54 protein-coding genes and 2 pseudogenes (1 of these 56 running past the window's edge) are annotated in these 57,671 nt (G+C 44.3%); 19 read left to right on the top strand and 37 right to left on the bottom strand.

The window, feature by feature from the left end; translation table 11 throughout:
• The 3 genes from A136_RS08535 to A136_RS08525 form a co-directional block, all read right to left on the bottom strand.
• Positions 1-361, bottom strand: the 5' portion of a protein-coding gene (locus A136_RS08535) for a VOC family protein (RefSeq protein ID WP_017065263.1). Its footprint begins 131 nt before the window's first position; the window shows 361 of its 492 coding nt (coding positions 1-361); it begins with the start codon at positions 359-361; its stop codon lies off the left edge, out of view.
• 246 nt (positions 362-607) lie between these two features.
• A complete protein-coding gene (locus A136_RS08530; RefSeq protein WP_017065262.1) occupies positions 608-1,984 on the bottom strand; it encodes a uracil-xanthine permease family protein in 1,377 nt (458 codons plus the stop codon).
• Positions 1,985-2,287: 303 nt separating this feature from the next.
• The gene (locus A136_RS08525; protein ID WP_017065261.1) at positions 2,288-2,779 is read right to left on the bottom strand and encodes a VOC family protein; all 492 of its coding nucleotides are present in this window, start codon (positions 2,777-2,779) and stop codon (positions 2,288-2,290) included.
• Positions 2,780-3,251: 472 nt separating this feature from the next.
• Between A136_RS08525 and ahpC the strand changes: the two genes are divergently transcribed.
• Positions 3,252-3,809 carry an alkyl hydroperoxide reductase subunit C gene (ahpC, locus tag A136_RS08520; RefSeq protein WP_016798107.1) on the top strand — a complete coding sequence of 186 codons (558 nt, stop codon included), beginning with the start codon at positions 3,252-3,254 and terminating at the stop codon, positions 3,807-3,809.
• A gap of 198 nt (positions 3,810-4,007) precedes the next feature.
• Complete coding sequence (gene ahpF / locus A136_RS08515) at positions 4,008-5,600, top strand: alkyl hydroperoxide reductase subunit F (RefSeq protein ID WP_017065260.1); 1,593 nt, start codon at positions 4,008-4,010, stop codon at positions 5,598-5,600.
• A gap of 144 nt (positions 5,601-5,744) precedes the next feature.
• Here the strand turns inward: ahpF and A136_RS08510 are convergent, their stop codons facing one another.
• Positions 5,745-6,344 (bottom strand): LysE family translocator, encoded by a 600-nt coding sequence (locus A136_RS08510; protein ID WP_017065259.1) that lies wholly within the window; start codon positions 6,342-6,344, stop codon positions 5,745-5,747.
• Between the two features lie 122 nt (positions 6,345-6,466).
• Here A136_RS08510 and A136_RS08505 point away from each other — a divergent pair, with 122 nt between their 5' ends.
• Complete coding sequence (locus A136_RS08505) at positions 6,467-6,952, top strand: Lrp/AsnC family transcriptional regulator (protein ID WP_017065258.1); 486 nt, start codon at positions 6,467-6,469, stop codon at positions 6,950-6,952.
• 99 nt (positions 6,953-7,051) lie between these two features.
• Here the strand turns inward: A136_RS08505 and A136_RS08500 are convergent, their stop codons facing one another.
• The gene (locus tag A136_RS08500) at positions 7,052-8,422 is read right to left on the bottom strand and encodes an L-serine ammonia-lyase (RefSeq protein ID WP_017065257.1); all 1,371 of its coding nucleotides are present in this window, start codon (positions 8,420-8,422) and stop codon (positions 7,052-7,054) included.
• Between the two features lie 26 nt (positions 8,423-8,448).
• Entirely contained in the window at positions 8,449-9,990 is a 1,542-nt protein-coding gene (locus A136_RS08495; protein WP_017065256.1) for a sodium:solute symporter family transporter, read from the bottom strand.
• A 348-nt stretch (positions 9,991-10,338) separates the two neighbouring features.
• On the opposite strand from A136_RS08495, the gene A136_RS08490 reads away from it, so the two are divergent.
• The 4 genes from A136_RS08490 to A136_RS08475 all read left to right on the top strand — a co-directional run bounded on the left by A136_RS08490 (position 10,339) and on the right by A136_RS08475 (position 15,354).
• A complete protein-coding gene (locus A136_RS08490; protein ID WP_017065255.1) occupies positions 10,339-11,643 on the top strand; it encodes an MFS transporter in 1,305 nt (434 codons plus the stop codon).
• A gap of 125 nt (positions 11,644-11,768) precedes the next feature.
• Positions 11,769-12,785, top strand: coding sequence for a nuclear transport factor 2 family protein (locus A136_RS08485; protein ID WP_017065254.1), 1,017 nt, complete (start codon positions 11,769-11,771; stop codon positions 12,783-12,785).
• 248 nt (positions 12,786-13,033) lie between these two features.
• Positions 13,034-14,119 carry a porin gene (locus A136_RS08480; protein ID WP_017065253.1) on the top strand — a complete coding sequence of 362 codons (1,086 nt, stop codon included), beginning with the start codon at positions 13,034-13,036 and terminating at the stop codon, positions 14,117-14,119.
• A 197-nt stretch (positions 14,120-14,316) separates the two neighbouring features.
• Positions 14,317-15,354: a LacI family DNA-binding transcriptional regulator gene (locus tag A136_RS08475; RefSeq protein WP_017065252.1), complete on the top strand. Its 1,038-nt coding sequence runs from the start codon at positions 14,317-14,319 to the stop codon at positions 15,352-15,354.
• 56 nt (positions 15,355-15,410) lie between these two features.
• Here A136_RS08475 and A136_RS08470 read toward each other — a convergent pair.
• Positions 15,411-16,220 (bottom strand): annotated as a pseudogene (locus A136_RS08470) (sulfatase-like hydrolase/transferase); the annotation flags it as partial.
• Here A136_RS08470 and A136_RS22220 point away from each other — a divergent pair.
• Positions 16,216-16,467 (top strand): annotated as a pseudogene (locus tag A136_RS22220) (DUF481 domain-containing protein); the annotation flags it as partial. The pseudogenes A136_RS08470 and A136_RS22220 sit on opposite strands and share 5 nt — an antisense overlap.
• A gap of 111 nt (positions 16,468-16,578) precedes the next feature.
• Here A136_RS22220 and A136_RS08465 read toward each other — a convergent pair.
• The 6 genes from A136_RS08465 to A136_RS08440 form a co-directional block, all read right to left on the bottom strand.
• A complete protein-coding gene (locus A136_RS08465; RefSeq protein ID WP_017065249.1) occupies positions 16,579-16,998 on the bottom strand; it encodes a globin in 420 nt (139 codons plus the stop codon).
• A 136-nt stretch (positions 16,999-17,134) separates the two neighbouring features.
• On the bottom strand, positions 17,135-17,515 hold the full coding sequence (locus A136_RS08460) for a VOC family protein (RefSeq protein ID WP_017062185.1): 381 nt from the start codon (positions 17,513-17,515) through the stop codon (positions 17,135-17,137).
• 146 nt (positions 17,516-17,661) lie between these two features.
• Positions 17,662-18,111, bottom strand: coding sequence for a redox-sensitive transcriptional activator SoxR (soxR, locus tag A136_RS08455; RefSeq protein ID WP_017062186.1), 450 nt, complete (start codon positions 18,109-18,111; stop codon positions 17,662-17,664).
• Positions 18,112-18,275: 164 nt separating this feature from the next.
• Positions 18,276-18,797 (bottom strand): NADPH-dependent FMN reductase, encoded by a 522-nt coding sequence (locus A136_RS08450; RefSeq protein ID WP_017062187.1) that lies wholly within the window; start codon positions 18,795-18,797, stop codon positions 18,276-18,278.
• 325 nt (positions 18,798-19,122) lie between these two features.
• Entirely contained in the window at positions 19,123-20,685 is a 1,563-nt protein-coding gene (locus A136_RS08445) for a glutamate synthase-related protein (protein WP_017065248.1), read from the bottom strand.
• A gap of 224 nt (positions 20,686-20,909) precedes the next feature.
• Positions 20,910-21,467 (bottom strand): DUF1439 domain-containing protein, encoded by a 558-nt coding sequence (locus A136_RS08440; protein ID WP_017065247.1) that lies wholly within the window; start codon positions 21,465-21,467, stop codon positions 20,910-20,912.
• Between the two features lie 162 nt (positions 21,468-21,629).
• Here A136_RS08440 and A136_RS08435 point away from each other — a divergent pair, with 162 nt between their 5' ends.
• The 4 genes from A136_RS08435 to A136_RS08420 all read left to right on the top strand — a co-directional run bounded on the left by A136_RS08435 (position 21,630) and on the right by A136_RS08420 (position 24,676).
• Positions 21,630-22,016, top strand: a complete 387-nt coding sequence (locus tag A136_RS08435; RefSeq protein WP_029235293.1) for a thiol-disulfide oxidoreductase DCC family protein — start codon at positions 21,630-21,632, stop codon at positions 22,014-22,016.
• 222 nt (positions 22,017-22,238) lie between these two features.
• Complete coding sequence (locus A136_RS08430; RefSeq protein WP_017065246.1) at positions 22,239-23,582, top strand: ABC1 kinase family protein; 1,344 nt, start codon at positions 22,239-22,241, stop codon at positions 23,580-23,582.
• Between the two features lie 84 nt (positions 23,583-23,666).
• Positions 23,667-24,212, top strand: a complete 546-nt coding sequence (locus tag A136_RS08425) for a glutathione peroxidase (protein ID WP_017065245.1) — start codon at positions 23,667-23,669, stop codon at positions 24,210-24,212.
• On the top strand, positions 24,209-24,676 hold the full coding sequence (locus A136_RS08420) for a DUF3429 domain-containing protein (RefSeq protein ID WP_017065244.1): 468 nt from the start codon (positions 24,209-24,211) through the stop codon (positions 24,674-24,676). The genes A136_RS08425 and A136_RS08420 overlap by 4 nt, the downstream gene beginning before the upstream one ends.
• Positions 24,677-24,732: 56 nt before the next feature.
• Here the strand turns inward: A136_RS08420 and A136_RS08415 are convergent, their stop codons facing one another.
• The 6 genes from A136_RS08415 to A136_RS08390 all read right to left on the bottom strand — a co-directional run bounded on the left by A136_RS08415 (position 24,733) and on the right by A136_RS08390 (position 29,540).
• A complete protein-coding gene (locus A136_RS08415; protein ID WP_017065243.1) occupies positions 24,733-25,167 on the bottom strand; it encodes a GNAT family N-acetyltransferase in 435 nt (144 codons plus the stop codon).
• Positions 25,168-25,200: 33 nt separating this feature from the next.
• On the bottom strand, positions 25,201-25,977 hold the full coding sequence (locus A136_RS08410; RefSeq protein ID WP_017065242.1) for a phosphotransferase family protein: 777 nt from the start codon (positions 25,975-25,977) through the stop codon (positions 25,201-25,203).
• A gap of 50 nt (positions 25,978-26,027) precedes the next feature.
• Complete coding sequence (locus A136_RS08405; protein WP_017065241.1) at positions 26,028-26,642, bottom strand: LysE family translocator; 615 nt, start codon at positions 26,640-26,642, stop codon at positions 26,028-26,030.
• A 126-nt stretch (positions 26,643-26,768) separates the two neighbouring features.
• Positions 26,769-27,086: a hypothetical protein gene (locus tag A136_RS08400; RefSeq protein ID WP_017065240.1), complete on the bottom strand. Its 318-nt coding sequence runs from the start codon at positions 27,084-27,086 to the stop codon at positions 26,769-26,771.
• Between the two features lie 74 nt (positions 27,087-27,160).
• Positions 27,161-28,597 carry a lipopolysaccharide biosynthesis protein gene (locus A136_RS08395; RefSeq protein WP_017065239.1) on the bottom strand — a complete coding sequence of 479 codons (1,437 nt, stop codon included), beginning with the start codon at positions 28,595-28,597 and terminating at the stop codon, positions 27,161-27,163.
• A gap of 16 nt (positions 28,598-28,613) precedes the next feature.
• Complete coding sequence (locus A136_RS08390; RefSeq protein ID WP_017062218.1) at positions 28,614-29,540, bottom strand: glycosyltransferase family 2 protein; 927 nt, start codon at positions 29,538-29,540, stop codon at positions 28,614-28,616.
• Positions 29,541-29,856: 316 nt separating this feature from the next.
• Between A136_RS08390 and A136_RS08385 the strand changes: the two genes are divergently transcribed.
• Positions 29,857-31,005 carry a glycosyltransferase family 4 protein gene (locus A136_RS08385; RefSeq protein ID WP_017065238.1) on the top strand — a complete coding sequence of 383 codons (1,149 nt, stop codon included), beginning with the start codon at positions 29,857-29,859 and terminating at the stop codon, positions 31,003-31,005.
• 159 nt (positions 31,006-31,164) lie between these two features.
• Here the strand turns inward: A136_RS08385 and A136_RS08380 are convergent, their stop codons facing one another.
• The 5 genes from A136_RS08380 to A136_RS08360 form a co-directional block, all read right to left on the bottom strand.
• Entirely contained in the window at positions 31,165-31,938 is a 774-nt protein-coding gene (locus A136_RS08380; RefSeq protein WP_017065237.1) for a viroplasmin family protein, read from the bottom strand.
• 192 nt (positions 31,939-32,130) lie between these two features.
• Entirely contained in the window at positions 32,131-32,622 is a 492-nt protein-coding gene (locus tag A136_RS08375; protein WP_017065236.1) for a DUF2059 domain-containing protein, read from the bottom strand.
• 319 nt (positions 32,623-32,941) lie between these two features.
• A complete protein-coding gene (locus A136_RS08370) occupies positions 32,942-33,271 on the bottom strand; it encodes an AzlD domain-containing protein (RefSeq protein WP_004736408.1) in 330 nt (109 codons plus the stop codon).
• 2 nt (positions 33,272-33,273) lie between these two features.
• Positions 33,274-34,002, bottom strand: coding sequence for an AzlC family ABC transporter permease (locus A136_RS08365; RefSeq protein ID WP_017065235.1), 729 nt, complete (start codon positions 34,000-34,002; stop codon positions 33,274-33,276).
• 157 nt (positions 34,003-34,159) lie between these two features.
• Complete coding sequence (locus tag A136_RS08360) at positions 34,160-34,993, bottom strand: AraC family transcriptional regulator (RefSeq protein WP_017065234.1); 834 nt, start codon at positions 34,991-34,993, stop codon at positions 34,160-34,162.
• Between the two features lie 247 nt (positions 34,994-35,240).
• Between A136_RS08360 and A136_RS08355 the strand changes: the two genes are divergently transcribed.
• Positions 35,241-35,579, top strand: coding sequence for a hypothetical protein (locus tag A136_RS08355; protein WP_017065233.1), 339 nt, complete (start codon positions 35,241-35,243; stop codon positions 35,577-35,579).
• A gap of 103 nt (positions 35,580-35,682) precedes the next feature.
• On the opposite strand, the gene A136_RS08350 is transcribed toward A136_RS08355, so the two are convergent.
• From A136_RS08350 to A136_RS08300, 11 genes are all read right to left on the bottom strand, one after another.
• Complete coding sequence (locus A136_RS08350) at positions 35,683-36,609, bottom strand: aminoimidazole riboside kinase (protein WP_017065232.1); 927 nt, start codon at positions 36,607-36,609, stop codon at positions 35,683-35,685.
• Positions 36,610-36,639: 30 nt separating this feature from the next.
• On the bottom strand, positions 36,640-37,758 hold the full coding sequence (locus A136_RS08345) for a carbohydrate porin (protein WP_017065231.1): 1,119 nt from the start codon (positions 37,756-37,758) through the stop codon (positions 36,640-36,642).
• A gap of 79 nt (positions 37,759-37,837) precedes the next feature.
• Entirely contained in the window at positions 37,838-39,274 is a 1,437-nt protein-coding gene (locus A136_RS08340; protein ID WP_017065230.1) for a sucrose-6-phosphate hydrolase, read from the bottom strand.
• 45 nt (positions 39,275-39,319) lie between these two features.
• Positions 39,320-40,684: a PTS transporter subunit EIIC gene (locus tag A136_RS08335; protein ID WP_017065229.1), complete on the bottom strand. Its 1,365-nt coding sequence runs from the start codon at positions 40,682-40,684 to the stop codon at positions 39,320-39,322.
• Between the two features lie 218 nt (positions 40,685-40,902).
• Entirely contained in the window at positions 40,903-41,631 is a 729-nt protein-coding gene (locus tag A136_RS08330; RefSeq protein WP_017065228.1) for a GntR family transcriptional regulator, read from the bottom strand.
• A 543-nt stretch (positions 41,632-42,174) separates the two neighbouring features.
• A complete protein-coding gene (locus A136_RS08325) occupies positions 42,175-43,134 on the bottom strand; it encodes a bacteriophage abortive infection AbiH family protein (RefSeq protein WP_017065227.1) in 960 nt (319 codons plus the stop codon).
• Between the two features lies 1 nt (position 43,135).
• Complete coding sequence (locus A136_RS08320) at positions 43,136-44,236, bottom strand: PIN domain-containing protein (protein ID WP_017065226.1); 1,101 nt, start codon at positions 44,234-44,236, stop codon at positions 43,136-43,138.
• A gap of 1,271 nt (positions 44,237-45,507) precedes the next feature.
• Positions 45,508-47,463 carry an LTA synthase family protein gene (locus A136_RS08315; protein WP_017065225.1) on the bottom strand — a complete coding sequence of 652 codons (1,956 nt, stop codon included), beginning with the start codon at positions 47,461-47,463 and terminating at the stop codon, positions 45,508-45,510.
• A gap of 28 nt (positions 47,464-47,491) precedes the next feature.
• Positions 47,492-47,866 (bottom strand): diacylglycerol kinase, encoded by a 375-nt coding sequence (locus A136_RS08310; protein ID WP_017065224.1) that lies wholly within the window; start codon positions 47,864-47,866, stop codon positions 47,492-47,494.
• A 497-nt stretch (positions 47,867-48,363) separates the two neighbouring features.
• Complete coding sequence (locus tag A136_RS08305; RefSeq protein ID WP_017065223.1) at positions 48,364-49,035, bottom strand: hypothetical protein; 672 nt, start codon at positions 49,033-49,035, stop codon at positions 48,364-48,366.
• 166 nt (positions 49,036-49,201) lie between these two features.
• On the bottom strand, positions 49,202-49,573 hold the full coding sequence (locus A136_RS08300; protein WP_017065222.1) for a DUF4440 domain-containing protein: 372 nt from the start codon (positions 49,571-49,573) through the stop codon (positions 49,202-49,204).
• 107 nt (positions 49,574-49,680) lie between these two features.
• Here A136_RS08300 and A136_RS08295 point away from each other — a divergent pair, with 107 nt between their 5' ends.
• The gene (locus tag A136_RS08295) at positions 49,681-50,709 is read left to right on the top strand and encodes an IS110 family transposase (RefSeq protein ID WP_017041084.1); all 1,029 of its coding nucleotides are present in this window, start codon (positions 49,681-49,683) and stop codon (positions 50,707-50,709) included.
• Between the two features lie 341 nt (positions 50,710-51,050).
• On the opposite strand, the gene A136_RS08290 is transcribed toward A136_RS08295, so the two are convergent.
• The gene (locus A136_RS08290; RefSeq protein WP_017065221.1) at positions 51,051-51,953 is read right to left on the bottom strand and encodes a hypothetical protein; all 903 of its coding nucleotides are present in this window, start codon (positions 51,951-51,953) and stop codon (positions 51,051-51,053) included.
• 373 nt (positions 51,954-52,326) lie between these two features.
• Between A136_RS08290 and A136_RS08285 the strand changes: the two genes are divergently transcribed.
• The 4 genes from A136_RS08285 to A136_RS08270 all read left to right on the top strand — a co-directional run bounded on the left by A136_RS08285 (position 52,327) and on the right by A136_RS08270 (position 56,910).
• The gene (locus tag A136_RS08285; protein WP_017065220.1) at positions 52,327-53,247 is read left to right on the top strand and encodes an integron integrase; all 921 of its coding nucleotides are present in this window, start codon (positions 52,327-52,329) and stop codon (positions 53,245-53,247) included.
• 108 nt (positions 53,248-53,355) lie between these two features.
• Entirely contained in the window at positions 53,356-54,255 is a 900-nt protein-coding gene (locus A136_RS08280; protein WP_017065219.1) for a homocysteine S-methyltransferase family protein, read from the top strand.
• 113 nt (positions 54,256-54,368) lie between these two features.
• Positions 54,369-55,379 carry a Gfo/Idh/MocA family protein gene (locus A136_RS08275; RefSeq protein ID WP_017065218.1) on the top strand — a complete coding sequence of 337 codons (1,011 nt, stop codon included), beginning with the start codon at positions 54,369-54,371 and terminating at the stop codon, positions 55,377-55,379.
• 10 nt (positions 55,380-55,389) lie between these two features.
• Complete coding sequence (locus A136_RS08270) at positions 55,390-56,910, top strand: SgrR family transcriptional regulator (RefSeq protein WP_017065217.1); 1,521 nt, start codon at positions 55,390-55,392, stop codon at positions 56,908-56,910.
• 96 nt (positions 56,911-57,006) lie between these two features.
• Here the strand turns inward: A136_RS08270 and A136_RS08265 are convergent.
• A partial coding sequence (locus tag A136_RS08265) for an HDOD domain-containing protein (RefSeq protein WP_017065216.1) occupies positions 57,007-57,671 on the bottom strand: 665 nt, incomplete at its 5' end.

Raw genomic sequence — 57,671 nt, 5'->3', positions numbered from 1 at the left:
CCATACGAACCTTACCGCCAAACTCTTCAACACGCTTAATCGCTGAATGAAACTGCTCTTTTGGAAGCTGCAGACAGAAGTGAAAGATACCTAAGCGAGAGAAATCTACTTCATGACGCTCTTGACGATCTTTCATTTCGAACAGCTCAACACCGATACCATCTGAAGTGACTAGGTGAGCAATGTTGAAACCTTTAAAGCCTTCACCAAATACTGCAATACACATGCGGCCGATTGCTGATTCGCGCTCTTCCATCACTTTAGTTTTGGTCATTACGATTCTTAGACCTAGCGCTTTTGTGTAAAACTCGACTGCTTTGTCCATGTCGCCAACCATGATGCCTACGTGATTCATTTTCATAACTTTCTCCAAATTCTCTTTAATTCTGTATTTTTCGAAGACTCGCTTCGGTGTTTCGTTTCGATGGAGAGAGTATATGGAGATACGACGATTAACTGAAATTATCATAATTTATATTAATGATAATTTTATGTTATTTACCAAGTTAAGTGAGATGCCAACACGTCACACAATAAGTTAAAGTTGAGAGCCACATATGTCATGTGGCTCTAGTTAAACATCCTTAGTTCAGCACGAAGAAGCCCGTTACGCTTTACTGGTCTGTACGACGTTCGAAATCTGCTTGGCTTTTGTTTCAGGCACCAAAGACATCAACCCGGTAGTCACAAGCGCGGCAATACCAGACATGGTTACAGGTGAGCCAAATATGCTTTGCACTAGCTTGGGTGCTTCTTTCAATAAATCCGGTACCAGCATTACCCCCAGTCCTAAACCTAATGAGATGGCAATCGTCATGATTCTGCGACGATCCAGCTTCTCACTAGCGATAATCTTGATGCCCGCCGCAGCAACCGTACCGAACATGACTAATGTCGCCCCACCCAACACAGGTTTTGGAATCGTCATCAATACCGCGCCTAAGATGGGAAATAGGCCTAATAGAAAAAGAATCGCCGCAATGAAGTAGCCAATGTAGCGACTCGCAATCCCCGTAAAATGGATCACACCATTGTTCTGGCTGAAAGTCGTGTTTGGAAAAGTGTTGAATACTGCTGCAATAAGCGAGTTTACGCCGTCACCTAGCACGCCCGCCTTGAGTCGATTGATGTATTTTGGCCCCTTAACTGGCTGTCCTGAGAACATGCTGTTGGCAGTCAGGTCACCGGTTGTTTCAATAACGGTAATCAAGTAGATAAAAGCAATCGGGAGAAAGGCTTGCCAATCAAAAGCGAAGCCATATTTAAATGGGACAGGGATACTCAATAGCGGTTGAGATGCAAAAGAAACCATCGACGCTTTGCCCATCAGAATAGCAACGCCCCACCCTACAACTAAACCGACCAAAATAGACGACAGCCTAACCATAGTATTGTTGCTTAGGTTAAGTGCCACTATGGTTCCGAGGACGATGGCACCCAACATCAGATTGCTTCCAGAGCCAAAGTCTTCGGCGCCAACGCCACCCGCAATATCAGTAACACCGACTTTAATCAAAGAGATACCTATCGTCGTGATAACGATTCCAGTCACAACGGGCGTGATAACGACTTTGAGCTTTTCGATAAAGCGCGATAGTACGATTTCAACAAATGCACCAAAGAAGCAGACACCGAAAATGGTAGCGAGCATTTCATCTGGCCCACCTCCATTCGCTTTAACCAGAAAACCTGCACCTAATACAGATCCCAAGAACGCAAAGCTGGTTCCTTGGACACAGATCATCCCTGCGCCAACTGGCCCTATTTTCCTAGCTTGTATAAAAGTGCCGACCCCAGACACCATCAGTGCCATGCTGATCAGATAAGGAATGTGCTCACCCAACCCAAGCACACCGCCAATAATGAGTGTGGGCGTGATAATACCAACGAAACTGGCTAATACATGCTGCAACGCTGCGTAACTGGCAGCTCTGACTGATGGTCGATCGTCTAATCCGTAGATCAATTCACTGTTCTGTTCCATGTGACTTCCTTTATGTATTTTTTATTGTATACAATTTACATAAAGACAATAGAGCAACATATATGCCAATGGTTTAACATCATACTTATCAATCAGTTAAGTTTCATCTTTAGCCAGTGCTGCACTATAGAGCAACACTGTCGGCTTGTTTTAGTGCAACGAAGAGCACAAAGCACTCCTTTGACCAGGTTTATCCGTAACCTTCCACTCAATATCGCAGACACAAAAAAAGGATTGGTATCTCTACCAATCCTCTTTAGGGGGTGTTTCGGTTTTCTACCTTATGACAGGTAGATAACACTATTACTCGTAGTCAGTCGCGTAGGTGTCTTCGTATGTGTGCGAGTAGAATTCGAACAGGTTGCCAAACGGGTCTTCTAGGTAAACCATTTGTGCTTGTTTTAGTTCGTCTTCTGGGTGGTAACGCATGATGTCCATACGGACCTTACCGCCAAACTCTTCAACACGTTTAATCGCTGAATGAAACTGCTCTTTTGGAAGCTGTAGACAGAAGTGGAAAATACCTAGACGTGAGAAATCAACTTCGTGACGCTCTTGGCGCTCTTTCATTTCGAACAGCTCAACACCGATACCATCAGATGTTACTAGGTGTGCAATGTTGAAGCCTTTAAAGCCTTCACCGAACACAGCGATACACATGCGGCCGATTGCTGATTCGCGCTCTTCCATCACTTTGGTGTTGTTCATTACGATTCTTAGACCTAGAGCTTTCGTGTAAAACTCGACTGCTTGGTCCATGTCACCCACCATGATGCCTACGTGATTCATTTTCATAACTTGCTCCAAATTCGTTTTAAATTCTGTGCTTTTCGAAGTCTAGCTTCGGTGTTTCGTTTCGATGGAGAGAGTATAGGTACATGCGTTAATTAACTTAAATTATTATAATTTATATTAATGATAATTTTTTGTTATTTACAGTTTGATATAACAACTCAACTCACGCAAAGAAACCATACCGAACCCTACCTACATAGACACATAGATACACACACCAATAGAGATAAGCCCAATGTAGAGAACAACCTAAAGAGCATAGCTACTTAAATTGGGAGTTGTTGATGTTTGATGGCTTTTGTTAATTGTTTTTGTTGATAGCTTTTACCGATAGCCTTTTCCTTTCGAAGATAGGATTCGCCTATTGAATCTATAGAAATGTCCGATTTCACTAATTTTCGGTGGCAATGCAATATATCTACATCGACGCGGGATAGCGTTAAACACTATAAATTAGAAAGAGAGTCAAATCATGATCAACACAGAAATCAAACCATTCAACGCAACAGCATTCAAAAACGGCGAATTCGTAGAAATCACTGAGCAAGACGTTAAAGGCAAGTGGGCTGTATTCTTCTTCTACCCAGCAGACTTCACGTTTGTATGTCCAACTGAGCTAGTTGACCTACAAGACAAATACGCAGAGCTTCAATCTCGCGGCGTAGAAGTTTACTCAGTATCAACTGACACTCACTTCTCTCACAAAGCATGGCACGATACTTCTGACAAAATCGGCACTATCGAATACTTCATGGTAGGCGACCAAACTGGCAACATCACAAATAACTTCAACGTTATGCGTGAAGGTCAAGGCCTTGCAGACCGTGCAACGTTCCTAATCGACCCTGAAGGCGTTATCCAAGCAATGGAAATCACAGCTGAAGGCATCGGCCGTGACGCAGAAGACCTACTACGCAAGGTTAAAGCAGCACAATACGTAGCCGCTAACCCAGGTGAAGTTTGCCCAGCTAAATGGAAAGAAGGCGAAGAGACTCTAGCTCCATCTCTAGACCTAGTAGGCAAGATTTAATCTAAGCCTAGCTAACAAGAATAGCTAAACGGTTCTACAGGCGCGCTTCGGCCCCCCTCCTAAAGGGCAGTCGCGCGCCACCCTTTCAAAACATCAACACCACAATATTTGCCGACTTGCGCCCCCTTTTTATTTTCCTTTTTCAGCAAGAAGGTATTGGTCAATACCAAGACACAGAATTTAAGAGCAGGCACGATTATGTTAGATCAAGCAATGAAGCAGCAGCTAAAAGCATACCTAGAAAACCTAAAAACCAATGTTCAGTTAGTGCTGAGCCTTGATGACAGCGATACCGCAAACAAACTTCAAGACCTAGCGAATGATATCGCCTCTCTCACAGATAAAATTGAAGTAACTCGCGATGATAGCGCAAACACTCGCAGCCCTATCATGCAGGTCGTGAACCAAGAGAAAGGCACTGCGATCGGTTTCGCGGGTTTACCAATGGGTCACGAGTTTACATCCCTTGTACTGGCACTGCTTCACAGTGGTGGTCACCCAATCAAGCTTGAAGCTGACGTAATCGAACAAATTAAAGAATTAGATCAAGAGCTGAATGTAGAAATCTTCATCTCACTATCGTGCCAAAACTGTCCAGAAGTAGTTCAGGCATTCAACATGATGTCGGCGATTAACCCTCTGGTTAAGACAACGATGATCGATGGCGCGGCATTCCAAGAAGAAGTGAAGTCTCGCGACATCATGGCGGTACCAAGCGTGTTTATTAACGGTGAGCTATTTGGTCAAGGCCGTATGTCATTGGCAGAAATCCTTAACAAAGTTGACTCAGGCGCAGCAGAAAAGAAAGCGGCAAACCTAAATCAACAAGCACCATTTGATGTATTAGTTGTCGGTGGTGGCCCTGCTGGTTCTTCAGCAGCAATTTATGCAGCACGTAAAGGTATACGTACTGGCGTGGTTGCAGACCGATTCGGTGGCCAAGTCATGGATACAATGGCGATTGAGAACTTTATCTCAGTGAAAGCAACAACGGGTCCTAAGCTAGTGGCTAGCCTAGAAGAGCACGTAAAAGAGTACGGTGTTGAAGTAATGACTGAGCAGCGCGCTGCGAACATCATTGCTGCAGAAGACACGGAAGACGGCTACATCCACGTTGAGCTAGAGAGCGGCGTAACACTGCGAGCTCGCACGGTGATCACAAGTACAGGTGCTCGCTGGCGTGAAATGAACGTTCCGGGTGAGCAAGAGTACCGCAACAAAGGCGTTGCTTACTGCCCACACTGTGACGGTCCATTGTTCAAAGGTAAGAAAACAGCGGTTATCGGTGGCGGTAACTCAGGTATTGAAGCCGCTATTGACCTAGCAGGTATCGTGGAACACGTAACCGTACTTGAATTTGCAGACACGCTACGCGCTGACCAAGTACTTATCGACAAAGCGAACGCAACGCCAAACATCGAAATCATCAAGATGGCTCAAACTACACAAGTATTGGGTGATGGCAACCGCGTAACCGGCCTGGAATACAAAGACCGCAACACCGATGAACTGAAACAGATTGAACTAGCGGGTATCTTTGTTCAAATCGGCCTAATGCCAAACAGCGAATGGTTGAAGGGAACGAAGGTAGAACTATCACCACGCGGTGAGATTGAGATTAACGCTCATGGTGCAACATCAATGAAAGGTGTATTTGCAGCGGGTGACGTAACAACCGTACCTTACAAACAGATCATCATTGCGATGGGTGAAGGTGCTAAAGCAAGTTTAGGTGCATTTGACCACCTAATCCGTAACTCAGCTCCGGTTAAAGAGACTGAAACCGCTTAATCTTTACACTTAAAAGCTTCTAGGCTTAAAAGCTTTTAACTCAAGTTCCTTAAATATTTGTTAACTTAATTCTTTACTGTTAACGACTTAGTCGACATTTAGACACCACTCCTATGGATTTAGGAGTGGTTTTTTCTTTGTGATTTATGCCGGTTGATAAAGCATAAAGGCCACCACCATCGCTAAGCTTCCGCCCAAGCAACGGTTCACAAACATCATCTGTTTTGGTGATTGCAGCAACTTTTTAAGCATCGTACCGCAATACGCCCACACCAACATGCACGGCACACCAGTAATCACCATGCCCGCGATAATGGTCACGACTTGAATCAAGTAATCGGCATTCGGAGTAATGAACTGTGAAAACACGGTTAATGACGCTATCCAACCTTTAGGGTTTAACACCTGCACCAGTACACCAGACATGAAACCTGAACGATTATCGGTAGTGCTTTCTTCGATTTGCATATTCGCAATCGACCATGCCATGAACAGCAAATAAGCCGCACCCGCGTATTTCAAAATGCTGTATAGCTCTGGGTAAAGGGTAAATAGGCTCACCAAACCGACACTAGAACCCGCCAATACGATGATGATGCCAACAGCGTTCCCAGAGATAAAAGGTAAAGTCGCAGCAAATCCATAACGACTTGAAATCCCAAGTAATGCGATATTGCCAGCCCCAGGGGTAATTGCAATTGATGTTGAAAATAGCAAGAACGCCAGCATTAATTGAGAGCTCATTTCCTCTCACTCCTAATAAGTAAAGTATTTATAGGGGGAGAGTTTACAGATTCGACTAGGAATTAAATTGCTATATAGGCTAATATTAATCCAAATTTGAGCAAGACTTTTCTAAGATAGCCATGAAACAGAAAGAATCCACCAAAGAAGTGTTAGATGACACAGATATCGCCATCTTAGAGCATATCCAGCAAGACGGACGCATGAGCAACAGCAAGCTCGCAGAGAAGGTCAACCTCAGCGAAACCCCATGCTGGCGTCGTTGGAAACGCATGGAGGAAACTGGCTATATCGATGGTTACGCCGCTAAGCTGAATCGTAAGAAATTAGGCTTTCATGTGGCTGGTTTTACCCTTGTAACACTAGGCAATCATGAAGTTGAAAACACAGAACCGTTCGAAGAGTTTGTCGCGGTAACCGATTGGATTCCAATGTGTCACTGCATTGCAGGCGGCGCCGATTACATGGTGCAAGTGTTGGCGAAAGATTTAGAAGAGTACTTTGAGCGTATTAGCTCGATCAGACGAGTCAAAGGCGTGAGTGCGATTCAGTCGAACATCTCAGTAAAAGAGTTGAAAAACAGCTATCGATTACCGCTTTCAGATTAGCTCCCTAAAACACATAAAACAAAAAGCCCAGCCGCGATAGATTTTTAAAGTCTAAGGCTCTGGGCTTAACGTTATTATTTACTGGGTTAACTGGCTTAGCTATTCACAAGGATGAGCTAGATGGATCAAGGCTAAACCACCGAGTGATGTTTCACGATATTTCTTGTTCATGTCTTTACCGGTTTGGTACATGGTTGCGATGACCTTATCGAGTGAGATCAAAGACTTGCTGTTTCGCTTCAATGCCATGCGAGATGCATTAATTGCCTTCATCGCACCCATCGCATTTCGCTCGATACACGGCACTTGAACCAAGCCGCCAATTGGGTCACAAGTCATACCCAATGAGTGTTCCATCGCGATTTCCGCCGCAATACAGATCTGCTCATTGCTGCCACCGCGTAGTGCCGTTAATCCCGCAGCCGCCATAGAGGATGATACGCCTACCTCACCTTGGCATCCTACTTCCGCACCAGAGATCGAAGCGTTAGTTTTGTACAGAATACCAATCGCGCCCGATACCGCTAAGAAATCTTTTAACTGCTTAGTATCCAACTCTTTAATGAAGCGATGGTAGTACATCAACACAGCAGGAATAACGCCCGCCGCACCATTGGTTGGTGATGTTACCACTTGGCCACCAGCCGCATTTTCTTCGCTAACCGCAAACGCAAACAAGTTAATCCAATCCATGATTTCCATTGGGTCGTTTTCAACCGCCGCATTCGCTTCTAACTTTTTCAGTAGGTTAGGCGCACGACGAGTTACGTTCAAACCACCATCAAGAATGCCTTCGGTTTCAAAGCCACGCTCCATACAACGACTCATCACTCGCCAGATTTGATCCGCTTTCTCTGAAATAATGTCAGCGCCTTCGAACTCCGCTTCATTTTTTAGAATCATACCACCGAGGCTCATCCCACTATTGTCAGCTTGTTGAAGCATTTCATCGGCGTTTTTGAACGGGAAAGGAACTTCTACCGCTTGGGTTTGAGTACCATTTTGCAGTTCATCAGCAGTTGCGATAAAACCGCCGCCAATCGAATAATAAGTTTCATCGACAATCACGTTGCCACTCTGGTCAAACGCAGTAATCATCATGCCATTTTCATGCAGAGGCAGATTGTCTTTGTGGAACAACATGTCGGTTTCGTAGTTGAAGGCAATGTGCTTGGTGCCCGCTAAATCCATCTCACCACTGTCTACGGCATGACGCATTGCTTGGTTTGCGCTGGTGATTTTGATGGTGTCTGGTTTATTGCCGAGTAGCCCCAATATTGTAGCTCTGTCGGTGTGGTGACCTATGCCAGTCAATGACAAAGAACCGTATAAATCCACCTGAATACGCGTCACTTCTGCGATTTTATCAGCGATTAATTGTGTGAAATGGAAACCCGCAATCATTGGGCCGTTGGTGTGAGAGCTCGATGGCCCAACACCAATTTTGTAGATATCAAAGATCGATAACATAGATATACCAGTAAAAAATCGGTCAATTAAGAAAGAGCGGCATAAAGCCAATCAGGGATAACAGTACAAGCAGCAATCGTCACAACAGCGAACACCAACAAGCCATAATGACTCGCGGTAGGCTTTGCAAACAAATGCTTTTGCTTTTCTATAAATTCATTTTGTTGCTCGGTTACCTCTCCCCAGAAGCGGCTCACAACAACACCTAACACTAAGAAAACCACAGTGCCAATCAAGGCAAACCAAGGCCAAGCTATTCCGCTGTATTTGGCGATGAATACGACGGCCACACTGCCAATACTGCCCGCAATTACGCCTTTCTCGTTTGCTTGTTTGAAGAACAAACCCAAGATGAAAGAGCCAAGGCGAATACCAACAAAAATAGAGGTTAAGCTCGCAATCGTTTTAAGCACTGATTCATTAGAAACAGCCAGTAACGCAGGCACAACAACCGACGCTGCAGCAACCAGGCTCATTTTTCTAGCCACTGATTCATAGTGCGCGTCAGAGGCTTGCTTACGGAAGAAGCGCTTATAGAAATCGAACGTTGCGACCGTCGCCATTGAGTTATAGGTGGAATCCAATGTCGACATTGCCGCAGCCGAAAGTGCTGAGATCACCAAACCAACAATGATTGGGTTGGTATGGTTAAACACAAAATCGAGAATCACTTCGTTGCTGTTTTCAAAACTGCTGTCTTGATAAAAGACACTTAACAGCACCCCCATCACAGCAAAGAACAGATAAACAAAAAATGCGCCGTAGCCACAAAGCAACATCGATTTTTGCGCTGTTTTAACACACTTAGTCGCCAATGTTCTTTGAATAATCAGTTGGTTAGTGCCATACACACTCAGGTGCAAGAAGCTCACAGCCACTACGCCGGCCCACAATGTGGTATCGACGCCTAAGTCAAAATCGAGATTGATGATATTCAAATGTTCAGGAGACAACATCTCGCCCGCATCGATTTTCATCAGCAATAAAACAAAGATCGCAATGCTGCCGATAATCAACACTGCTGACTGAAGCATGTCAGTCCAGATTACAGTCGAGATACCACCCGCATAGGTATACAACGCAGTAAATACGCTGATGTAGATGATCGCCTCAGAGATACTCACTGGCAGCACTTGCACTAAGATCAGGGCTACCGCATACAGAATAACCCCTGCCGAAATACACTGAACCACAATGAACACGATGGAATTGATCGTGCGAGCAACAACGCCAAAGCGGTGCTCTAGGTATTCGTAAATCGAGGTTAGGCCGAGCTTGTAAAACACCGGAACAAAGAAAAGCACAGTGAAAAAGATCACTATTGGATAGTTCAAATGTACGCTCATCGCTTCCATGCCTGAGCTATAAACCCAGCCCGGCATGCCAACGAACGTCATTGCGCTGATGTAGGTTGCAAGAATCGACACACCTGCCGTAAACCAACCAAACTGTTTTCCACCAGTCGAAAAGTCGCCACCGACGCTATAGCGCCTATTAACTAAGTAGCTGATAAACAAAGTAGTTAGCACATAAAGAGCAATAACCACAAAACTTGAGTACGTAACCATTTTTAGATTCCGTTTATTGTATGTCGCAATTAATTCGCTGCCAATAGTACTCAAAAATGGATGTTTTCCCTCAAAAACCCACAATAAGTGTGACTATTATCACTAAGATAGACGATTAAACACTCAAACCACCCCACAAAGCACAAAAACCCAGTTAAATGAGATCAAGATCACTAAAATGCACAAAATGGGTACGCACTCATTTTAAAATTGACTTTGATCACGGATCTAATAACCACAAAAATTCTATTATCTCTCCCGAAATGAAGACGGTGTGATGAAGCTAAATAATCAACACACAATAATTAAAACCAAAACCACCCTATATAAAATAAAGGTTTATCGGTCATGACCATTAAAAAACACATGAGCGAAGTTCCTATGATTCAAAGGGTAGCCGCATATCTAGCAATTCTAGTAGGTTACTTTTTTTATTGTTATAACTTTGTAATTATTGACTACGTACGCCCATACATTGTGGAAGAATATGCTGGTATTAGCCTTTCTGATACCGCTCAGTTCTACACTTGGCAGTCGGTTGGTGCTCTGATTGGTGCTCTGAGCTGTGCATGGTTCGCAACCAAGTTCGGCAAGAAGTCCACACTAATAGCAATTACGGCATTAAACGGTGGTGCAACCATCATCAACATGATGTTTACCGACTACGCCACTTGGGCTGCAATGCGTTTCATCATTGGACTATCTTTAGGTGGTTACTTCACTGTAGCTGTATCTTTGATGATTGGCCTATTTACACCAACGGTTCGCGGTAAGTTGACTGCTTTTGCTTCTTCAATGTTCTCTGTTGCTTTAGTGGCAATGGGCGCTTACGCAGCCTTCATTACAAGTGTTGATGCACCTTGGCAGAGCCTAATGTGGGTAGGTGGTATTCCACCGCTTGTAGCAGCAGCGTTAATGATCTTTGTATTACCAAGCGACAAAACTGTGATCGCCTACGGTGAAGAAGATCAACAAACAACAACCAATACAGCTGGGGAAGTAACCGAAGCTAAAAAAGGTTCTTGGGGTGAGATGTTAAGCAAGCCTTACCGCAAAATTACGATTACTTGTTTACTTCTTTCTGGTCTTAACTTCTACGGATTCCAATTCTTCGGTGGCTTTGTAACTACCTACCTGAAAGATGTTCGTATGTTTGATGGTGCAACCATCGGTTTGATCTTCTCTATCTCAGCATTTGGTTCACTCTTCGGTGCTTGGTTCTGGGGATGGGCAGCAGATAAGTACGGTCGTAAGATCAACGCGTTCGGCTTCATCCTCGCAGGTATCATGGTTTCTATCTTCTTTGTCGCACCTGGCGACATGATGATTGGCGGCCTAAACATGCTGGCTCTTCTAGGTCTTATCTACAACTTCGGCCTGTCTGCTTCTGCAGTATGGGGCGGTTACTTCTCTGAATTGTTCCCAGCACGCTTGCGTAGCTATGGTGCAGCTTTATTCCATGGCGGTCGTATTATCGGCATGTGGGCACCAATGGTTCTTATCTTCATCCAAGAGCGTACCGACCTACAAACAGCAATGTGGGGCTCACCAATCGTATGGATTATCGCCGGCCTACTATGGCTAACACTGCCTGAAACTCTAAAAGGTGGCGTCTTCGATAAGAGCAAAAAAGCTGAAGCAGCAAAAGCTTAATTCGACACTCATACGCTGAAGTTCAAATACGAAAAGTTTAAAGCCGGCTGATAAATCAGCCGGTAACAAAATCCAAATCGAGTCCTGTTCCGAATGTTGACTCGACAACACAAAGAGAAATTATTATGTCTAAATATCAAGAAGCCAAACGCATTGTTCGTGAATACTTCGATGCAATGGAAAACGCAACTCACGAGAACGTTGCTGAAGTTTTAAAAGCACACACTTCTGAAGATTACTTGTGGCGCGGTGTTTACCCATTCCGTGAGCAAGAAGGCGCACAAGCAGCAGCTGACGTATTCTGGGCACCAATGATGAAGTCAATGACTCGCATGCAGCGTCGTCAAGACATCTTCATCGGTGGTAACAACGAAGTTAACCCAGATGAGATTTGGGTAATGAGCATGGGTCACTTCATGGGTCTATTCGACGCTGAATACCTAGGTATGCGCCCAACTGGCAAGATCATGAACGTTCGCTACGCAGAATTTAACTGTGTTGTTGATGGCAAAATCACTAAGACAGGCCTGTTTCTAGACCTACTAGGCATGATGGATCAAGCGGGTTGCTACCCACTTCCACCATCAACTGGTAAGCACTTCGTATACCCTGGCCCACGTAACCACGACGGTCTGCTATTCGAAGACGCGGCTCCAGAAGAAGGTGTTGCGACACTTGCTCTAGTAAACAAAATGGTTGATGACCTGTCTGCTCTTAACGACAGCGGCGCGATGGGTTGCCCACCAGAAGTACTAGCGAAGAGCTGGTCAAAAGACATGATTTGGTACGGCCCATGTGGTATCGGCGCGTCTTACACAATTCCTCGCTACCAACAACAGCACCAACTTCCTTTCCGTAACAACCTGAAAGACAAGAAGTTCAACGGCCACGTTTGTCGTTTCGCTGAAGGTAACTTCTCTTGTTTCTTCGGTTGGCCAAACCTATCAAACACACCAACAGGTGGCTTCCTAGGTATGACTGGCGGTGAAGTACGTGCAAACATGCAAGTAGTTGACGTTTACTACCGTGACGGTGACAAACTGTCTGAGAACTGGGTTCTTATCGACCTTCCTTACTGGCTACAACAGCAAGGTCTAGATGTGTTCGAACGCACTTCAAGCATCATGAACCCAACGCTGTAATCGATACGCTTTAATCCAAAAGATTGAAACGAAATAGTGGCAACCTAAATAGACATCTGATTTAGGTTGCCACGCTTACTGGGGGACCCTTCTCGCTCCTAGTAAGTGCTCCAACCAATTCATTATTGCTCCACTAATAACTGAATCTACTAGTGCCTCATGGATGGGGTACACCCTGCCAAACCATTACCAATATAACGGGCTTGAAAGCACGGTGGCTTTCTACGGCCTGAATAAAGAGAATTACAATGAAAAAGTCGATTCTTTCAGCAGTGATCCTGACAGCACTTACCTCAGGTTCTGCTTTTGCTGCACACACTTTTACCAATGACGCGGGCGATAGCCTTACTTTAGACGGTCGTTTCGACGTTCGTTACCAAGATAAGGGCGGCGACCACAACGGTGAGTGGAACAGCGGTAGCTCTCGTTTCGGCCTTAAAGGTCAAATGGGACTCGATAACGGCTGGACTGGCTTTGGCCATGCTGAATGGGGTTACAACTCAGGTGCTAACGGCGACAATATTTACGACCGACTTCTATACGCAGGCGTAGAGCACGACAAATACGGCAAGATCGCAGCAGGTACTAAGCAGTGGTCTACTTTTTATGACGTCGCATGGTACACCGACTTAGGTCGTGTCTTCGGTACTCGCGGCTCAGGTGTTTACAACCTTTCTGACTGGGGTATTGCATCTGGTACAGGTCGAGCAGAAAACTCCATTACTTACCGTAACTCAATCAACGACCAAGTAAGCTACGGCTTCACTTACCAAACGACACGTGAAGAAGTGGCACTAGCGAGTAATGCGACAGCTTCATTGAAAAACGGAATGGGTGCGTCAATCACTTACAAACCGGTTGATGGCGTAACACTAGGTGCAGCTTACCACCAAAATGAAATTGCAGACCTAGACTCAGGTGTGGTTGGCGTAGAAAATGGCGACAACATGCGCATCATGCTATTGGGTGCGAACTACAGCAACGGCGGCTTCTACGCAGGTGCCACTTTCCATGTTGGCGAAAACTGGGAAGCTGTAAGCCAAGGCGGTACGGATGTAATGTTCGATACCCTAGGTGGTGAAATCTACACGTACTACCACTTCGACAATGGCCTACGCCCTACGTTGAACTACAACTACATGGAAGATAGTGATGACCAAACAGATGGCTATGAGCGTAACCTGCTTATCCCTGGTGTTGAATACCACTTCCAGAAGAACAAATTCCTAGTTTGGACTGAATACCAATTCGACCTAGGTAAAGATCAGCTCGTTGGCAATAAATTCGAAAACAGAGATGACCAATTCGCTGCAGGTATTCGTTACTACTTCTAACGCCCAGTTAGTCGATTCATAAATTCTTTAAACAAAGCTCTGCTCTTACGCAGAGCTTTTTTGGGTCATACCCAGAATAATATTCAACACTCTCTATTAACCCTTATTTTTCATCCAATCATGGCATATTGTATTTTTGAGTACGTACCTAATTATGTTACTCTATGCACAATCAATTTGGTTCAAAAGTATGGTCTATGAGCTCTCCAAAACACTCCACGGCGTCAAAGCCAACCGTCACCTCTAAAGATGTCGCTAAACTTGCTGGCGTTTCTCAATCAACTGTATCTCGTGTATTTGTCCCGGGCAGTTCAGTGTCTGAAAAGACCAAGCAAAAAGTGTTCGATGCAGCAAAATCGTTGAACTATCGTCCCAATGCCTTTGCCCGCAGTCTGACGACAAATGAGTCCAAATTGATTGGCTTAGTTTTCCCAGATGCCGACTACCCTATCCACATGAAAACTCTGCAGCTTATCTCTACTGAGCTACAAAAGCAGGGTTACTCTGCGGTATTGATTCCTTGGCAAGTGGATGGAAACGACAACCACTCGATTCCTAATATCTTCCAATACCGAGTTGATGGCGTAATTGCTGCTTCGGCGACCTTTAATAAGTCGCTTTATGAAGAGTGTGAAGAGTTCAACATCCCCATTGTTCAGTATGCTCGTGTAGTTGAGGGGACTAAGAGTAGCCATGTAATAAGTGACAACTACGCCGCAGGCCAAGTCGCCGCTCAACATTTACATAGCGTAGGAACAAAGTCAGCGGTTTACCTGACAGGTAACGTGCCAACCTACACCAACGGCGAGCGTGAATCGGGCTTTTGCTCAGAATTCGAAGATCTAACAGGCAAGCAAGCTCGTGTTATTGAAGCTGACTATGACTACCTTGATGCTCTAGATACCATTCGGACTCTGTTTTCAGAACCCACACATCCTCAAGCGATTTTCTGTGCGACAGATAACCTCGCGATGGCAGTAATGGATGTGGCGCGCTTAGAATTTAACCTGCGTATTCCAGAAGATCTTCAAGTGATTGGTTTTGACGATATCCCACAGACTCAATGGTTGAACTACCAACTCACTACCTTCAAGCAAGATTTCAGACGCCTTGCACGTGAATCAGTGAAAATTGTCGTTAGCCAGATTCAAGAGCAAGACACAAGCTTGGTTAAGCTGATGGTGCCAGTGAAATTCATTGAACGAAACACGACGCTAAAACAGAACCAACGTTAAGACGCTTTCAAACAAAAATCCCGCTCAGTGTGAGCGGGATTTTTTATGATATTTAACTAGTTACCTACACCACCGGTCTTCTCTGCCGGAGAGTCAGGCGTCACTGGAGGCCACTCTTGGAAGGTTGCTAGATGTTGTTGGACAGCCACTTGTGCCGGGCCAAATGCCCACATTTTTTGTCCCATCCATTTTAGGTACATGCCCGACTCTTCCGCCGCTCGCTCGTATGGGTCACGACGTAAATTAAACAGCAATGGTGCGTTTAGCTCTTCTTTAGGGCCACTCCAACCGTGGTTTTGCACGATGAAATGCGCCTTCCAATCACCAACACGAACCGCTTGCAGCTTGTCTCGTTCGTAGTAGTAGATCTCTTTACGGTTTGACTCGCCTTTCTCGGTCAGCATATCCACTTGGTTGTAACCATCAAGGTGCGCTTTAAAGCCATCGTGACCTTTCAGCAGTTTTTCTTTTAGATCCGTTGGACCACCAGCCGCAGCGACCAGAGTGGGTAACCAATCCATACCATCAAAGATGCCATTGCCTACAGTACCCGCTGGGATTTTACCCGGCCAGCTAACCAATGCAGGGGCTCTTACGCCACCTTCCCAAGTTGTGCCTTTCTCACCGTGATAAGGTGTCATACCGCCATCTGGCCAAGTCATGATCTCTGGGCCGTTATCGGCAGTGAAAATGATGATGGTGTTGTCAGCAATACCGAGTTCTTCCATCTTCGCCATCATCTCACCGACGTGATCATCAAGATCTTTCATGACCACTTCTTGGAGTCCCCAACCGTTTTGACCGAGCATCGCTTCGTATTCAGGTGACAGGTGCGTCCAAACGTGACCGCGTGATGGACAGTACCAAATAGGTGTGAGATGGATAACGCAGATCAATAAGGATTGGAAGTTTCACGCAACCATTGATGCAGGGCTTGGTAGTGACACCAACTTTACCTCATCTCTGTTAACTGGCGTGCGATACCAGATAAACAGTTGGTCTGACTTAAATGTTGCCTACAAATCGACCTGGGTTGATTACGAAAACAAGGGGACCTTTGAATACGATACCGCATCGCAAGGGTTCCTGATTGGTTGGGCTGCTCATTTCTAGTCAAACAATAAGAGGTAAGCCTGATATCGTTAGGCTTACCTGACAATGTCAATCTTTCAAGAGTTAATGCCGGTTTTAACTAACGAACAAGCAAAACTACCCATCAACGACCTAGTTATTCACAGTGTTTGGAACTACGCACTCTTTCTTCATGATAGTTAAGCCGGCCTCGAGAGTTTCTGTCCAAGCTTGTTCGACGCTTTCATCGTAGTGAGGGTCATATTTTTTAACTGTATTGAGTAACGAATTGAACCACTCGTTGAGTTCTTGCTCAGAGATATCCATTCCTAAATCTTTATGTCGCTTCCCAAGCTTTTTTACCGAGTTTCGTACGCTCGGCAGACCCGCAGAGTTATAGATAAGAATGATCGAGGCTTTAAGCATCTTGGTTTGTTGCTCTAACCCTATATTTTCAAAACGTTCTGAAAATCTTGGATTATGCTCGCAAAAATCCGCCAAAAACGTTTCGAGAAATTCTTGGTCAATCCGGCAGCGCTCAAAACTTTCATAAAACAGTTCGTTCGGTTTCATCTAGCCAGTCCTTTGCAAAATTTTGAGTTATCGGGAAGCTAACAAGTCCAGAGCCGCAACTTAGCCAACTCCGAACCATCAATATGATCTAAGTATACGCCACTGTGGCATAAAATGAACGATAGCATAACGTAAACTACGGCATAAAGTGCGTTGCACAAATCTTGTTTCCATCAGGATCTCGCAAATAAGCCATGTACAAGCGACGCTCGTCAGAACCTCTCGCTCCGGGGCCATTTTCAATGCTGGTACCGCCATTTTCGACGCCAACTCGATGCCACTCATCTACAACTTCAGGAGAAGACGCAAGAAAACCCACCGTCATACCGTTGCCGTGAGTCGCAGGCTGACCATCAATCGGCTTCGTTAAGCCCAACACACCCGTTTGGCTAACGTAAACACAGCGCCCTTTGGGATCAACAGAGCCTTCGCTATAACCAAGCACTTTCATGATTGGGTCATAAAAAGCCTTCGCGCGTTCAATATCATCGGTACCGAGAAAAACATGGCTGAACATAACTAACCTCTTCTTTTATTGAAAGAACCATCTAAACTAGACCTATAATTCGTGTTTGTCTAGGCACGCTATTCGGTCACAACTGTTGCTTAACCCATTGAGCAAACACCTGAAACTTAGTTCGCTATTCCATGCCTTTCGGGAACTCAGTTAGTCTGTTCAACAATTCGTTGTGCGCCCTGCCCTTGGTCATGCAAGATATCATCAGGATTTAGCAAGTTGCACTTTTGCATACTCAAGCATCCGCAACCGATACAGCCGGTTAAGTTCTCTTGTAGCGATTTAATCTGCGCCATTTTACTGTCGAGTTGCCCCTGCCACTTCTTAGCAACGCGCTCCCAATCTCGCTTAGTTGCGGTATGGTTCATCGGCAGTGTCGATAATTCTTCGGTGATCTCTTCCAGCGTGAAGCCTATCGACTGCGCGACTTGGATCAACGCAATTCGTCTCAACATCGCCGACTGATAACGGCGCTGATTTCCGTTAGTACGAATCGAAGCAATCAACCCCTTGGTTTCGTAAAAACGTAACGCCGAAGGAGCCACGCCACTGCGCTCAGCCAACTGGCCTATGGTGAGGTATACGATGTTTCTCATTACGACACTATCCTTGAGATCATAAATATTTAAAGCTTACTTTAACTTTAGAGTAGCGACCTATTGTTACCTTAACCAATTAATGTCCTTAAACTTTGACAACGGGCGCAATGAAAAGCAATCGTGAACATGGCTGCTTTGTTTTATTGTGGTGTTCTCGCTCTCTAAATCTGACTCATGATCGATTTCAGGCTCTCGGCCATTTCGGCATTGATGATCTCACCCGTTTCTACATTAAAGTTGTCGTAGAAACTTGGCACCGACATCGACCCCTTCACATCTGCATCAAAGTAAGGTGCCGAATTTACCGCAGACGACAACACAGAGTTTGCGCCGCCTGGGCCTGGTGATGTGGAGAGCATCACAACAGGTTTGCCTTGGTACACTTTCATGTCGATTCGTGATGTCCAATCAAACACATTCTTAAAGGCTGCGGTGTATGAGCCGTTATACTCTGCAAAAGAGATGACCACAGCATCTGCTTCGCCAATCTTGCTAAAAAAGCGTTGAGCGTGTTGATGAACACCTGAATCTTGCTCTCTTTTCTCGCTGTAAATTGGCATCTCGAAATCATTAAGGTCGAGCACCTCGACTTGCGCGCCTTCGACTAAACCTGCGGTGTACGCTGCAAGTTGTTGATTAATTGATGTTGTACTGTTGGTCGCGCCAATCGCTAATACTTTCATTGTTGATCCTTGTTCATTTTTCTCACCTTTTTGCACTCATGACTTCAATTACGGAGCTCAAAATTCATAACTGAAGATTCGTAACGTCTGTTTGATAACATCAAAACCTGCACTAGGCGACAAGGTGATAGATTGTGTTTTTAGATTGGGGATGATGATAAAACCTCAAGTTAACTTGAGGTAAAGCGATATTTTCAAAATATAGGAAATAGTTTAAAAACACTTATAAAGCAGTTGATTATGAAAGGTTTAACATAGGTTGGCATTACACAGGAAAAAGTCAGCACACCCAAAATACATTGAGTGTGCTTTATCGAAGTATTATTTACTTAAAGTGATTTAATGGACAGACACCAGAGTAAGCGACACCGGATAGCTCGGCCATTTCGCGATTCCATGTTGCCAAATCATGAGGGTTAAATTGATTCAAATGATCATGCCCACATGCCCTCGCCATCACTTGCATTAATTCTGTCGAGGCTTCAAAGAAGTTCTTAAGCTGGTTCGATGCTTTCTCGACATTCAAACGCTGACGTAAATCGGCTTTTTGAGTTGCAATACCAGCAGGGCAATTATTGGTGTTACACATTCTCGCCGCCACACAACCTATCGACTGCATGGCACTGTTTGAGATAGCGACACCATCAGCACCAAGCGCCATCGCTTTTACGAAATCCATCGGCACGCGCAAGCCGCCCGTGATGATCAATGTGACTCTGTCACTGACCCCTTGTTTATCGAGATACGCTCTAGCGCGAGCGAGTGCTGGAATAGTGGGAACACTGATATGGTCACGGAACATTTCTGGCGCCGCCCCTGTACCGCCACCACGCCCATCTAAGATGATGTAATCGGCACTGGCATCAAGCGCGAACTGAATGTCTTCTTCGATGTGATTGGCACTTAACTTAAAGCCAATCGGGATACCGCCTGTCACCTCTCGAACACGGTCGGCGAACTTTTTAAAATCCTCGACCGTGTTAAGGTCGACAAAGGTGGGTGGAGAAATCGCTGCCGTGCCCGCTTCAATGCCACGCACCTCCGCGATCTTGCCTATGCTCTTCGCGCCCGGTAAGTGCCCGCCCGTTCCGGTTTTGGCACCCTGCCCGCCTTTAAAGTGGAAGGCTTGAACGTTTTTGAACTTAGCTTCATCGTAACCAAACTGAGCACTGGCTAATTCATAAAAGTAGCGAGAGTTCGCCGCTTGCTCTTCAGGTAACATACCGCCTTCACCTGAACAGATACCTGTTCCTGCGAGTTCAGCCCCTTTCGCCAATGAGACTTTTGCTTCTTCAGATAGCGAGCCAAAGCTCATATCAGACACAAACAAAGAGATGTCCAATTTAAGCGGCTTCTTCGCTTTGGGGCCAATAATCAGTTCGGTACCAACAGGCACATTTTCTAGCAAAGGCTTAGTCGCCATTTGCGCGACCATCACTTGAATATCGTCCCAGTGAGGTAATAGATGTCTTGGCACGCCCATAGAGGTCATTGGCCCATGATGCCCAACCTTAGATAAACCATCACGCGCTAACTGATGAATAAACTCCACGGTAGGCTCTTCTTTGGTTGCGGTTGCCGCTGGAGATAAATCAGGGGCTGTCGCTTGAATGTGAACTTCAGGGCCTTCTTGCCCAATTTGTTCCGCAGTAAACTGTTTATGAGTGCCATCGCAAAAAGGGAGATTATTCGAATACTTACAGCGGCACAGGTAGGCATCACCGTCCTCTTCGGCGACAAAGCTTTTCGGTTTGAACCCCGTACCGGCATGAGAACCGTCACAAAACGGTTGGTTTTTCGACTTCCCACAGGTACAGAAGTAATACTTCTCTCCCTTCGTCAGCTCTACTTTAACGGGTTTGTTATCCGCAATTACTGGACTCTTCATAGTTCGCTCACCTTTTCTTTCTTATGATTTGATGACTGAAGCGATGACTTGCTCACAAGAGTAAAGTAAAGGTGAGATACCCAGCGAATTCAATAAATGAGACTAATAGACAAGGTGAGTAAACCGACTAAAAACAGTCATGACCGACTGAGCTCAAACAAAAATGGCTACCTAGTAGGCAGCCATTATGGGTGAGAGCTTAGTCAAAACTAATGCACTGAGGGTTAATCAAACAATTCGATAACCAATTTATTGTCTTTAATCACTAGATTGGGTTCCGATGACTTAATCAACGACTCTTGAACCTTGTTGCTGTCGAGTTTGTAAACCGGAGACTGGGACAAAGCAAAACCTATCATCGATACAGCTGGTTTGAGTAGTGTCTCTATTTCAGGCGAAAGCTGTTTGCCTTTTTCTTCAAAGCGCTCTAGTCGCAGCGACTTTAGATACACCTCGCCACTCTCCTTGTCGTATTCGGGAATCGCGCTGAACTCTAAGTCTAAATCCAACCCCATATTAGGCATATTGAACACTTGAACTTTTGCATTGGTATTCGCCAACACGGACACGCGTTGTGCATCGGCTCGACCAATTTGCACTTCTAGATCATCCACAGCCACTTGTGCGTACATCACACTTTGTACACCAACCTCTTGTTCTAGCATCACTGAGTCTTCAAGGTACTTCGTCATTTCTTGCTCGGTAATGCTGTAGCTAACACAACCACTGAGCATCAGGGCTGTCACAGCTATAATCAAACGGTTCATTAACTTTGTTGTCATTGGAGATAGGCTCTTATTTTTTAAATGCATGGAACGGATGTTACCTCGAGATGATACTGTAAATTGGTTGTCACAATAACAGTGTCGGATAACTGGGCAGAATGATCCACCTAAATGGTGATGTCGTATCAATGAGAATTGACGAAAATAGTAAGGAAAACAATGACTGCATTAACGATATTTTACGATGGGACATGCCCGTTGTGCGCAAAGGAGATGGCGGCACTTGCAAAGCATGATGTCGAGAATAAGATTCAAACCATCGATATCTACAGTGAAGCCTTTTCAGACTACCCTCAGATAGATGCCGACGCAGCCAACACCGTTTTGCATGCACTGGATGAGAATGGAAAACTGCTGCTAGGTTTAGACGTGACCTACCAAGCGTGGCGCTTAGTAGGAAAAGGTTGGCTATACGCCCCTTTACGTTGGGCGATATTCAAGCCAGTGGCCGACTGGTGTTATCTTCGGTTTGCCAAGAACCGATACAAAGTCTCTTTCTGGTTAACCGGAAAGTCGCGCTGCGATGGTAACAGCTGCACAAAATAGCGCTTGGTTAAGACATACCACTCGCGACTTTGTAATACACCACACCAAACAGCGCAGCAAAAACTAAAACGGTAACCGCGACTTTTAACCAAATAAACTTCATGTTTTGCCCTTTAAATTCTGTTTACTGTTTCGCTAGACAAGTTACCACAACAAAACATTCGGTTGGGTAATGATTTATAGAACTTTGTAGTGAGTCTTGATAACTAAGTGAGAACCTTTATGTCGGCAAAAGAGAGAAACCTTCCCACACATCGAATTTCTAGATTCAGTAAGTTCGCTTCGTTGGCGACAAGAGTCGCGGGTAACGTGCTAACGGAAGGCACCAAACAAATTGCACAAGGCAACAGGCCCAAAGCAAAAGACTTACTGTTAACGCCACAAAACATTGCTCGCCTGACCGATCAACTCGCACACCTGCGCGGTGCGGCTATGAAGTTAGGACAGATGCTATCAATGGATGCGGGTGATGTCTTAGAACCAGAGTTAGCCGACATTCTCTCTCGCCTGCGCTCCGGTGCCGATCCACTGCCAACAAAACAGCTCAATCAAGTGTTAGAAAGCTCGCTCGGGAACCATTGGAAAACCGAATTCCTGTCCTTCAATTTTAAACCGATCGCCAGTGCATCGATCGGACAAGTTCACCAAGCCTATAGTGATGCTGGGGACAAACTCGCAGTCAAAGTCCAATACCCCGGCATTAGACAAAGTATCGACAGTGATGTAGATAACGTGGGCACACTGCTCAATATTGTTGGCTTGATACCAAAGTCGGTCGACTACAAAGGCTTGTTAGAAGAGGCAAAGAAACAGCTCCACGATGAAGCAGACTATGCTCGCGAAGCTGATTACGCAACTCGTTACCATGATGCATTGAAAGAATACTCTCACTTCGTCGTACCTAAGATTCATCCGCAAGCCTCTTCAGAATCGGTGCTCGCCATGGACTTCATCGAAGGCGTCTCGATAGAGCAAATCGAAAGTTACGACCAAAGCACACGTGACTTTGTAATGCACAGCTTACTGGAGCTTCTGTTCAGAGAGTTGTTCGACTTTAAGATGGTGCAAACCGACCCTAATTTCGCCAACTACCTTTATGTTGAAAACACCCGAAAAATCGGCTTGTTAGATTTCGGAGCAACCCGTGAATACAGTGACCGCTTTAGCGAGGGTTATCGCTTGGCTTTTTCCTCTGTCATTAACAAAGATGAGCAAGGGCTCAATCAAGCGTTAGAGCAGATTGGATTCTTTAGCGAGACAATTCTCCCTGAACAACGCCAAGCGATTCTAAACCTAGTGAAGATGGCTTGTGAGCCGATGTTGGTAGACGAAGACTACGACTTCAAAGCAAGTGGTTTGGCACAACGTCTTCGTGAAGCTGGCACCATTCTGAGCATGGAACAAGAGTATTGGCACACCCCACCCGCCGATGCGCTGTTCCTACATCGAAAAATTGGTGGTATGTATCTATTAGCAGCTCGCCTTGGTGCAAAAGTGAATATCAGTCGTTTGGTCGCTCCCTATCTTATGTCAGAGAGCAAAAGCACAACTCAAAACGCGAGTTAAAGAGACAGTAAATAATACGCAAAGTGATCATTTCATCGTGCTCAATAGTAATAACCATTACGCCAACTAAAATGAGCCAACCCTATGAAATGTTCACTACTTTGCTCAACCGTACTGATTACAAGCCTCACGAGTTCCATCGCCTTTGCAGCGAGCTGCCCAGAGATACTCAACGGCAAACAGCGCTTATTAAATTCAACCGAAGAAATTGCGCTTTGCGATGAGTTTAAAGGCAAAACTCTATTGGTGGTAAACACCGCTAGCCAATGTGGCTTCACTCCGCAGTTTGAGCAGCTCGAACAACTTCATCAAACCTACAAAGATCAAGACTTCACCGTTATCGGTTTCCCAAGTAATGATTTTCGCCAAGACAAAGGAAGTGAAGAGAAGACGGCAAAGGTCTGTTACCTCGACTACGGCGTGACCTTCCCTATGATGGCACGAGCTTCACTGTCGGGTAGTAACGCCAATCCCGTATTTGCGGAGATACAACAGCAAGCGGGCGTAACGCCTAAATGGAACTTTTACAAATTCTTGATCAGTAAAGAAGGCAAAGTCGTCGCCACCTTCCCTAGCTCCACATCACCAGTGAGCGCTACGCTCAAAAACGCGATCGAGCAACAGCTATGAAGGCAGATTACATGGCAACAACTCAAACCCGTAACACCATGGCCAAACTGGGGTACCTGGGGTTAATCCCGTTTCTATTTGGTCTACTCCTCTCGCTCACCGACAGCCAATTTGTGGGGATAAGCGGTGAAACGCTGTTCATCACCTACAGCGTGGCTATTTTGAGCTTTCTTTCAGGGATCTTGTGGGCAAACGGCATCGAGAACTTTGAAAGCCAATCAAGTAACAAAGCGCTACTGCTAAGTAACGCGATTGTGCTCGTCGCATGGCTGGCAGTATTGCTTGGTGAACAAAAAGAACTGGCGACAACTCTGATTCTTATCCTTGGTTATATTGCGGTTTGGCGAGCTGAAAGGACGATAAGAGAAGAGAACCAGAGCCAAGGTCCCGATGGCTACTTTGATATGAGAACTCGGCTCACCTCTAGCGTAGTATTAATGCACGGTATCGTGATGCTGACCTAGAGCTACGAGACTGTCTTTGAACTGTGAGCCTTCGATTAAAAACCGTTAGCAACAATCTAGATGATGAGCTGCATCACTAACCTCGGCTCATCATCACCAAAGTAGTTTTCTTCTTGTTTGATCGTAGAAAATCCCATTGACGCGTAGAGCGCGCAAGCGGATGCGTTATTTGGATCTACAGTGAGCAAAAGCCTAGCGTCTCGCGGCAACTGCTCAACCGCATGTTGCATCAATTTCCGGCCAATTCCCATACCACGATAATTCGGGTCTACCGCTAATGATAGGACCCAAAACTCATTCTGTGTGTCCGTGGTTGTCGTTAAGGCATAGCCCGCAATCTTTGAATCTTGCTTAGCAACTAATAAGCCTTTTCCCCAGCAATCAAATGCCTGACGAATAAAAAATTGCGGATAGGAATGGTCACCAAACAAAGCATGTTCAAGCTGGTAAATTTCAGCCAGTTCCTGTTTTTCCGCACAGACAATATTCATAGATAGACCTTTATAGATTTGACTCCAACCTTGTTACAGCAGACCTTCCACAGTAGCTAGCCAAGTTGGTAATTGCTCCCGAAACCAGTGGATGTATTTCGAAGCTTGGGGGTTGTTGCGCGTGACTAATATATTCGTGACTTCGATTACGATCCAGCTTTTCGCTATGATCAATTGTTTTATTAAATCTTCTCGGGAAATCAGATTGTTATGAGGTAAGTACTGGTCAACAATAAACTCATAGTCGGACAAAGTCCCCATACGAGAAACGAGCGGTGCCAAATCGATAGCTGGGCTGCCATAACCAAAACGCTCCCAATCAAATAACACCAGCTGACCGTTATCTCTTCTTCCCCAATTTCCCTCGTTCGCATCGCCAGAGATCAAGGTTTTCTGGTCGAACAAAGCACCACTCAATTGCTGGATACGCAGTAAACTGTCTTGAGTCACTTGAGGTAAGTTCAGAGATATTAGTGCAGCTTCAGTGGCACAGGTACTCCATCTATGCTCTTTCACTGCAAAACTCGGCGAATATTGAGACTGATGAATACGAGATAGTTGCTGATACACCTCTGAAGTCGTTTGAAGCTCATTTAGTGTTAAAGAGTGAGGAATGTGCTCGATGAAGAGAGTATCTCCTTCCACTACCAACAACGTAGGGCTATGTACACCAGATAAATGTTGCGCAGCATGTTGGTAAAAAGAAATTTCAACCTCACCCGCACCTTGCTTTCGAATACAAGGTACGCCATTACGATTTACAAGAGTTACCTTAGCCGAACCCATTTTAGATAGATCTTTGTTACTCATTGAGTACCGTCCTCACTCTGTCCACAACAAACTGCTCTAAATTCCGAGAACTACTGACGACTCACCAACAGATTAGCACCGGATAGAGCAAGAAAAACCGAGCACGCTTTGTTGAAACGCTTAGCCATTTGCGGCTTGGAGAACCAGTTTCTGAGGTATAAACCAAAGGCAGCGTAGATAGATATCGCGAACAGCTCTAACACTAGGAATGTGCCACCTAGAATGAAGAACTGTGTGTTTACATTGGCTGAAACATCAACGAATTGAGGCAGGAATGCGGTAAAGATAAGTATCGCTTTGGGGTTACCAGCTACAAGGGCGAACTCTTGTTTAACTAGACCAAACCAGTTTTTATTGCGCTCGATGTCCGCGACAGGGCTGGCTTGTGAACGCCATAAGTTGAACGCAATCCAAAGCAAATACATGGCACCAAACAACTTGACAAGAAAGAACAAGGTCTCAGAAGTATAAAGCACCACGGCCAAGCCAGACGCCGCCAACGCAATCATTCCTGAGAAAGCAACGATTCTACCTAACCCTGCTATAAATGCGGCTTTAAAGCCATAGCAACGGGCATTATTCATCGACAAAAGATTGTTTGGGCCAGGCGTCATGTTCAGCGCAAAGCACGCTGGAATAAACAGCAGCAACTTCCATATTTCCATCGGGGTGTCCTAGTCGTCATGTATTACGTAATTGAATCATAAAATGCGATAGAAGCTTTTATAACAGTATTTTATGTACTTTGTAATAGGACAAAAAAGCGCCTCTCGGTATATATAACCTCTCAGCTAGTTCTCAAAGAATTTTTCATATTCTGGAGTCGATAGGTTTTCAGCAACGCCCATTTCACCCAAGAAGTAGATTGCGCTGGTTATCGTATCTATCGTTGGGTTCGATTCGCGTTCAGGAAAATCCCCCGCAGAAGAAACTAATTGTGGTTCGGATATTGAACTACAGACAAGGCTGCTACAAACGCTGTGTTGCGTTTCCAGAGATGTGAGCTCTGGGGCATCAAAATGGTGAGACAATAAATCTTGGCTGACAAGCTCAGCAGAAGCATACGATAGAGTTGAGCAAAACGCTGAAAATACAATCCACTTATTCATATATCTTTCCATAGTTAGCATTCATTGAATTTATAAATACTATCTAACTCAGCCAATAATGAACAGTGTTTTATTTAGTTCGCGTGCGAATGCTTTCCCGGTGTGAGCTTATCAAGTAGAGCTTGGGGGATAACGATCACCGAGTATTTCACAAAGGCCACCAGCGTGATTAAACCAACAGCAGTACCCAGAATAAAGTCATGAACATCAACCAGAACCAACCCCAAAAGTTGATCACTCGCTATCGCCACTAATGCGATGCTGACTGCCATGAGCCACTTGCTATGCTCGTAAGGCAACGGTTCCATCCTTTGGCTTACAAAATACAAAAGCATGAGTCGCACAATATAAGTCACGCAAAGAACAGTGATAACACCCCACACTCCATAAATAGGCGCTACCGCAAAATAGCCTATGGCAGCCAATACCGCACAACTACTTTGTATCCACATCTGTGATTGACTTGAGTCTCCACTGAAACAGCCTAAGTTGAGGTAGTCTCCCGCACTTTTAATAACCGCAATCGCTAGCAGTGCGACCACAATAACCCCAGCCTGATGATAGCTGCTTGGTAAAATAAGAGAAATGAACCCTGGAACAGTTAAGATCATCAAGCCCCCTAAAACAATGGCGAGGTTCACTCCGACTAACGCCCTATCGGCACACATCTTACTGCCACCCGGCTGTTGAAGCATCGCCACACGGTTTGGAAACCACCAAAGCGCGTAAGGCTGCAACAACAGACCAAGAATCAACGCGAACTTTCCGCTAACCGCATAAATCGCGAGTTCTTCGACACCGACGAAGCTTGCCATTACCCAGCGGTCGAGCCCCATGATCATATACATTGATGCACCGCCAACCAGAACGGGCAGTCCGAATTTTAAGATCTTCGCCGAGTATTTGAAGCAACCAAAAGATCCCATCTCTTGCCATTGATAACGCACTAAACAAACCATTAGCAACACACTGGATACCGCAGCTGAAATCAACACGCCATCTATACCGTATCCAGCCTCAAGCAAAACAAAAGTCATGATGGCTTGAACACCGGCTTTCAACACATTGAGCATGCAAAAACGTTTCGCCATCGCGTTCATACGCATCAGCGTTAGCGGGATAGAAATCGCCCCATCGAGCATGGTAGGAATAAGCAGAAGCAGTATCTGGTAAGGCTGGAATTCAACTGGCAACATTAAGATTAACAACGGTATACTGAGGGCAATCAAGGCGCCCCCAAGCACGCACACCAGCACGCTCAATGTGAAGCAGTTCGAGACGAGCTTTTGCTTTTCATCACCTTCGGCGACACCCACATAACGATACATGGCATCGACAATACCGAAGCTGAACAATATCGTCCCAATGTCTGCCAGCAAGACAATGGCTTCTAAGGAACCATACTCTGCCAACGTCATATTGTGCGTAATGTACGGGATCATCACCAATGAAATCCCTTTCATCATTAATATACCGATGGCGTAGTAAGCCGACTGCTTTAAAGAACCCATAGTCGTCACCTTTTCCTTACCAAGCTGGCTTTAGGAAACTTTTACAGTCTCCAATTAGGTGTCGCAATGTGCGTTTTTGAGGTGACATGACCAAAGAACGGAAACTGTAGGCAATAGCCTGTCTATTCTGTTGTAAACCTCGATAATAGTCAGCATAACCTTCCAGTATTCTCGCCTTTGCGATTTTGAAGCTAGAAGTGGGTAGATTCCATCGTTGACTGTCATTTTGGTAATGTTGAAGAATAGTCTCTATAGACTGCAAATTTCTCAATTTAAGACTTTCAGTTTGGGTAACAGAGCTCGCTCTCATCAAGTAGCCAACCTGCACCGAGTTCAACACACCGATCTGATGGTTTTCACTCATTCGAAGCCACAGTTCCCAATCTTCCCCATACTTGATGTCAGCATTGAAACTGTCTGTTTGAGAAAACACATCCGCTTTCACCATGACCGTTGATGTTCCAATCACGTTATTTTCTATGATGAACTCCAACGGGTTCTCGATATTGATGAACAGCTCATCTTGATCTTGAAACTGCGACCAGTAACTAAAGCAGTCGACTATTACTTGGTAATCTTCAGTAAGATGCTCGTAGTTAGTAAAGCTCATCGCGAGATCAGGGTAACGTTGATGAAATTCGAGTTGGCGCTCAATTTTTTCAGGAAACCAGAAATCGTCTGCGTCTAAAAAAGCGATGTATTCACCGGTCGCCTTTTCAATCCCTAGGTTTCTCGCTTGAGGCGCACCAACACCCAATGTGGACAACGTAATAATGCGTTCATCGTCTATAGAAGCAAGATACGTCGACGTTCCATCGTTACTGTTATCGTCAATGACAATCAGCTCAACATCTTGATGAGTCTGCTTTAGTACACTACCAATCGCTTTCGGCAGGTAATCCAAACAATTGTAGGTAGGAATAACAACACTTACTTTAGCCATAATGACGCCCTCAGATTTATACGTTATATGGCTGACGTTGCATGTTCTATGCCGAGAGTGTCTTACTACAAAATCACCTCTATATCAGTCACCTACGCGTCCATTCTCAAAATGACGACCAAACACAGATGTTCAAAAAAACTGCAACTCCAATTTGATTATCAATTTGAGAAAACGAGCCACCTCTTAAGGGGTAACCTTCGAAAAGCAATCAGAAAGCCCTCCAAAGCTACGATTCGATCTTGGTTCGTATCTTGCTTTATTGGTTATTACCTTGGCTTGATAGCTTTAGTCATATGGATTTGAGGAGTAAGGAATGAAGAAAGTAGCATTTGTGGCGCCAACCTACCCAGTACTCAGTGAGACCTTCATTCAAACAGAAGTCGACTCTGTGAAAGCGTGTGGGCACGATGTTTGTGTAATGACGTTCAAAATTGAAAACAGCGAAAAACAGTTCGACTACGACATTGTCGAAATAGGTAAAAATGTTCGGATGGGTAAAGTCGCTAGCATTAACTGGATAGGGTTCATCAAGGCTGTCTCATTTATTTCTAAGCAAACCAGCATGCCCAAAAAGTCACTGTTCGCTTATGGGTTTAAATTAGCGCTGCAACTCGCGGAAAACGACGTCGAACACGTTCACGCGCATTTCTGTCAGCACACTACAGCACACGCCATCGTCGCGGCAAAACTGCTGAATATCACCTGCTCGTTCGTTGCTCATGGTCATGATGTTTATGAGTTCGCTTATGACATTGAACATAAAATTTCATCGAGTGATTTTGTGGTTGCAGTGTGTAAAGACATGCTTGCTGACTTCAACACCATGGCGAAAGGAAACATTAAGCTCCTGCATTGCGGAGTTAATACCAAACAATTCCAACTCAACCCAAAAATCGAAACGAAGCAACTTCGCTTTGTTTTCCTTGGCCGATTAGTGGAGCAAAAAGGCATCCACCATCTTATTGATGCATTAGCGCCGATTGCCGAACCTCTCGATATTCATCTCGATATCATCGGTACTGGCGATTTAGAGCAACAGTTAAAATTGCAGGTTAAAGAGCAAGGGCTCACTCGAAACGTGACATTTCTTGGCGCTAAACCTCACGAGTGGGTCAAAGAAAAACTATCGAATTATGACAGCCTAATCGCGCCCTTCTGTTTTTCAGAAACTGGATGTGTGGATACAGGTCCACTGGTTTTAAAAGAAGCGATGGCCGTGGGCACACCCGTCATTACCACCAACATCATGGGATGCAAAGAGATCGTCTCACCAGAAACAGGTTTTGTGGTTAGCGAAAAGAACGTGGAAGAATTAAGAGAAGCGATTGAGCGTTTCGCGCAGCTAAGCAGTAACGATAAAGCATCGATGGGGTTAAAGGCACGTGAGAGAGTGAAAGACAGTTTTAATTCGATCAAACAAGCTCAGCAATTATCTCGTTGGATAGAGAACCCAGCTCAATAAGGATTAACTCAGGCAGCTATGCCTCACAAAAACGACTGAGCACCACAAGATCAAAAGAGCGCTACATCCATTTGAAATGTAGCGCTCAACTAAGCACTGCTTAATGATAGCAACTTATGCTTTCAGTAACTTTTATTAGCTTTTCATTAAGAAGCCTAGCTAGCCGGCTCGAAGTGCCAAAATAGACTCAAGATCTTCGATGTCACGATATTGAGCTAGCTCCTGCTCTTTCGATGAAATAGCCACAATCGACATTCTATCGGCCAATTCGTTACCTTCAATACCAACGTGTCCGTTCACATGGTAGATGGTGATTTTTGAAGCCAGTTCTTGGTAGAGAGCATACGTAGGCTTAATAATATCGAGGTTTTTGATCTCGCCGCCCGACTTGGTCCAGCCCTTTTTCTCCCAACCCGTTGCCCACTTAGTAATACAATCTATCGAGTACTTAGAGTCACAATAAATCGCAACAGAGAGGCCTGCGTTTAACTTCTCTTTCGCGAGAACAAACGCTTGCTTAAGCCCATGTAACTCGGCGGTATTGTTGGTACCAACAGGCTGATACAAGCCATACCACAGTTCTGTTAACTGGTTATTTTGGTAGACCGCTAAACCCGTCCCCGCTTCACCAGGATTTGGTTCACATGCACCATCGGTAAAGATCTTGATATCAAAAGGCATATCAGTGATTTGCTGCTCCGAAAGAGGCGGTACCTTAGCTTTCGTCGCCTTACCCGAAGAACTTGGCTTTGTCGCTGTAGAACCTGACGCAGACGACGTTTTACCACCGAAAGCAGACTCAGCCTCACCTAGTGTTGGAAACGATTTATATCTCGCCCCTGCAAAGCCATCGACTTGGGATTTACACTCGTTCCAAGTGGTAAAAATACCCGGTGTGCGACCTTTCCAAACCACATAATATTTCTTAGCCAAACTAACTCCTTACCAAAACCTAAACACACAATACCCACACCTAAAATGATTCAGCTATGGGGTAGTAATTATGCCTGATTACGCTTGAAACACATAAATCATTGCATGAAATGCAGCGTGTGTTTCAAGAATATCTACGTTATCGACCAAGTATAGAGCGTTATTTCTAATCACAAACCTAACGGCTTCTGATCAAGAACCTCTATGTGCTTCAAGGTCTTGTTTTAGTTTGGTCGTTAACTTTTGAACTTTTGGGAGAACTTGTTGCATTAACGACTGAGTCATGATCATTGACTCTGTTGTCACGGTTGGCATTTTTTTCAGAATGCTTTTTCCATGTTCTGTTTTGTAGAAATCGATCATTGCACTGAGCTCTTCTTCAGTGAATTGATTGCTGTAAATCGTTACAATTCCTGGCTCTAGCTTTTGCCAGCTAACCTCCTCTTTCATTAAGTCGTTCATGCCCTGATAGTAATCATCAAAAATAGCTTGTTCTGACTCTGAAACCCCTAGGTCTTTAGACATATTAGCCATCATGCTATCCATTTGAACGTATACCGCGTCCAATGTGGAATCGACATCCATAATCTGAAGAAGCTCTTTTATCAGAGCTTGCCTATCATCTTGTGCCGCTGATAATTGCAGCGGTACGAGTAGAAATAAAATTGCGAAAAATCTATACATTTTGAGGTCCCTTTAGCTTTGTAAAACAGCTGAAATATCTTTCCAAACATCTCAACACATTGAATTATTTGCAAATTTACTCACTTTTTATCCATAAGTAAAACGAATTAAACAGTACAAAATAATATAAAATCAATTGCATTTGAATGTGAGGAGTTTATTGGACAGATATGAGGAAGGCGAAGAGAGGAACAGAGCGCTTTTGAATAAAGAACCACAAGAGAACTAGAGCCTAAAAGCACTCGTTTCAAGTAATGAGTCATACACTTGAAACGAGGATAACTAATGGCGTGACACGACGTATCAATTGAGCTACGTATCAGTTAAAAAGGTAATCAACCGCGACAAGGTTATAGAATAAAAACACCGCCATGCTGACGCCAATCGTTAGCAGCACATTGCCTGTTTTCCAAATCAACAGACCTGTGACCAGCGCGCCTATCAAGTATGGGTTTTCAAGGCTTGGCCAAAATGTCTGCTCTGGTGCAAATACAATCGGCCCCCAAATTGCGGTAAGCACAGCGGGACTTGAATAGCGTAACAGGCGACGCGTGGTTTGATTTAATCGAAGCGGGATTGCTGGCTCTAGAAACAGATACCGACTAAAAAAAACAATCGCTGTCATAAGGAATATCGTTAACCAAATCATCTCTATTTCCCCTCCACAATTGTCTTGTTGCCGTTGTTTCGCTCTTGGAACGATTCGCTGATAAAGCCCGCTAACATACCGGAAATCGCTGCAATCATTAGCCCGCCCTCAATATTGTTAACCGACATGGCTACCGAAGTGACCAATGAAACCACCACACACACGACGACGGGTAGAGTTCGGATTAATGGGAACACCAAAGCGATAAAGGTTGCTGCGACCGCGAAATCGAGACCAATTTCATTGAGTGAAGGAATTTGGCTTCCCGCGACAATGCCGACAAAGCTCGCAATATTCCAAACGAGATAAAAACCGCCACCTACACCTGCAGCGTACCAACGATTAAATTCTTTCTGAGACTGCCCACTACAAATCGCAAACAACTCATCGGTGAGCCAAAATCCGAGTAATAGACGCCAACGCGCAGGAAGATGGCTGATTTTGTCACGCATCGATACGCTATACAGAAAGTGTCTAGACGTGATGAATAAGGTAGTCAACAACATGGTGCCTAGACCAATACCTGCTTTAAACATACCCGCGGCGACAAGTTGCGCTGAGCCAGCAAACAAAATAGCCGACATCGCTTGCGCTTGAAGTTGATTCAATCCGGCATCTATCGCATATGAACCGGCCAGAACCCCCCAAGGGATTACCGCAATGCTCAACGGCATTCCCGCTAAAACGCCCTTCCATAACTGTGTTCGTCTATCCATTGTTTCACTATCCATATAGTTCTTTTCTCTCTTCACATTGGCTATTCAATGTAAGAGGAGTTGAGTCGGTTCGATTGTACAAACTTGCTCGATTTCATGCCCCTCTGTTTGCCACACTTAACCGCACTTAACCGCACTTAACACGAGTTGGCCATACCTTAGCCACGCAAGTTTAGAGCATTTTGATGTATTGCCCCGGCGTGTAGCCATTGGCCTTTTTGAAGTGTCGATGAAAATGGCTTTGATCATGAAAGCCACACTCTTGCGCTGTATCTGAAATGGTATGTCCTTGTTTCAATAACTTACGCGAAAGCCTTAACCGAGATTGGATTTGATACGCATGCGGCGGAAGACCAAATTTTTTCTGAAAAGAACGCACTAAGTGAAACGGGCTCAATGCCGCTAGCTTAGATAGCTCCTCTAGGGACACATCGGCTTGTGGAAAGTCATCTAAGAACTCTTTCACTAAGACAAGTTGGCGTTGAGTTTTCCCATCGAGTTGAGGGGTAAGTGGCGATTTTCCGTGTCGGCTAATCAGTTTAACCAACATTCCATACATCAAGGTCTCTCTTAACAAGCGATTGTCAGATTCATCAATCGTGTTAAAGACTAATCTCAATTGATTGGCGAGTTCAGGATCTTCAACAACCGCTCTTGGGAAGTAAGGCGCCCCGTAATTGGGTAGGTTTAGCTCTTGAGTGATCTTGGCAAGTTGCTCTGGGAGTGGATACATGGCTCGATACGCCCAACCGCCTTCAGTGGCAGAGTGACCGCTATGAACTTCGTCGGCATTGACCAGAATAATCGCATCTTGTGGTGCTATATGATGTCCGCCCGTTCGATAGAAACGCTGAGCGCCCTGCTCGATGACTCCCAGCGTATAGCCCTCGTGGCTGTGGCGCGAGAAGTTCTGCTTTTCGTATTCAGCATTAAGAATTTCAAGGCCGCCGAGCTCTTCGGTTATCTTATATTCGGCCTTTTCTTTAGAGCGTTTATTGTTCTCCATAACAATTCCTAAGCCTGTTAATTATCGAGCGACTTATCAGTCTACTCTATTGTCTCTTTCAGCTTTTGTACAAAATTGCGCATTTGGCGGTTAATACATTTTTTGACCTAGGAATTAAACGGCTCAATAACGTGCTCTAATTGCGAGCAAGATCGTGGTCTTTAAGCAGTTAGCGAAGAATTGACAAATCAACGACTTAATCATGCTCATAATCCCCGCCAATTATTAGTAACTGTTCAGAGATATGATGAAGAAAGCCTTAGCATTGATCTTTTTCTTGAGCCTTACGGGTTGCACGCATAATCAGTCCAAAGCACTAAGCATGAACTCATCGTCGGTTAATACATACCCACAATCGATGTCGAACCTTCAACTGTGCGACACCTTGTATTACGGAAGGCCGAGTAATCAGACACTGGCCGCTATTGGCAGCGAATTTAACCGCAGAGGTCTATCAAAGCGTTGGTGTGATACCGAAACCAATAAGCTTTATTTAACCAAGACAATTGATTGGGTTGCTGAACAAGTAGACGACAAAGAAGATTCAGAGGAAGAAGCGTCGGCAGTGGTGTTGCCTGCGAATTGAGAAAGATGAAACGTTCTTGAACAAGAAAAAGGCAAACTGCAGATAGCAAAAAGCCGCTCATAAAGAGCGGCTTTATAGGTCAAGCGTTGTGAGGCAGCATTCACTACTTCCCGACTAATTTAGTTAGCTTTTCAAAGGATGGTAATGCCGTCATAGCGCCTTTTTGAGTCGTCGCAAGTGCGCCACAGCCGTTACCCCAGTGAACCGCAGCTTCGACCTGAGCCCAAGAGTGCCAGTCAGAATTCTGAGACAGCTTCGCAAGCAAGCCACCGACAAACGCATCACCTGCACCTGTTGTATCAATGACTTGCTCAATTGTAGTACCCTCAATTACTCGACGCTCACCATTGTATATAGCCAATGCACCACGAGCGCCTAGCGTCACAATAATCAGCTTGTTAGGTACCACATTTAATGCGTCCAAAGCCGAATCGAGAGTGTCAGTGCCTGTCAGGAACGTCAGTTCCTCTTCAGAAAACTTCACTACATCTGCCAGATTAACCGCACTCATTACCACCTCTTGGATCTGAAATGGATCTGCCCATACCTCTTCTCTTAGGTTCGGGTCAAAGCTGATGAAGCCGCCTGCTGATTTCATTCGCTTCATCGCTTCAAGCGTTGCGCTGCGTGATGGCTCGTTAGCCAAAGCGATAGAACAGCTGTGCATCCATTGACCAGATGAGAATGTTGGGATGTCTTCGACGCTGAAAAATTGGTCGGCGCTTGGCTTAACCATAAAGGTAAAGCTGCGTTCACCATCATCATCTAAGTCGACAATCACTGTAGATGTTCGCTGAGCTTCATCCAGAAGCATGTCATCGGTATTCACCTTCTCATCCGTTAGGGTTTGCTTCATAAAGCGCCCTAGCGGATCTTGCCCAACTCGACCAAAGAAAGCGGTATCACCACCCAATCGAGAGATGGCCACAGCAACGTTTGCTGGTGCGCCACCAGGGCATTTTAAATAACGAGCCTCGCCATCTGGAATCAAATCCACAACAGCATCTCCAGTTACCCAAACCTTGTTCATATCACTTTGCCTCTAGCAACGACGTTTAAATTAGAATTCGTAGAACAGACGTACACGAGCACCGAAATCGTCTTCTTCAGCAAAGGCGGATGCGTCCGATTGTTGGTCCAGTTTGTTATCAACCATCGTGTAGTATGTACCTAGAAGAATTGAAAAGTCTTGTACTTCAAGTACATCACGGAATGCGTAAGATGCATACCATGTTGATACGTTTACGTCGCCTTCAGCCCAAGAAGAAAACTCTTTGTTTTCATACTCATTGATTGCGTGAATGTAGCCTAGGCCAAAGTTATTCCAAAGTGCGTTAACACCCGCTGTTAGGTTGTTTTCGTCTACAGCATCCATGTAAGCAACATTCGCATTTACACTCCAATCGCCGTTGGTCCAGTTACCAGTCAAGCCGTAACCCGTACGATCTGAGATATCTACACCATCAGCTACAATCGCGTCTGAAACTAAGTTGGTTTCCACCGAAGCGGCTACCTTGAAATCACCCATTTGGTAAGCCACAACTGGGCGCACTAGGAATGAATCTTTAACTGTGTCGATTTGCTCACCGTGGTATTTACCTTCAATGCCGCCATCGAACAAGTTAGAGCGGTCACCGAGCATTGCGCCGACTTCAACATACAAGTTGCCAAAAGTTTGGCTGTACATAATTTGGCCGTCTGAGCCGCGACCACGCGCCTCTTTCGTTTGGTACGTGTAAGCCGCACCGTCTGAATACAGGTCGTTCGCTGTGTCACCTGAGTACTCTAGGAATACATCAAGACCAACAGGGAACATGTCGTAAGCTTCAAAGCGACCCGCTTTAATAGCCCAACCGTCTTTCTTACCAAACTCAAAGTACGCATCATCCAGTGCAATATTGCCTGTGCTCTCAAACAAAGGCTGTGCTTTCACACCCACATAGTGACCATTGCTCGTGTACTTTTCGCCAGCAAATTCAATTAGAACGCGGCCGTCTTGGTTAAATTCGCTGTCATTATTATCGTGTGATTCACGGTCTTGGTAGTTGAAGTTCAACTCCACGTTACCGCCAACAGAGAAGTTACCTTCTTCCGTATCAACAATGCTGATTCCAGCGTTCGCTGTCATTGCAGCCATTACTGAAGCCGCAGCGAGCGACATTTTTAGTGTATTTTTCATGCTAAACCCTATATTTTGGCAATAAGAGGCCCTCCCCAACGAGGGCCTTGTTTTTTGTTTTGGAATAATTTATTGGTGGCTAGCGAGTAGCCTGTATCGCAGACATGTAATGCAGTGTGCCAGTCGCATTATCTAGCGCGACCAGAGACAGCTCATCGATGAAGATGCGAGAGGTGAACACTGTCTTGCCGTTGTCAGCAAAAATTTCCATCGCTGAGTTATCGACAAAGATGCGAATAGTTTGTGCTTGCTCTAGGCGCTGTGCATAACGAACCGTGCCGTATGCTTCCGCGTGTAGATGTGAAACGTGAGAGCGGTCCAGAATCAGCTCATCGCGATCACCTTGGAACACCATCTGCTCACCTTTCTGGTTAGCCAGAGTCAGAGTGAAAGACTCATCTACATTCAGTTCCAACTCAAACGCTCGTGACATCAATGCCACAGGTGTAGAGCCTTCAACATCCACTGAGTTTTGACGCAGCGCTTCAAGCTCTTTCAATGGTGTCTGAATTAGGTAACTACCATCAATCGTCAACTCACGTGGCAGAGTCAGCATGTGTGCCCAGCCATTCTTATCGGTTGGGTAGTCACTTTTTGAGTTACCTAGCCAGCCAATCAAGATACGACGTTGTTGGTCATCCAGATAAGTTTGTGGCGCGTAGAAATCGAAGCCTTTGTCCAGCTCACGGTAGCCTTGGTTGTTGAATACTTTCGATTCAAAATCAATACGCTCACCGACCATATAAACCACAGAGAAGACGTTCTTAAGATCGTACTTATTGTCTGAGCTAACACCTTGAGGCGAGAAGATGTAAACCCCGTTTTCATCGGTTTCGTAGTAGTTCGGACACTCCCACATATAGCCAAAGTCTTCGAGACCCACATCGATGTCACCCATATGGTGGTAATCATCAATGTCTTTACCGTGGTAATAAGCCAGCGTGCCCTTTTCGTTATGATCTTGAGCGCCAATCAACATGTGATAATCGTTGTCACGACAAACCAGCACTGGGTCACGAATCTCTGCAGTGTAGGCATTAGGATCGAAATCCACGACGACGCCTTTCTTTTCCACGTTACCTTGCTTGTCCATAATCGCGAGAACTTGAGTCGGGTGACGTTGGTCATTCTCCTTTTTCAAATTCGCCGTGTAGAAAATGTACAGCTGGTCATCGTGTGGTACACCAACACCGGTATAACAACCATGATGGTCATAATCTTGGTCTGGGTACATCGCGATACCGCGGTCAGTAAAGTTCACGAAATCGTTGGTCGATACGTGGTACCAGTGCTTCAAACCGTGCACTGGGCCAAGCGGGAACCACTGGTAGAAAATATGGTGCTCGCCATTGAAGTAACTCAAACCATTCGGGTCATTCAACAGGCCGTGCTTTGGTGCTATGTGGTAGCTCGGGTAAAACGGGTCTGTTTGTGTTTTGTGTTCAATATCCGCCAAATACTCCTCGCTCACCTCGTGAATTCGGACAAAGCGGTTTTGACGATTAGAAAAATCCATAACAACTCCAAGAAAAAGATATTCACTCAAATAGGTGGTGAAAAATTATTTAGGCTCTTTGTAAAGCAGCTTTGTTAATGCGAAAGCCGAAGCCGCACCCACCAACATAACAAGCACATACATTCCTAGACCGCCGCCAAGATAAAGCAGAACACCCGGTAACATAGTTGCGCCCGTACCCGCAGAGCCAATACCCGCAATCGCGCCCAAACAGCCACCTAATGCACCGCCAATACAGCCATACAAGAAAGGTTTTACGCGAGGCAGAGTAATCGCAAACATCGCTGGTTCAGTGATACCAAACAGAGCTGGCAACGCTGCACCAAACATACCGGTGCGCTTCACTTTGTCTGTCTGCATCGACATAACCGCCATTGCCGCACCAAACTGGCCTGCGATTGCAGCAGTACCCAATGGGTTGATGTAGTCAAAGCCTGTATCTGTCACCATTGCTATCGTGATAGGCACGATGGTGTGGTGCATACCTGTTACCGCCATGAATTGAATTGCGCCGCCGTAAATCAAGCCACCAATGCCGTATGGGATTTGTAAGAAGTAGAGAACGGCTTCGGTAATGAGTTTTTCAATGCCGAGTAGGATTGGACCAACGAATACCAAGCCAGCAATCAAAGAGACCAACAACGTAATAAATGGTGTCAGAATCAAATCCAGAACTTCAGGGATGTGTTTGCGTGATGTGCGCTCAACTAAGGCAGCAAACCAGCCCATAAATACCGCAGGAAGAATCGAGCTTTGTAAGCCAGTCACCGCAATTTCGAAGCCCATGAATGGAATCATCATCGCCTCGGCATTACCAAAGGCAACATCCCATTTGCTTGCTAGCTGCGGTGCCACCAGCATCAGACCCAATACAATACCGAGCACTGGATTACCGCCAAACACTCGCATAGCAGACCATGTCACCAACACTGGAATAAAGATGAAGGCCGTATCGGTTAAAACTTGAGACAACGTATTTAGCTGTGGCGACAGTTCAATACCGAAGCCGTTAACCAACAGCCCACGTAAGCCCATCAATAAACCGGTCGCAACCAAGGCAGGAATAATGGCGACAAAGATGTCAGAGAAAGTACGTGTTACCGTTTGGAAGGTACTCACTTTGTCTTTTTTCTCTTCTTCTTGTGGAGCTTCTTCAATGGCCTCGTTGCCTTTCATGATGGCAAAAACCTTACCCACAAATCCGGTACCCAAGATCACTTGGTGTTGACCATTTTGGAAGAAGTACCCGTGTACACCTTCTGTTGCGCTGAGTCCTTCAGCGTCGACTTGTTCATCGTCCTTGGCCACAACACGCAGTCGTGTTGCACAGTGATTCAGTTGTGCGATATTGCCCTCACCTCCCAGTAAGGCCATAACTCTATTCGCTACAACTTTCGCATCTCGCGCCATAATTTTCGTCTCCAAAGAGTGCAAAGAAATAACAACCTGCATTTAGCCTGTATCTAACCTGTATTCATAATAATACAGGTTAGATACAGGTTGTATTTTTCACTGTCGTTTTTTTGTTATTCGTCACACTTGTTATTTATTGGAAATGCATAAGATTGCTTACATTCAAAACCTATAGATAAAAAAATAGCCCACAAACGTGGGCTATTCGACATTCTCTAAACTCGTGCGGTTATCTCAAAATCATACAAGCTAGATTTATAGTAAACCGTTGAATATTCGTAGATTTTCTGCTCTTCATAGTAGTTTTGTGATTGGTTAATCAAGATAGGGTCAAGCTCCCCAACACCCAATAACTGCTGAATGGTGGCGTCGGGCAGAGCCGGCAACAGTTTTTGTTGCGTCTTGATCATCTCAATACCGTGACGGCTCAAATATTCGAACTTAGATCCCTTGAGATCGTCTTCTGTGAGGTTAGGCAACAGCACTCGAGGGATATAAAACTCTTCAAATGAGACGACTTGTTCGTTTACCAATCGTAAACGACGCGCAAAGTTAACGGGCTCACCAGGCGAAATATTGAGTTTCTGAGCGACAAGCTCATCCGCAGGCTGCACCTCAAAGGCATCAACAATATTAGTCGCCTCTAACCCTGCGCCCGCAGCTTCCTGCGCCAAACCAGACATGGAAAGAAAATCGTGACGCAGTTTATTGGATTTAACAAAGCTGCCCTTTCCTTTCTCTGAGAAGATGTAACCGCCAGCATTGAGTTGCTGCAATGCTTTACGCACCGTTACACGGCTGACTTTCAACAGATCCACCAGCTGATTTTCAGACGGTAGCTTACTGCCCGCAGGATAAGTACCTTTATCAATCTCGCGTTTTAACTCTCCCGCGACTTGAATGTACAAAGGCTGCAAACTTTTTTGCTCAAATAACTCAGTCATAATTCCATAAAAACTAAGGGGGTTCGGGTCATCTTACTCAAGGTATAAGGGAATACCAAGCCTACAGAGCGAGAGAAAACAATTTCTAACCAAAGAGATGGGTAATATTTGAAGAGAATTTAGCGAGCGCCAGAAAGCAAAAAGCCGCTCATAAAGAGCGGCTTTTTTTGTCGCTGAAACCAGGCAATGGTTTCAGCGACATTTTTAAGGTGATGCTTGCAGGATAAGTCAGCATAACTCGAACCAACCATCAAAGACTTACAATACTATTTGCAGTATAAGTTCGCATAACATTGCATCGAAAGTCTGCAAATTTGAACAACGACTAAGATTCAACGTAGTAAATTTACTACGCTCCAATTAATCCTCTAGCAGACATAATCGACAGACATAATCGACAGACATAATCGACATGTGTGTAACAAACTTTTGGACAATTTCGAGTTAGAGCTGATGTTCAACATTGAATTCTTCGCATAAGCCAAGTTTGGGAAAAACAATGTATAATCTACCGAAATTACTAATGACATTTTAGTTTCTCGCTTAGATTTGTTCCATTCTAACAACCGAAACGTTGGTTATTCCAAGCCCTGTTAGCGTGTCATAGTGCGTTTGCTGATCGTCTGGGTCATAGTAAGTGGCAAGCCATTTAGCACCTGTTTTGACTGATTCAGCTAACTTTTGGAAATAGGGGAGATCAACTTCAGCCAATGAGTGACCTAAAACGAATACTTCATCCACATTGGCAAGACCTGCAAAGAAATCTACGTTGTTTTTGATTACCTGTTCTGTTCCCTTAAACGTTGCGGAAAAATATTGATTGATAGCATCCTTTCCACGCTCGTATGAGTAGTCATATTGGTCAGATTGATACTCCATCCAACGCTCTAAATCTTCTTCACTTAACCCTGCTGGTGGTTCAGCTGGTTTCTCTTTGAAATTTTTTGGATCTACGCCATGACCAAGTATTAACTCTTCAACATCCTCATCTGCTTTCTCGTGAATGAACAATACATTTTCATCAGGAACTTCGTAGTATTGAGCAAGTGTATCAGTGTAGTTGAATGTGAGGTAAACAGCGTCTCTGTCTATGTTTACAGCTAGACTGTTATCAAACTGAGGAAACTGTACTGCCAAAATGAATTCTTTGAACGCTTTATACAGTTCAGTGGTCAGAAGCCCAAGTATTCGCTCCATCTCAATTTGAAGCGTGTATCGGTCTCTGTCTCGAAAGTCATCGGAAGCATAGTTTGGTATTGCATCCATATTTGCTTCCAAGACCGAATCTTTATCAAGTAGTGACATACTCGTTTCGAATTCAGACCATAAAGGGTCTGACATTGATGTTGGGTAGTCTGGATTTAGGTCACTGAAACCGTAGTGCTCAATCAGCAGTTCGTATGTTTCCCAATAGTTATTTTTAAGATAGAGCCCAAAAGATGTATATCGGGTGTCCAGCCCATGATGAACATCAAAGCCATTACCAATGACATATAGCTTCATGTCATTCACCGTTGATATCTAGTTCTTTGAAGCTAATAACTTCGGAGTCATCATCAGTCAGCTCGAAATATGTATCTTGGAAGTAAAGCTCTTCGATGTATGCGTTAGCTTTCAATCCGTCGTCATAGGCAAGTGTCAAGTGGGCCGTGTATGTTTCTTTGTGTTGTACTGTTGACTCATTGCTCAACACGAATACGTATTGCTTGTCTTCATTATCCCAAGGTGAACGATCATAATCTGAGAATCGATAATCAGCCGTAATAACCACCTCAAATTCTACTTCGTATTCAGCCCACTCAGCATCGACATTCTGTAAGTTTTTCTTCTCAATATTCACTGAGTTGATTTCTAACGAATTGATAATCTCATCGAAAGGGTCTGCGTTTTCATAGTTGAACTCGCCATCTTTGAGAGCTTGTAGAGCATTGGCTTTGATTTCTTCTAGGAGTTGCTCAAATATTTCATCAGCAAATTTGGCTGGCTCTTCGTACGCTTGGTCGCTTCGAACAATCAAGTTAATTAGGTCATCAACTTTTTCAAGGTGAATGAAGTTATCTTCCTTATCACAAAATGATTTCATGTCGCCATCATCGCTTACGATGTAGGCTGAATGTCCTCTATCCAAACTTACTTGTTTAATCGCCTCTAGTGCAAAGGCATCTGGAAATTCGTGCTTTTTTGATTCTTTGCCAAAAGGCGGGAGGTTGTTGAAGTAAGCGTCAAATACAACTTGAGGGTTAACAGTACTAACATCGATTGTTTCGACGTAGCCGTTTTCGACGAAATCATCAAATTTATCACTGATTACAGTATAAATATCATCACCTTTAATGTTGGTGAAGATGCCATGACAATCAAGATCGGGGGTATTTCTTAGAAACATCGCATCCTTTTGCATCTTCTTTATCATTGAAGCTGCTTCTTCAGATTTACGTCTGAGGTGCGAGTCGATTTCTTTCCTTGTCACATCGGTAATGAGCAAGTGAATTTTCTCATCCTCAATTAGTTCTTGAAGACGACCAAGGGAATGTTGCCCAAATTGATAGTTTTTCTTTTCAAAAGCGCTTGTATCTATAAAAACTAGCCTTGTCTGTAATTCCATAATTAATACCTTGAACACATGATGTAAATTGCTATCAAATTGATAAAACAATTAAGCAGCTAACAAACTAATGGCATATTGATTCATTATAAAAATTTGGGCAAGTAACGAGTTAGCAAGGTGTGATGAGGTATAGCTTTAAATGATTTTGGGGCATTTTCGTGTTTCATACCCCGCCATCAAGTCTCTAACAACACGGAGATTTGAAATGGCAAAACGACGCTCTAACGTAAACGCCCCATGAACCCACGGGACAATTCACCCAAAATTTTATTAGCGTCGTAGATGGTATTCAGTGCATTAGTAGCACTGCGGTATTTACTCATAAAAGTCACCAAAGAAAGCTTAATGAAACTTCGAAGCGAACTAATGATTAAGCTCTTGTTTATTAAATAATTAAATATTGTATGATTTGCTCGCATTATGCATTTGGAGCCACCTCCATTATGCATTTGGGGTGGTTTCCATCGAGCATTTATGGCCAGATCTATGAATGATTTCTAGCACACTCTTTCTAATCAACCACAGTTACTTATTTATTTGGGATTGAACTGCTTGATTATCTCTGAGTTTAACTCCATGTCATCCGTTATCTTGAGCTATCCTGATCAACATTAAAGTCAGAACTACTGTCAACGCCAGTTTAAAATTGACCCACTTATCGACGTTATCGCCGAAATAAAACTGCAATTCTTTGTTTTCACGTCACTTAATGACTAAACAAGGAGCTAGCATTGGATCTATAAATTTCAACTTTCACCCCGTATTACATCACGAGGGTTCCCCAACGATCAGCACGACAGGGATGGATAAGTTTTGGTAGGGCAAACGCACATTAACAGCATGTGTATGAGTAAAAGCACTAAGTGGGAAAGGGGCAAACCTGTTCTAGCTAGGTCTCGCCAGCACGTTGATGGACAAATGTGAGTCAGTGATTTTCCTAAATTAGAAAGTTATATATAACTACAGGTATGGAAAGGAATTAGCTTATGTGTCCAACCATTGAGGTCCACTTCTGTTTGTTCTGGTCAACTCCAGCCGGACACTTTCTTTAGAGACTTTTCATAATTAACCGGCGACATGTCATTGTTCGCCGAATGCAAACGCACGCAAACAAGACAAAGGGAGCTGTCGTAACTCAACGCTTATCCAGTCCTAGTTGGAATTGAAAAAGGCGGCTCTGTTTATCAAAGCCGCCATGCTTGGTTTCAAGCTACGATGTCACAACAGGTGCTCGCCCCCTGACATCACTTGTGAGTAATCCACCCTAATTATTGAGCCTCTGATGAATGATAGAAATCATTCTGATAAGCCAGGCTTCCCCACAGTGCATTCGCCTTTGCTATCTTGATCATTGGTTCTGATATCTTACGGTCAAGTAATTCAGTTGATTCTCCATCGTAATGAAAGCCTTGTGCAGGTTTATCCGGCTGGAAAATGACAACGTCATTATTATTATCCATCCAGGCAAAGTTCTTATAAAACTGCATCATCGCCCTAAGCTTTGATTCATCAATATCCTTGGTCATATCATGCCCAATCATTGGGTTAACGCTATTAATTCCAATGAGAGACAGTAATGTCGGAGCAAGATCAATCTGGCTTGCTAAACGAGGATCCTGTTTTGAAGGAACCCCTTCACCGACAATCACCGCAGGAATATGAAAATGGTCAATAGGAACCAACTGGTTTCCATAAGCGCGAGAATCATGATCAGCCACTACAACAAAAATAGTATCGTCCCAGTAAGAAGACGATTTAGCCTTCTTGAAGAATTCACCCAAGGCATAATCTGAATACTTTGCCGCATTCTCCCGAGTTTGCATTGGTTCATTATATGGCGTGATCCGGCCGGACGGATAATCAAACGGGCTATGGTTTGAAGAGGTAAAGACTAGACTGAAAAAAAGCTGACTATCCGCGCTTAGCTGAGAAAATTGCTCATGGGCCTTTTGATATAAGTCCTCATCAGATGCTCCCCATGAACCTACAAACGCTGGATTCTTAAAGGTCGGGAAATCTTGCATATCAACAAAGCCATTACCTAAGAAAAAGCTCTTCATATTGTCAAAATGACTTTCTCCGCCATAAATAAACTGAGTATGATATCCCTTGCTTTTCAATAGGTCAGCAATAGTGAAGAAACCGGTTTGGCTTTTACCTAGCTTTACAACTGAACGCGCCGGTGTCGGCGAGAAGCCGGTAACCACCGCTTCGATTCCTCGGACTGAACGGGTGCCTGTTGCATACATGCGAGTGAAGTTCCAGCCTTGGGTCATTAACTGATCAAGGTTTGGGGTTAATGGCAAGCCACCCAATGCACCGACATACCTTGCACCAAGACTTTCTTGTAACAGAATGACTAGATTTTTAGGTTTACCCTTATAGCTTGCCTGATGATAAGCCATTGTTGGGGATGAATCAGAAAAAAACTCCTGCTCACTTAACCCAGTTGATTCACGGACTAACCGAATAACTTCATCGTTATCCATAGCGCCATAGTATTTGAATGCGCTATCTTCATCCTTTAGTTGCTTGGCCGCGAAAGCAAGCGAATAGCTAGAATTTATAATAAGATCATTCACTAACGGATCGGTAGAGAAAGCGACCATCGCAGGATTGAGAGGCCTGTGACCCAGCGAGGAACGCGCGCCCATAACACCAAGCGCTATAACAAGGACTGCAAGTACTGGCCGCCAATACCAACGTGGAAATGTCAGGCTTGTCACCAAATGACGAGTGAATTTCCATCCCCAATATAATGTTGCCGAACTAACAAATGCACCGATGAACAGTTCTGGCTTGTATCCGCTCCATAACATCCCAAAAACTTCTTTAGGGTAGATCAGGTATTCAATGAATAGCCGGTTTGGACGAACGTCATATTCGAGGATAAACGAAGGTGTAGCAAGTTCCATGAACACCAATAGCCATAACCCGGAAACAATCCAGATCCTCAGGACAAACAACCAGCCTTTCCCTAGATTCCCATTACTGGCAAGCAAACATGTCAACAGCGAAGGAAGCACCAATAAATAGCTTACCGTTGAAATATCAACGCGCAGCCCATGAAACAAGATAGCTATCCACCCGTCAGCATCACTAACACGATCTCCATGCCAGACACTTAATCCTACCCGGGATAGCATGAGAATCAATAGGCAGACAACAAACGTTACAGCCAAAGGGAAAAGAATCCCCAAACGTTTTTTTACAACATCTATCATTTATAACTTCCTGTCTTGTATAAACTATTTATTTCATGGTAAAAATTGAGAATAAGACATACCCCCAGGTAGATATCGCCATTAAAAGAGTTAGCAGAACAGCCGCAGAACCCATATCTTTTGCCTGTCCTGATAATTCATGCCTTTCATGCCCAATCCGATCAACCACGGCTTCTATGCCAGAATTGAGCAATTCGACAACGATAACCGCGACCAATGAACCTATGAGCAGTAACTTCTCCAAGCCACCGACGGGTAAAGCAAGCGCTATTGGTGTTAGTACACAAAAACACACCAACTCCTGCCTGAACGCGGCTTCAGAGCGCCAGGCTGCCCGTAAACCAAGCCATGAATACTTTGTGGCATAGATAAGCCGGACAAACCCTTTTTGATTGGATTTCACACTAAACCTTGTTTTCCTCAGTATGCAGGGCTTGATTATTAATCATATTCGGTGTGAATAAAACATGAAAAATTCCTCAATGTCTGTTACTCGTCATATATTAATCACGAAAAATGGCAACACGCATTCTGTAACTTATAATAAGATCAACCTCTTACAGGCAAAGGGGTGTCTTGCGCAATTATTCTGTCAATAGCGCCTGATCATTCACTTTTTGGGTAAGCCACTTCAATTTTGCATGCAGACTTGTGAAGCGAATTCCGACAGAGTAGTACATGGGGAATAAATGATTAGCAATATAAAAAGAGAGCTATGCTGACTCTTCGGAAGTAACCGCTCTCATATTAGTTCAGATGTCGAAAATTTGAGCAAACAGAATATAAATGAGTTTTTACTCTATCAAGAAAAGGGGCATTTCCGTGTTAGTGAATCTGCTAATTTAGGTATTTACGGATTACTTCGAGTAAGGCAAACCGTGCCATAGTCGTTTGTTATGCCTACATTTTTATCGCTTGATCTAATTTATCTAGGTTTTCTACCAGTTTATGGATCTCACCAATTAAGTACATTTTGTCAGATAAAAATTTTTCGTTTCGTTCCAGAATAGCCTCATCTGCGTCAAAGTCTTTAACGCTACCGTCACTATTGTTTTTCATTGGCTTGTAATGGAAAGGGTAATTCATATAGCGATGCATTTCTGCGAGCTTTCTTTCTAACTTGACTGCTTCGTCTAATGTCCAGTATTCACGTTCTATTTGCGCTGCATCTAACCTAGCGCTCGAATCTAAGACATTACGCATGTAGGAGTCTACTTTAGTTTGCAGCTCGAGTACCTTTGGGTCGCTACTTGGTTTATCACATACCATCGTTGCTTCAAATGCCCATTGAGATACGTACTTAGACAAAAGAAGTAAGTCTCTTTTAACATCCTGCAAAATTGCAATTTTGTTTTGAGAGCGAAAATTTGTTACTACACGCCAACCGAAAAAGAACAAAGCCAATGTACTCAAGCCACCAATCATAGCTCCCAAAGCACTAATCCAATCTGTTATTTTTGTTGAATTGTCAGGGTCAAAGCTAACTTGACCAATGATTGTCCCAAACGAGATAAAACAAGCAGCAAATAACAGACCTGAAAATATAACAAATAGCGATTCTTTATCTTTCATGTTCCCTCAAATTATGTAGGTATCAACGCCAAATTAAGGTGTGAACAACGCTAACCACCTCACTTAAACGTTGTGCCATAAACACTAAACTTGCTTGAAGTGAAAGCGCCAAGCGTTGTGAATCACTCTTAAATTTATTGTTATATGCCTATTTCCAAGCATGATTTTAGACTAATTCAAAAGCCGGACATGGTGTCCCTTGATGAAACTTCAATTGCCAACAAATACCGTTGAAAGCCCAGATAGAACAGCGTTTGGCATAATCGCTAACCTCACCTGACGGGGCCAATAAAGCAGACTCATACTTAAGTAAGTGAACCGATGGTTCAAGTTGAACGCATTCATAGTTTTGAGAATGAACCCGAACTTCTGAAGGTTCTTCTGAGCTCATCATTTCAATGATGGAAGCAAAGTCATAACTGGTGCCTGATTTACCAACTTCAGAAAAACTGGGATGAATCAGGCGTTCAATATCAGGTAAGCTCTGACGCGTCTCGTACTGATGAAGCTCAATTTCTTGTTCAACCAATATGTCCATATATTCTCCGAATTCGATAAGGCATATAACGAATGATATGGACTCCCTCTACCTGACACTCTGCGTGCCATACTTACTTAGTACACGCTGAAGAACTGGAGGTTACTATGTCCACCATTCAAACTATTGGCGTTGACCTCGCCAAGAATGTATTCAGTATTCACGGCGTTGATGCATATGGCAAGTGCGTCCTACGCAAAACTGTCAAAAGAAACAAACTCTTAGACACATTCGCGAAGTTACCTCCCTGCCTCATCGGTATGGAGGCGTGCTCTGGTGCACACCACTGGGCGAGAGAGCTACTGAAACTAGGTCATAACCCGAAAATTATGGCGTCCAAATTCGTTATTCCATATCGACAAAATGAGAAGAACGATGCCAATGACGCAGAGGCCATCTGTGAAGCGGTATCTAGACCCAAAACACGATTTGTCTCTATAAAAAGTGAAGAGCAACAAGCTGTGCTTTGCCTGCACCGTATTCGACAGGGGCTAATTAAAACAAGAACGGCGACTATTAACCAGCTCAGAGGTTTGCTTTCCGAATTTGGTATTGTGATGCCTCAGGGGCGCTACTCGGCTCAAAACACTATTGGTAGTGTCCTTGAAGATGCAGAAAATGGTTTGCCTATACTCGCTCGAGAGCTACTTCAAGATCTATCGAACAAGATTCAACACCTTAACCTAGAAGTATTGCACTATGATCGTAGAGTCTCTGCTTTAGTTCGTGAGATGGCTTCAGCCAAAGCGCTCATGGATATTCCAGGTGTCGGTGAACACAGTGCAAGTGCCATTGTCGCGACCGTCAATGACGCCAAACAATTTGGCTCTAGCCGCCAATTTGCCGCTTGGATAGGGTTGGTTCCAAGACAATACTCAACAGGTGGTCATGTTCATCTTGGTCGCATCAGCAAAAGAGGCGAAAAACATATTCGCACTCTACTTATTCATGGCGCAAGAGCCGTTATTGCACGATGTAAAGAGAAAACCGATCGCAACAGTATTTGGTTAAATCAACTCGTTGAACGACGAGGTTATAAACGAGCAGCTGTCGCCCTAGCAGCAAAAAATGCTCGTATAATATGGGCATTATTAACAACAGGAAAAGAGTACAAGATTAACTATGTAAACGGTTAACACTCACCGAGTCAAAGCAATAGCAAATGATGACAATACGACCAGACCGAGATGCCTAAACCTGTTTAATTGGGAAGTAATAAATACTGTTTAACGAATGAGGCTGGCATCAAGCGAATATCATCAAGGTGACGGAACGATTCCGATTAAACACCGAATGTAGAGCTGCTGTCCGATCCACTGTTGTCAGCGGGAGCTATTGTTGACAAAAGAGGGAGTCCATGTAGCCCAATTAAGGGGTGAACAACGCCTCCACCCAACTTAACGTATTGTACCGTAAACACTAAATTTGAAGTAGGAGCAAAAGTGCCAAGCGTTGTGAATCCCTCTTAAATTGCTTGTTATACGGTGGGAACTTCTCCCATCTGTTTTAGGTTAACAAGCGTTGTCATGAACTCTACTGCATTGTATTCACTGGATACTTTTGGCTCTTCAGCATTCCTTAGGCGAAACTTGCCGTAAACTAAAAACTGTTTGTCAAAATCAATTATGGGTAATTTTAGTTTTTTGGAAATCCGGATTATTGGATAGTATTTAGTACCTTTTACATTCTTGGGTTTACACTCAAAGTATTCAAAGTCGTCAACCACACCAGAAAAAACTTTGCGAGTAATTTGAAGATCAATCGCTGCATTTACGTATTTATCTTTAGTAAGGCAATGCTGAAAGTAACGGTATTGTCCAATGCCAAAGAAAAAGTCTTTCCACTTAACAGTGCTTTTATTAACCTTTATTTCGAGGCTATCCCTTTCTTTAGGGTTTTCCTTTCCATATATATACAGCTTCGCAAGGTCACTACAGGCTTTGACGTAACAGGGCATCTTACCCTTGTTATAAAAAACACGTTTAGTAGTATCTTCGGGAAGCTGGTCGGCAAAAACTTCTTCTTTTTGCTTTAACTGAGAAGCTTCGTCATGGTTTAAAATATGAACCCGAAATAAAGTCTCACCGTCTGCGATTGCGTCTTCGACATTGGAAGTTCCAATTTTCGCCTCAATTTCGTAGTTACCTGAGGTTTTAAAACTGCAGCTATCTGAGTGATCGAAGTTTTGATAAAGACGAAAGATAGCAGGAATTAACTTGCCGGTGTTTCTCCTTTTATGACCAACAACATGTGTAACTCGTGTCCCACAACCTCTACCTCCGCAAAAAATTGGTGTCGGATAGCCTAGATCTTCATACTGATCGATGTAAATCGTATTCCCTATCCTGTCTTTGACAAACGGAATTGCAACTCCGCTCATGTTAAATTACCTCCGTATAACATTTTAATATTGTGCAAGCACGAATCCATCCGCTTAACATATCAAAAAGGTCACTCATAACCAACTGAATGCTATGCATTTAATATAAAAGTGGGTCTAAACAATAAGTGTGAAAACGTGCAAGCACATATTGCCGACTATGTAACGCTCGGCCTCATTCTTAACCACCCATAAATCTGCAGTATAATCAATAATTTAAAATAAGCCTCTCGTTAAATTCGTGCTCAATCAGAGTTAAAAACCACTCTTTTTTAAGTCATTAATTATTCAACAAGCAATAAACTGTCTGTATGTACAGATTTTGTGAGGGGAATATATGGCGAGTCAATTCATGTAGGCAATTTGCGAACATATGACGATGCGAGGCTATAGTCGCAAGACAATCAAAGCCTACTGTTACTGGATAAAATACTTCATTCATTTTCATAAGCTTAAACACCCTGAACAGATGCATGCCGCTGAAGTTGTCTCCTTTCTTTCTCATTTAGCTAATCAACAAAAAGTAGCCATCAATACTCAAAAGGTAGCTCTCAATGCTCTAGCCTATTTATACAATCAATTTATTAAGCAACCTCTAGGAGACTTAGGGTTTAGCTATGCGACTCGGTCTCGAAAAATTCCTAGCGTACTCAATCATGCGGAAGCTATCTCGGTGATCAATGAAATAGATCCTAAATATCAACTGTTTTTTCGCTTGTTGTATGGTTCAGGTTTGAGAGTATCGGAATACCTGAGGCTTCGAGTACAAGATATAGATCTAAAACAAGGGTCTCTCACTGTTCACAATGGGAAAGGAAATAAAGACCGAGTGACAATTTTAAGTTTTTCACTCACTGAAGCTATACAAGACAAAATTTCACAAGTTGCAGTTCTGCTCGCTAAAGATAACTTGAATGGGTTTGGGCCATCTTTGCCTCACCGATTAGGTAAAAAATACCCTAGTGCCTATCGACAACTTGCTTGGATGTACCTATTCCCATCAAAATCCGTCACTCAACACTCTGAGTCGGGGATCGTATGCCGACACCACCTACATGATTCGGTACTCCGAAAAACGCTGAAGAAGGCGACTAACTCTAATAAATTGCGCCACAAGCGAATTAGTTGTCATACTTTCAGGCACAGTTTTGCTACGCAACTTCTAAAGTCAGGCTCCGATATCAGAACGGTTCAAGAGCTACTGGGGCACAGTGATGTTAAGACAACTCAGATTTACACTCACGTTATTGGGCAACACTTTAGTGGCACGACTAGCCCGCTAGACGGCTTATAACGAAACTCCCTCATCGATAGTTGAACCTTGGCTTGATGGCTTCTGTCTAACAAGGTTGTCTGATATGGTGGCGGCAGAACTTCAGCAATTGTTTAGATAGTATTGAATATGAAAACACTAACCATACTTGATGGCGGCATGGGCCGAGAACTCAAAGAAATTGGCGCGCCATTTTCTCAACCGCTTTGGAGTGCTCAAGCGCTGATTGAAGCACCCGAATTTGTCAGCCAAGCACATCAAAACTTTGTCGATGCAGGTGCTGAAATCCTAATCACCAATAGCTACGCCTGTGTGCCTTTTCACTTGGGTGAAGAGCTGTTCGAGCAACGCGGTTTTGAACTAGCCACACTGTCTGGTGAGCTGGCTAAAGCAGTTGCAGACAATGCTACCCACACAGTGAAAGTAGCAGGCGCGATTCCACCGCCATTTGGCAGCTACCGACCAGACTTGTTTAAGGTAGAAGAAGCCGCGCCAATCATTCAAACGCTTTACGATGCCCAGGATCCAAACATCGATCTTTGGATCGCGGAAACCATCTGTAGCCTGCAAGAATTCGAATCCATTCATGCGGTTCTTAAGCAGTCAGATAAGCCGTGTTACTACGCGTTCAGTTTGGAAGACACCAAGGGCGATTCTGCCAATATTCGTTCTGGCGAGAGCGTAACAGACGCCATCAAACTTGCCTGCCAATCAAACGCGACAGGCATTATGTTTAACTGTTCAGTGCCTGAAGTGATGGATCAAGCCATTATCGATGCCAAGAAAGTGATCGATGAGCTAGGCAGTGATTTAGAAGTTGGTGTCTATGCTAACAATTTTGCGCCTATCAGCAACGAACATGAAGCGAATGATATGTTTCAGGAGATGCGTGAGCTGGATGGCCAAGGTTACTTAACTTACGCTAAACGCTGGCATGCACTGGGCGCGAATATTATCGGTGGCTGTTGTGGCATCGGGCCAAAACACATTAAAGCCCTAGCCGATTGGAAACACTCAATACAGAGCTAATCCTGAGCTTCAACTAGAATAAAATAAATAGAAAACAGGTTGAGAAATCTGTTCTCTATTTGTATGTGGCGTCTCTGAGTACACTGATACAAAACAACGATTTGGAGCAACTGATGAGCGACACGCAACGCAAAATTAAATGGGGCATCGCAGGGCTAGGCAATATCGCCAATCGATTCGCAACCGCAGTCACAGAGCACTCTCTGCATGGTGAATTGTATGCCGTTGCCGCAAGAGATCACTCACGCGCAGCCACGTTCGCCAACAAGTTTGCTTGCGACAAGGCGTATGGTTCTTATGAAGAGATGGCGAATGACCCAAGTGTTGAAGCGGTTTACATCGCTACGGTTCACCCATACCACCAGCCACTCGCCGAACTGTTTCTAAAGAACAATAAGCACGTATTGGTCGAGAAGCCGGCTTTTACCAACCTTGCTGACTGGCTTGAGATGAAAGCTCTCGCGAAGCAAAATGGCGTGATGCTGTTAGAAGCGATGAAAACCGTGGTGTTTCCCGCATATCGTGAGCTCCAATCATTCTTGGTCGATAACAACATTCAGATAGATTCAATCGAAGCCAGCTTTGGTAACCATCACGACTATGAGCCCGATTTGTTTATCTTCAATCCGGATTTGTCAGGCGGAGCAACACTCGATGTTGGGGTCTATGGGCTTTGGTTCTTTTACGATCTGTGCCGAACGCTGGGTGTAAACCCTTCAAAACCTCAGGTAGAGATGTCGTGTCTTTATGAGGGAGCGAATGTTGATACCAATGCATGCTTTACATTCTCTGGTGATATAAGCGGTAAGATATCGGCATCAACAGTGCAAAACCTTCCCCGATCAGCACACTTGAGTGGACCTGAAACCAAAATCACCATTCACGAAAAATGGTGGAATCCGGCCTTTATTGAGATTGAACATCAAGGCAAAAAGTCGACCATTAACTACCGAGTGATAGGGAATGGATTCGAGTTTGAAATCGACCATTTTTCAGATTTGGTGCTTCAAGGCAAAACTGAATCGAATATCCTGAGCTCAGAGATAACCTCTCGAGTTCTCGATACGATGGAAAACGCACTGATTGATTCTGGCTATTCACATTTAACTCAACCTCGTCGTTAGGAAAAGCAAATTGGGCAACCTTAAGCGTAAGCTTGAACTGTATGAAAAGATATTTCAGGCTTTTGGGCCTGGAGTATCACATTGTCAGGTTAACCAACTGGCCACACTGCTGCACGTGAGTGAACGTCACGTTCAGACCTTACTCAAAGCGATGACAGCGCAAGGCTGGATTGAGTGGCAAGCTAGCTCAGGCCGAAGCAATAAAGCACAACTCACGTGTCTGGTTGAGCCCATTGAGGCGTGTTACCAATACGCACAAACCCAAGCCGACGCAGGTAACATCGAACAGGTGTTTAGCACCTTAAGCTTCAACGGCCGCAATGCTGGCGCTGAGTTGCAAGCCTTTCTAAGCAGTAATACTCCTTCAGCGCAGAATATCGCGTATATCCCATTTCACCGAGAACTCGAAGCGCTTCACCCTCAACGAGTACTTAGACGCACCGAACGCTTCCTAGTGATGCAAGTTTGCCAACGCCTTACCACCGTTCAGCACGGCAAACTCAGCGGCGATTTAGCTTATCATTGGCAGCCTAATCAAGATGCGACACAGTGGCACTTTCAGATTCGTAATGGTGTTCAGTTTCATAACGGAAGAACACTCGAACCTCAAGACATAGCGCGCAACCTTAACTCGCTCTGCCAAAGCAAAATATGGCGTCGCTGTTATCAGCATATTGATGAGGTCTCTGTCTCGGCAGGTAATGTGGTTGTCGTGAAACTGAATCAACCTGATTGGCACTTACCACGCCTACTTGCCAAAGCTGAAGCCTCCATTTTTGATCACTCATCACCTACTGATAGGCTGATTGGTTCTGGCGCGTTCTCGTTAGACATCTTCTCAAGCAATATGTTGAGATTGAGCCGCAATAGCGCGTATTCACACAGCACGCCGATTCTTAATCGAGTCGAGTTGTGGGTCTACCCGGAATGGGCACAGAGTAAAGCTTGCGCTCAAAATCAGGTGTGCGTGAAACTGCCCGAAAAGACGACCACCGTGCGTGGCGACGACCATGCTTCCAAACCGGAATTCGGCTCAACCTTCTTTAAGATTCAAAACCCAGTATTGTCGAAAACAGAGCGTGAATTCACCGTTGAAGACACCTCTGAATGCCAAACCCTTTTCGATCAATTATCAGTATCCGGCGACAGCAAAACCAACGTGGAATATGGCCACTACCTAACTAACTACCTAACTACCAAAGACGTCGCGCTGTGCAGTATTATTGATGAGAACGACACCTTCACTTCGTGGTTAAGCTTTTTCACTCGCTTCCCGTTTGAGGAATTAACTTTACCTTCTGAGATGCTAGAGACAATCGAACAAGGCTTAGCCTCAATAACAAACCAGCCCAACTTTGAGTTAGCAATGAATGCACTGTTGTCGCTCCGGCATTGGTTGCATGAATCTGGGGTTGTGACTGAGCTCAAGCAAGAGGCGTTCAACTTAGAGGTTTCTGAAAAGATACACGGCGCACAAGTAAATGGTTTCGGTTGGTGCGAACTCGACAAGCTGTGGATTAGCCATTTGTAAGCGTATTTCGTAGCTGAATGTATTTCACAACCTAGCCCAACCAAGCTGCAACCAATCATTATGTTCAGTCACAGCGTAGGTCGAATAGGCTAAGGGTTAGCTCACTAGCGATAATTCAGACTCTTTATAGATACGGTTAGCCACTTTGTATGCAGCCGGAGACATCAGTGTCTCTTTGCATCTGCGCTTAAATTGCTCGACTTCAATCGTTTGTTCTTCCAGTAAATAGCACAATTCACTCAAGTAGTTAGCTTCAAACACAGCTTGACCAAGTGGCGTGCATTCGTATCGGCTAGACTCTTGGTAGCCAATCGCGGTCAACACTGATTCTGGCAGTTCCCAGAACTTAGCAATGGTGTAAGTCAGGCGAATGGAGTAGCTGTTCATCAGGCGCTTCAATGCTAACGAGTTAGGTGGAACAGAAGGATCAACATGCTTGAAGGCTTCTACCATCATCTGGAAAATGATCATCTTGCCTAAGTTGCGAATTAACCCAACAAAATACGCCGCTGCTTGCTCTTCTTGAGATGAAGAGTCTTTCATCAACTCCTTAGAGAAAGACGCGGTTTGAACACTGTGATTCCAAATTTTCTCACCGAAGTGACGCCAGTAAATATTGTTCCCCGGCGTGAAGTTCTTCATGTAGCTATTCACCACCCCTTCAACGAGCCCTTGAGAACCCATATTTAAGAATGCTGTTTTTAGGTCGGTAACCTGTTTTTCATTGCGTTTGTAAAAGGCGCTATTTGCCAGTTTAATCA

It is taken from the genome of Vibrio crassostreae 9ZC13, from assembly GCF_000272045.2.
Taxonomy (GTDB): domain Bacteria; phylum Pseudomonadota; class Gammaproteobacteria; order Enterobacterales; family Vibrionaceae; genus Vibrio; species Vibrio crassostreae_C.
The sequence above is the reverse complement of the archived record's forward strand: the minus strand, read 5'-3'. Positions and strand labels throughout refer to the sequence as shown.

Coding starts and splice junctions, on each gene's coding strand:
- A136_RS08530 (WP_017065262.1), bottom strand. CDS start 1,984: ATGGAACAGAACAGTGAATTGATCTACGGATTAGACGATCGACCATCA.
- A136_RS08525 (WP_017065261.1), bottom strand. CDS start 2,779: ATGAAAATGAATCACGTAGGCATCATGGTGGGTGACATGGACCAAGCA.
- ahpC (WP_016798107.1), top strand. CDS start 3,252: ATGATCAACACAGAAATCAAACCATTCAACGCAACAGCATTCAAAAAC.
- ahpF (WP_017065260.1), top strand. CDS start 4,008: ATGTTAGATCAAGCAATGAAGCAGCAGCTAAAAGCATACCTAGAAAAC.
- A136_RS08510 (WP_017065259.1), bottom strand. CDS start 6,344: ATGAGCTCTCAATTAATGCTGGCGTTCTTGCTATTTTCAACATCAATT.
- A136_RS08505 (WP_017065258.1), top strand. CDS start 6,467: ATGAAACAGAAAGAATCCACCAAAGAAGTGTTAGATGACACAGATATC.
- A136_RS08500 (WP_017065257.1), bottom strand. CDS start 8,422: ATGTTATCGATCTTTGATATCTACAAAATTGGTGTTGGGCCATCGAGC.
- A136_RS08495 (WP_017065256.1), bottom strand. CDS start 9,990: ATGGTTACGTACTCAAGTTTTGTGGTTATTGCTCTTTATGTGCTAACT.
- A136_RS08490 (WP_017065255.1), top strand. CDS start 10,339: ATGACCATTAAAAAACACATGAGCGAAGTTCCTATGATTCAAAGGGTA.
- A136_RS08485 (WP_017065254.1), top strand. CDS start 11,769: ATGTCTAAATATCAAGAAGCCAAACGCATTGTTCGTGAATACTTCGAT.
- A136_RS08480 (WP_017065253.1), top strand. CDS start 13,034: ATGAAAAAGTCGATTCTTTCAGCAGTGATCCTGACAGCACTTACCTCA.
- A136_RS08475 (WP_017065252.1), top strand. CDS start 14,317: ATGAGCTCTCCAAAACACTCCACGGCGTCAAAGCCAACCGTCACCTCT.
- A136_RS08465 (WP_017065249.1), bottom strand. CDS start 16,998: ATGAAACCGAACGAACTGTTTTATGAAAGTTTTGAGCGCTGCCGGATT.
- A136_RS08460 (WP_017062185.1), bottom strand. CDS start 17,515: ATGTTCAGCCATGTTTTTCTCGGTACCGATGATATTGAACGCGCGAAG.
- soxR (WP_017062186.1), bottom strand. CDS start 18,111: ATGAGAAACATCGTATACCTCACCATAGGCCAGTTGGCTGAGCGCAGT.
- A136_RS08450 (WP_017062187.1), bottom strand. CDS start 18,797: ATGAAAGTATTAGCGATTGGCGCGACCAACAGTACAACATCAATTAAT.
- A136_RS08445 (WP_017065248.1), bottom strand. CDS start 20,685: ATGAAGAGTCCAGTAATTGCGGATAACAAACCCGTTAAAGTAGAGCTG.
- A136_RS08440 (WP_017065247.1), bottom strand. CDS start 21,467: ATGACAACAAAGTTAATGAACCGTTTGATTATAGCTGTGACAGCCCTG.
- A136_RS08435 (WP_029235293.1), top strand. CDS start 21,630: ATGACTGCATTAACGATATTTTACGATGGGACATGCCCGTTGTGCGCA.
- A136_RS08430 (WP_017065246.1), top strand. CDS start 22,239: ATGTCGGCAAAAGAGAGAAACCTTCCCACACATCGAATTTCTAGATTC.
- A136_RS08425 (WP_017065245.1), top strand. CDS start 23,667: ATGAAATGTTCACTACTTTGCTCAACCGTACTGATTACAAGCCTCACG.
- A136_RS08420 (WP_017065244.1), top strand. CDS start 24,209: ATGAAGGCAGATTACATGGCAACAACTCAAACCCGTAACACCATGGCC.
- A136_RS08415 (WP_017065243.1), bottom strand. CDS start 25,167: ATGAATATTGTCTGTGCGGAAAAACAGGAACTGGCTGAAATTTACCAG.
- A136_RS08410 (WP_017065242.1), bottom strand. CDS start 25,977: ATGAGTAACAAAGATCTATCTAAAATGGGTTCGGCTAAGGTAACTCTT.
- A136_RS08405 (WP_017065241.1), bottom strand. CDS start 26,642: ATGGAAATATGGAAGTTGCTGCTGTTTATTCCAGCGTGCTTTGCGCTG.
- A136_RS08400 (WP_017065240.1), bottom strand. CDS start 27,086: ATGAATAAGTGGATTGTATTTTCAGCGTTTTGCTCAACTCTATCGTAT.
- A136_RS08395 (WP_017065239.1), bottom strand. CDS start 28,597: ATGGGTTCTTTAAAGCAGTCGGCTTACTACGCCATCGGTATATTAATG.
- A136_RS08390 (WP_017062218.1), bottom strand. CDS start 29,540: ATGGCTAAAGTAAGTGTTGTTATTCCTACCTACAATTGTTTGGATTAC.
- A136_RS08385 (WP_017065238.1), top strand. CDS start 29,857: ATGAAGAAAGTAGCATTTGTGGCGCCAACCTACCCAGTACTCAGTGAG.
- A136_RS08375 (WP_017065236.1), bottom strand. CDS start 32,622: ATGTATAGATTTTTCGCAATTTTATTTCTACTCGTACCGCTGCAATTA.
- A136_RS08370 (WP_004736408.1), bottom strand. CDS start 33,271: ATGATTTGGTTAACGATATTCCTTATGACAGCGATTGTTTTTTTTAGT.
- A136_RS08365 (WP_017065235.1), bottom strand. CDS start 34,002: ATGGATAGTGAAACAATGGATAGACGAACACAGTTATGGAAGGGCGTT.
- A136_RS08360 (WP_017065234.1), bottom strand. CDS start 34,993: ATGGAGAACAATAAACGCTCTAAAGAAAAGGCCGAATATAAGATAACC.
- A136_RS08355 (WP_017065233.1), top strand. CDS start 35,241: ATGAAGAAAGCCTTAGCATTGATCTTTTTCTTGAGCCTTACGGGTTGC.
- A136_RS08350 (WP_017065232.1), bottom strand. CDS start 36,609: ATGAACAAGGTTTGGGTAACTGGAGATGCTGTTGTGGATTTGATTCCA.
- A136_RS08345 (WP_017065231.1), bottom strand. CDS start 37,758: ATGAAAAATACACTAAAAATGTCGCTCGCTGCGGCTTCAGTAATGGCT.
- A136_RS08340 (WP_017065230.1), bottom strand. CDS start 39,274: ATGGATTTTTCTAATCGTCAAAACCGCTTTGTCCGAATTCACGAGGTG.
- A136_RS08335 (WP_017065229.1), bottom strand. CDS start 40,684: ATGGCGCGAGATGCGAAAGTTGTAGCGAATAGAGTTATGGCCTTACTG.
- A136_RS08330 (WP_017065228.1), bottom strand. CDS start 41,631: ATGACTGAGTTATTTGAGCAAAAAAGTTTGCAGCCTTTGTACATTCAA.
- A136_RS08325 (WP_017065227.1), bottom strand. CDS start 43,134: ATGAAGCTATATGTCATTGGTAATGGCTTTGATGTTCATCATGGGCTG.
- A136_RS08320 (WP_017065226.1), bottom strand. CDS start 44,236: ATGGAATTACAGACAAGGCTAGTTTTTATAGATACAAGCGCTTTTGAA.
- A136_RS08315 (WP_017065225.1), bottom strand. CDS start 47,463: ATGATAGATGTTGTAAAAAAACGTTTGGGGATTCTTTTCCCTTTGGCT.
- A136_RS08305 (WP_017065223.1), bottom strand. CDS start 49,035: ATGAAAGATAAAGAATCGCTATTTGTTATATTTTCAGGTCTGTTATTT.
- A136_RS08300 (WP_017065222.1), bottom strand. CDS start 49,573: ATGGACATATTGGTTGAACAAGAAATTGAGCTTCATCAGTACGAGACG.
- A136_RS08295 (WP_017041084.1), top strand. CDS start 49,681: ATGTCCACCATTCAAACTATTGGCGTTGACCTCGCCAAGAATGTATTC.
- A136_RS08290 (WP_017065221.1), bottom strand. CDS start 51,953: ATGAGCGGAGTTGCAATTCCGTTTGTCAAAGACAGGATAGGGAATACG.
- A136_RS08285 (WP_017065220.1), top strand. CDS start 52,327: ATGACGATGCGAGGCTATAGTCGCAAGACAATCAAAGCCTACTGTTAC.
- A136_RS08280 (WP_017065219.1), top strand. CDS start 53,356: ATGAAAACACTAACCATACTTGATGGCGGCATGGGCCGAGAACTCAAA.
- A136_RS08275 (WP_017065218.1), top strand. CDS start 54,369: ATGAGCGACACGCAACGCAAAATTAAATGGGGCATCGCAGGGCTAGGC.